This is a genomic window from Shewanella polaris, from assembly GCF_006385555.1.
Classification (GTDB): Bacteria; Pseudomonadota; Gammaproteobacteria; order Enterobacterales; family Shewanellaceae; genus Shewanella; species Shewanella polaris.
This window is the reverse complement of the sequence record NZ_CP041036.1, coordinates 2,306,858-2,364,528: the sequence shown is the minus strand read 5'-3', so window position 1 is coordinate 2,364,528 and position 57,671 is coordinate 2,306,858. Positions and strand designations below refer to the sequence as shown.

Here is a 57,671-nt window from a genome sequence, read left to right as displayed (position 1 = left end):
TAATCCAGACAAAATAGACGGCAGTTTCAATTTTATCTTAAGCAATCACACTCGCGTGGATGTGCTTGATACTGGGGTGATTGTGTTCACTCCTAATACCCCATCAACTAAAGACATAGTGTTATCAAGTGCTGTGCACGGCAACGAAACCGCGCCAATAGAAATATGTAATCAATTAATTCATGATCTTTTGAGCGAAAAAATTATCGCTAAACAACGTTGTTTATTTTTAATTGGTAATCCAGCAGCTATTATCAACAAAACTCGTTTTATTGACGAAAACATGAATCGTTTATTTAGCGGCGCGCATTCTAAAGGCGAGGGTTTACGCCATCCAGAGCGTCATCGTGCCAAAGCGTTAGAGCAATACGTGGCAGACTTTTACAATGCCAATAGCGACAATCAACGTATTCATTACGACTTACATACCGCAATACGTGCCTCAAAGCATGAAAAGTTCGCGATTTATCCATACCGCCCAGGTCGTGCTTTCAGTGGCGAGCAAATTATGTTTTTGGCGGCATGTGGCGTTGATACTATGTTGTTTCATCATGAGCCAACGACCACGTTCAGTTATTATTCGTCTGAGCAATTTCAAGCAGATGCTTTCACCGTTGAATTAGGTAAAGTGATGCCATTTGGCCAAAACGATATGAGTCGTTTTATTCAAACTCATACTATGCTTGAAAAGTTAATCACTGAAATCGTGCTAGAAGTACCAGCGTTTGATGCCGCTAGGGTGAACTTATATAAAGTATCGCGCTCTATTAATAAGCACTTTGATGATTTTGAGTTTAGTTTTGCTGGTGATGTAGAAAACTTCAGTGCCTTTAGTCAAGGTGAAGTGTTAGCGACAGAAGGCGGTAATGCCATTACAGTTGAACACCCACAAGAAGCAATCGTATTTCCGAATGCAAATGTGCCTATTGGTCAGCGAACTGTTTTATGTTTAGTACCAGCGTTAAGTGAGAAAATTGAATAGTCGTAAAGCAATATATACATGTTAATCGTGAGTAAAATACGTTTACAGTGAGAGTAAGTATTGATAGGTAGTTTACGTTAACGTAATGTCTACTCGCATAGTATAAATAGAGCCATGTTTATGTTGAACAGGGCTCAACAATAACAAGAGCATAATATGAGCAACGCACCACTGACCAATGAAACAGTGCACCGTGTCAGCTTCTTAGACAAAGCGTCATTGCACATCCCCATTTTGCGTATTTTGCAAGCTGATGGCACCACTTATGAAAATGCGGTTCTACCAGTAATCGATAAGGCTCTGGCCGACAAAATCTTTGATACTTGTGTTTTTACACGAGTATTAGACGAGCGTATGTTGGGTGCGCAGCGTCAAGGACGAATTAGTTTTTACATGACCTGTACTGGTGAAGAAGCCTCAATTATTGGCAGCACAGCAGCGCTTGATAAAGACGACGTCATTTTGGCCCAATATCGTGAGCACGCCTCATTGCGTTATCGTGGTTTTACGACTGAACAATTTATGAATCAAATGTTCAGTAACGAGAAAGATTTAGGTAAAGGTCGTCAAATGCCGATTCATTACGGCAGTCGCGAACTGAATTACCAAACCATTTCATCGCCACTGGCCACTCAAATTCCACAAGCCACAGGTGTTGCCTATGGTATGAAGTTACAAGGCAAACGTAATGTAGCCATTTGTTATTTTGGTGAAGGCGCTGCGTCAGAAGGTGATTTTCATGCCGGTTTAAATATGGCTGCAGTGCTTAAGTCTCCAACCATCTTTTTTTGTCGTAACAATGGTTATGCTATTTCTACTCCTACTGAAGAGCAATATGCCGGAAACGGTATTGCTAGTCGTGGTGTGGGTTATGGGATGCACACTATCCGTGTTGACGGTAATGACATGCTCGCGGTGTTAGCTGCCACACAACAAGCTCGAGCTCATGCACTAGAACATAATGCACCAGTATTAATCGAAGCGATGACTTATCGTTTGGGGGCGCATTCTTCATCAGACGACCCATCGGGATATCGCTCAAAAGAAGAAGAGGCTAAATGGCAACAACACGATCCAGTAAAACGCTTTAAATTGTGGATGGTGAACAAAGATTGGCTGACCGAAGCTGATGAAGCCAAATTATTTGAACGTTATCGCGAAGAGGTTTTAGCCGCGGTAAAAGTGGCTGAAAAGTTACCGATACCGAAACTAGACGAAATTATCGAAGATGTGCTTGATAAGCCGACTCCAGCGTTAAGAAAACAGCTGAAAGAATTGAAAGAACACATTAGTAAGTATCCAAAAGCCTATCCAAAAAGCGCAGGGAGACTCTAACCGTGGCTCAAATGAATATGTTACACGCCATCAATGAGGCGTTATCAATAGCCATGACTGCTGACGAGCGCATGGTGATTTTTGGTGAAGATGTTGGCCACTTTGGTGGTGTATTTCGTGCTACATCAGGCTTGCAAGAGCAGTTCGGTCGTGATCGATGCTTTAATACGCCATTAACTGAACAAGGTATTGCCGGTTTTGCTAATGGTTTAGCATCATATGGCATGACCGCCGTGGCAGAAATTCAATTTGCCGATTATATTTTCCCGGCATTCGATCAAATCGTCAATGAAACAGCAAAATTTCGCTATCGCAGTGGTAATCAATTTGATGTGGGAGGATTAACCTTCCGTACGCCATACGGAGGTGGTATCGCAGGTGGTCATTATCACTCACAATCACCAGAAGCGTATTTTACGCAAACGCCTGGTTTAAAAGTGGTTATTCCGCGCAACCCAGAACAAGCTAAAGGTTTGTTGTTGGCGTCGATTCGCGACCCTAACCCAGTTATTTTCTTTGAACCTAAGCGTTTGTATAGAGCTTCTGTTGGCGAAGTTCCGGCTGGAGACTACATTATCGAGTTAGGCAAAGCACAAGTCATCAAGCAGGGCAGTGATATCACGGTATTGGCTTGGGGCGCGCAAATGGAAGTGGTTGAGAAAGCCTGTGAACGTGCCGAAAAAGAAGGTATTTCATGTGAAATTATTGATTTACGCACCATATCTCCTTGGGATGTCGAGACTATTGCAAAATCCGTGACTAAAACGGGTCGCTTGTTAATAAACCATGAAGCACCATTAACGGGTGGCTTTGCCGGTGAAATTGCGGCTACCATCCAACAAGAATGTTTTCTGTCGTTGGAATCACCCATCAACCGCGTATGTGGATTAGATACTCCGTATCCATTAATTCATGAAAAAGAATACATGCCAGATGAGTTAAAGACCTTCGAAGCCATCAAGGCCACTGTGGCGTATTAGGAATAAGATATGATTAAAGATTTTATTTTACCCGACATCGGCGAAGGTGTTGTTGAGTGTGAATTGGTTGATTGGTTGGTCAGCGAAGGCGACTTTGTTACCGAAGATCAACCCATTGCTGATGTAATGACAGATAAAGCGTTAGTTCAAATACCGGCGCCCCATGCTGGAAAAATTACCAAGCTTTATTACGCGAAAGGCGAGATTGCCATTGTTCATCAGCCATTGTATGCAGTAGAAATGGAAGGTGAAGGTACTGACAGCGTTGCTGAAACGCCAGTAGCAGCCATGACACCGGTTAACGACACATCGGTGCATCATACTGATACTATTGATGTGCCAACGAGCAATAAATCAAACATAGAAGAATTTTTATTGCCAGACATTGGTGAAGGCATTGTTGAATGTGAATTGGTTGATTGGTTAGTTGAAGAAGGCGATATAGTGGTTGAAGACCAGCCTATTGCTGATGTGATGACTGATAAAGCACTCGTGCAAATTCCGGCAATGAAAGCCGGTAAAATTGTTAAATTGCACTACCGTAAAGGCCAGTTGGCAAAAGTGCACTCGCCATTATTTTCTATTGAAGTAGAAGCTCAGAGTCATGATCAAGCTGTTACCGTTGAACTTACCACTCAAGCTCAAACTGCTCAGCCCCAAGAAAACATTGAACCAGTCGCCCAAGGTAAGGCATTAGCCAGTCCTGCAGTACGCCGCATGGCACGAGTGCTCGATATTAATATTGCGATGGTTGTGGGTACTGGAAAAAATGGACGTGTTTACAAAGAGGACATTGAACGCCATCAACAAAATGGAGTTTCAGTATCAACAGCACCAACGGTGACAACCTCAACCGCCATTACGGCGACTGAAGTAACCACTGTTAGTCAATCAAGTGCTGATAGAGTCGAACCAATCAAAGGTGTGAAAGCCATTATGGCAAAAATGATGGTTGAGTCGGTAACGACTATCCCTCATTTTACTTATTGTGAAGAGTTTGATTTAACAGAACTGGTTGCCTTGCGTGAAAGCATGAAACAACGTTATTCAACTGACGAAGTAAAACTCACCATGATGCCATTCTTCATGAAGGCCATGTCGTTAGCCATTACCGAATTCCCAATATTGAACAGCCAACCCAATACCGATTGTACCGAGTTAACGTACAAGTCACGTCATAATATTGGTATGGCAGTCGACTCTAAAGTCGGTTTATTGGTGCCAAATGTTAAAGATGTGCAGAATAAATCAATTTTAGAAATTGCAGCCGATATTACCCGATTGACCGTCGCAGCACGCAGTGGTCGGGTATCGCCAGCTGATTTAAAAGATGGCACTATTTCGATTTCTAATATTGGTGCACTAGGTGGCACGGTGGCAACGCCGATCATTAACAAGCCCGAAGTCGCGATTGTTGCGTTAGGTAAGTTACAAATATTGCCACGTTTTAATGCTAAAGGTGAAGTTGAAGCACGTAAGATCATGCAAGTAAGTTGGTCTGGCGATCATCGAGTGATCGACGGTGGTACGATTGCCCGTTTTTGTAATCTGTGGAAACACTACCTAGAACAACCGCAAGAAATGCTTTTAGCCATGCGTTAATGATGATTAATCTATCTTATCCAAAAGGACGCTAACGCGTCCTTTTGTTTTTAGAATGTTTTTCGTATAATACTCGGACAATGTTATTCGATTGGAACTTGTATGAGTCTGTCGGCACCTAAAATTGAAACTATTGAGTATTCGTTTCCGCCAAAACCTGCCGTGTTGTCTGACGCTGAAAAAGCACAATATAAAGCACGTATTAAACAGTTATTGATTGATCAAAATGCGGTACTTGTTGCCCATTATTATACTGATCCTGAAATTCAAGCGTTAGCTGAAGAGACGGGGGGGTGTGTTTCTGATTCTCTGGAAATGGCACGTTTTGGTCGCGATCACCCTGCAAAGACATTAATTGTCGCGGGGGTCAAGTTTATGGGCGAAACCGCTAAAATATTAAGCCCTGAAAAAACCATTTTAATGCCAACACTTGAAGCAACCTGTTCATTAGATTTAGGTTGTCCGATTGAGCAATTCAATGAATTTTGCGATGCGCATCCAGATCATACTGTTGTGGTATATGCCAATACTTCAGCCGCTGTGAAAGCTCGTGCTGATTGGGTAGTCACTTCAAGTATTGCTTTAGAAATTGTAGAGCATCTCGATAGCCAAGATAAACAAATTATCTGGGCACCTGATCGCCATTTAGGTTCATATATCAACAAACAAACCGGCGCTGACATGTTGTTATGGCAGGGTGAGTGTATTGTACATGATGAATTCCAAGCCAAAGGATTACGAGAGCTTAAAAAACAATATCCTACAGCGGCGATTTTAGTACATCCAGAATCACCCGCGAGTGTTGTTGAACTAGCTGATGTTGTAGGTTCAACCAGTCAGTTAATCAAAGCCGCACATAACATGCCTAACGACACTTTCATTGTCGCTACCGACCGCGGTATTTTTTATAAAATGCAGCAAGAAGCTCCAGGCAAAACGTTACTGTCAGCACCAACTGGCGGGCACGGTGCCACATGCAGTAGCTGTGCACATTGTCCTTGGATGGCCCTGAATGGTTTGCAAGCGATTGAAGCATCATTGGTCAATGCTGATAAAACTCAACATGAAATCTTTGTTGACGAACCACTGCGTATCAAAGCGCTCATTCCACTCACACGTATGCTCGATTTTGCCAAAGAATTAAACATGAAAGTGAAGGGCAACGCATAAACGAATAGCGTTGAGTTTGTATTAAAGATTAAAAAGCCGACTTTATGTCGGCTTTTTTGTTAGCTGTTTGTACATCATGGTAAGACTTTATTATTTTATTAGTCACTATTTAAACAAAACAATAAGTCAGTTTATTTACAGACTAATTACTGAGTTAAGTGTTATTTTTCTATTATTAGAATAAATAAAAAAACCAAGTTATGTAAACTTGGTTTTTTTGTTGATTTACAGATGTGTGTAATCAGTTGGTGGTGACTAAATTTTAAATTGCCCAACTAAAGTATTTAGTTGCTTAGACAGATCGGCAAGGTCTTCACTTGCACTGGCTGTTTGGATTGCTCCTTCAGTAGTCTTAATCACAATGTCGTTGATATTGGTAATGTTTTTATTGATTTCATTTGACACTGCACATTGTTCATTTGCGGCACTAGCAATTTGAATATTCATTTCCGTAATGGTGTTTACCGCTGCGAAAATTTCATCAAGGGCATGGTCTGCATTAGTTGCCTGAGCGACACAGGAGTCGGTTACCTTGCTGCTCTCTTGCATCACTTGGACCGCTTTAGCTGCACCACTTTGCAATTTTTCTATCATAGCTTGAATATCTTGAGTTGAAGCTTGTGTACGACTGGCTAGGGTACGAACCTCATCTGCTACCACGGCAAAACCTCGGCCTTGTTCGCCCGCTCGTGCGGCTTCAATTGCAGCATTCAATGCCAACAAATTAGTTTGGTCCGAAATATTACGAATCACTTCCAGAACACTGTCGATGTCAGAAGTTTGGTTTTGTAAATCTGACACTGCGTCTGTGGCAGTTTTGATTTCAGATGCTAATTGATTAATCTCAGATGATACTGCACTAACGACGAGTTTACCGGCTTCTGTGGCCTCATTCGCTTTTTGAGCTGCATCAGCAGCTTCTGTGGCATTTTGTGCAACATCTTGAACTGTCGCGCTCATTTCATTCATAGCCGTCGCAACTTGCTCTGTCTCTTGTTGTTGCATAACTGCATCTGCTTGAGTCTCAATGGTGATCCCTGTCAACTGCTCAGCTGAGTTATTAAGACGCTTTGTAGCGGACATAACTTGGGTAATTGTGCCATGTACCTTAGTGGCAAATTGATTGAAGGCTTTAGACAGGGCGGCAATTTCATCATTACCGTTAACGGCTAAACGAAGGGTTAAGTCCCCATCGCCTTCGGCAATATTGTTCATTGTATTGGTAGTATTGTTAATTGGAGTGGTAATACTTCTACTAATTCCCCAAGCAATTGTGATCCCCAATATTAATGCTATTACACCCACACCAATCATAGTGAAGGTAACATCGTTAATGGCATTAGCATTGTGTGTGCGGTCTAATGCTATTTCTAGTACACCAAGAGCTTCACCAGAAAAATCTTTAACTTGATGTAAATATACCGCATAAGGTTTTTTGTTTAACACTGTTTGACTGCTCAGTGTTGCACCATTAAATACTTGCTCTAACTGTACATTATTAGAAAAACTATGAGCTTCTGTTGTTGAGCCAAATGCTTCGAACTCACCATTTTTCTTTGTATATAGGGCTATATCAGCATTGTAATCATTTTTAAATTTGTCAAAAAATGTCTGCCCGAAAGACATACCAAATTCAACAGAACCAATATGTTTATTTTGATAACTTACAGGCATAATCCCGCGGATTCCGATACCTGCAACACCATTTTCTAATCCTTTAACGGGTCTTTTGTCTCTATTGGTAACGATGACGGTTTGTCTAAATGACGATAAATCATCACCAAATTTCTCGGGCTTATGAACCCTTAAAAAAGAAATTGCTGGTGGTAAATGGAATTGGAATTGGCGTACAGCATAATCAGTTTTTAATGTTTCAAATAATGGAAGGGTTTTTTCTGCTAACGCTTCTCGATTATGCTCACTGAATAGCTTTTGTATATCGGTATTGCTGGCAATAATGGTCGCCAGTGCTTGAGCAATATTACCCGTAGATTCAATATCAGCGGTAGCTGTCTCGTACAATTTATGTAATTCGCGTTGTTCTGCTCTATCGATATTGGACGAGAATTGGGAAAGAACGAAAGGAATAACGGTACCCATGACCAAAATCAATATGACTGCGATGCCTAATATAATGCGATTGCCGATATTGAGGTTAAATTTATTTACCATATCTCGTACCTTTTAGATATTTAAAAACATGATTTTGTAATAATTAATGTTTTTATGATATGTAATAGTAATAACAAATGTAATAAAATCCGTGTTCAATAGCTCAGATGTATTGATTAATTAAAAAGTAATCCATATTTGTTAGCGATTTATGAATTTGTTCACAATAATTGCATTTTAGTGCGACAAGTAGATATATCGAAAACCGATGAGAACTTTAATGGCGAAAACCTGAATATCTAAGCATTCATCTTACATATACGTATATTCGGTTTTTAAAGAAGTTAACATGCAATTAATTTAATAATAACCAGACACAACAAACGGGATAAAGTTACTTTTCCCACAAGTAACAAAAAGCCCCGCATAAATGCGAGGCCCTTAAGCTACTAGCTCTAAATAAAGTATTATATAATACCTTATAGATTACTTAGCGTTCATTAGTGCAACAGCGTTGTCTAACATGCGGTTACTGAAACCCCATTCGTTGTCATACCAAGACATGACTTTCACTAAACGACCATTAACACGCGTTTGTGTTGCGTCGAAATTAGAAGAGAAGTGATTATGGTTAAAGTCGACAGAGACTAACGGCTCTAAATTAATCGCTAACACTTCAGACATTGGAGATTTTAAAGATGCACGAGTGATGATGGCATTAACTTCTTCAATAGTAGTATCGCGAGACGCTAAGAAAGTTAAGTCAACCAAAGACACATTAATCGTTGGGACACGTACCGCTAAGCCGTCAAACTTCCCTTGAAGCTCAGGAACTACCAAACCTACTGCAGCAGCTGCACCCGTCTTGGTTGGGATCATAGACATTGCTGCTGCGCGAGCACGACGTACATCTGTATGATATACATCAGATAAACGTTGATCATTTGTATAAGAATGAATTGTAGTCATTAAACCCGACTCAATACCAAGCTCATCATTCAACGGCTTAGCAATAGGAGCTAAGCAGTTAGTCGTACACGATGCTGCTGAAATTACGGTCATGTCTGAAGTTAATACATTCTCATTTACACCAAAAACGATCGTAGCATCAACATTTTTACCAGGAGCAGAAATAATAACTTTCTTAGCGCCAGCAGAAAGGTGTGGCTTTACCGCTTCCTTAGAAGTGAATAGACCAGTACATTCAAAAACAACATCAACTTTTAGCTCAGCCCATGGTAATTTTGATGGGTCACGTTCTTGGAACGTTAATATTTTGTCACCATTTACATAGATAGCTTCATCATCGTGATCAACTTTAGCGTTGAAACGACCGTGAACAGTATCATACTTGGTTAAATGGGCATTAATTGCCGCATCACCTAAGTCGTTTACTGCTACGATTTCGATTGGAAGATCTTTATCGCTTTCATAAAGTGCACGTAAAATATTTCTACCGATACGGCCATAGCCGTTAATTGCAACACGGATAGTCATCTCATATCCCTCAAGTTAAAAAATAATTTGGTGGCATGTAGTTCGCCTAGTTGTAAAATTACCAAATTGGCGATAATAATCAAGTTAAATCACCCTAACATGCCAAATTAGGCTGATAATTTTGGAATATTTTTACATTTAGCCTATTTTTTAGATAATTTAGCACGGTTTTGTAAGTTTAAATAAAGTTCTTCAAACTATAATCGCTCACTAAAATCTAAGGCGGTTATTTATTTCAATAATGCTTCACTTTTGCTATTGGCAAATTGTTTACTCATAACAGCGGATACTAATTCAACTGCTTGGCCGTCTAAAACTAATGCGAGTGTCCGATCTCCTCTAATGATAGCCAATAATTTCTTTTCATTAACTTGATTCTCACTTATCAGTAAATTAGCCCTTGTTAACAGGTATTCTTTTTGTCCATCTTGTTGTTGTCGATAAATAGACGCTAAAGCTAAAAACCAATTAGGATCGATTTTTTCCGGCTCTGTTGTTGCTAGCAAATGTAAATAAAGTATTTTGGCATCTTCAGGTGATACTCGCACATAATAAGCTGCTAACTGAGTGATGATTTCGTTATCGATGAGCATACCTTGCTTATAGGTATCTTCTACAATCGCTAATCCGGCTTGGTCATTGAAACGTATCCAACGATAAAAGGCTAAATGCACTTCATTGTTAGTTTTAGTCGACTCTTGTAGCTCTGCAAGTGTTTGTGTGCTTACAGCAAATGCACGTTCTCGATCAAGAGTTCGATAAGTATTCACTTTATGTTGAACCCCAGCAGCAAGTCGAATGCAATCACTATAGGTTTCAAGATAAATAAGCTGTTTATAAAGTTGCTTACCTGTTGGCTTATCTACCTTCTTTAATTGATAACGATGTCGAATCAAATCGCCTTTTTCGAACCGACACCAACTATCTTTGTGCAAATCGGCACAAAGTTCAGGATTATTTTTACAAATGATGTCGCTATTACGGTCATTATCACAGCCAAAAAGGCCAAATATTGCCATAAAAATAGTAAATGATGTAATTAATACAAAATTCCGGCTCAAATTCGACTCCAATAGGTAAATTGTCTAATAAAATTACACATTTACCGAAAATTAGTTACTGGCGAAAAGGCTAATATTTTATTACAATGTCGCCGACCAAGAAGGGGACATCCCTATACAATATACTAAATTATTGGTCTTTTCTTTTTTGTTACTCAAACCTTTCTGAAAAAAATAGAAAAGTGAGATAAAGGATCCCTACATGAGCGCAGATAAACATTTACAAAGCTGGCAAGAACGTTTCGAAATGGCTGAAGCAATGCAACCATTGCTTGGCAAATTGTATCGTAATCAAGGTATAGAAGTTGTGGTGTATGGTAAACCACTGCTTAACGCATCAACCATCGAAATCATTAAGTCACACCGTTTAGTTCGTCGACATGTTGGTGAAAAATTACGTCTTCGTGAAAGTTTCCCATTTGTTGTGGCGCTAAGTAAACTGGCCATTAAACATTGTAAAGTGGATATTGGTAAATTAGCGATTAACTACTGGCGTGATAATAAAGACGCTAGCGGTATTGAAGCTTATATGGCCAAGGAATTGTCTGAAGCAATTAATCATGGCGATGATACTCCAGCCCGTGATGTTGTTCTTTATGGCTTTGGTCGTATCGGTCGCTTATTAGCGCGCTTGTTAATTGAACGTACTGGTAAAAGCAACAAATTACGTTTACGTGCCATTGTATTACGCGGTGGTAAAAAAGGCGATTTAGAAAAACGCGCCAGTTTATTACGCCGTGATTCAGTACATGGTCCCTTTAATGGTTCTGTTGAAGTGGATGAAGAAAACAATGCCATTATTGCCAATGGTACTTATATTCAAATCATTTATTCAAATTCACCAGATGAAGTAGATTACACTCAGTATGATATCAATGATGCGTTAATTGTTGACAATACTGGTATTTGGAAAGATGAAGCAGGTTTAGGTTTACATCTTAAAAGCCCAGGAGCTTCAAAAGTATTATTAACAGCACCTGCTAAAGGCGCCATTAAAAATATCGTATACGGTGTTAACGAAAACGATATTCTGGATGAAGATACTATCGTATCTGCGGCGAGTTGTACTACCAACGCAATTACTCCAGTATTGAAAGCGGTTAACGACAAATATGGTATTGAGAATGGTCACGTTGAAACCATTCATTCCTATACTAATGATCAAAACCTAATTGATAACTATCACAGTGCTGATCGTCGTGGTCGCAGTGCACCATTAAATATGGTCATTACCGAAACAGGTGCCGCTAAAGCTGTTGCTAAGGCATTACCAGTATTAGCCGGTAAGTTAACTGGCAACGCTATTCGCGTTCCTACACCTAACGTTTCTATGGCAATTATTAGTGTTAATTTACAAACTGAAACGAATCGTGATGAGCTAAATGAATACTTAAAAGACGTGGCATTACAGTCCGGATTACAAAATCAAATCGACTTTACGGAGTCAACAGAAATTGTATCTAGTGACCTAGTTGGTTCGCGTTATGCTGGAGTAGTTGATTCACAGGCAACTATTGCCGACGGTAAACGCGCTATTTTATATGTATGGTATGACAATGAATTTGGTTATAGCTGTCAGGTTGTAGGCGTTATGCAAAAAATGCTTGGGTTAACTACATTATCTTTGCCTAACAGTTAATCTGCTCATTCCAGACATGTGAACTTAATGATTCGGTTTATTGTCTAGCTATATACGAAAAGCATCTCTTTTGAGATGCTTTTTTATTGGTTAATGACATAAGTTTAGCTATTCATTTAAGCATCATTTAATTTTTCCTCGTAGTTTGTCGTATACATTTAATCCAAAATTGTTAAAAATGCATCCTAGTGCTTATTTATGCACCAAACAGCTATTTTGTTGTTAAAATCCTGGCTTTATTGATTGACTATCGGGGCTAAATCGGTAGAATTCCATTCCGCAGTCAAGGGAATCCCTTTTCTGCAGATTTAATAAAGCATTAAAACGATTGAAAACGCGACATTAGCTCAGTTGGTAGAGCGATACCTTGCCAAGGTATAGGTCATCGGTTCGAACCCGATATGTCGCTCCAATTTCTTATCTTATCCGATAGACTAGAATTTGGTTAAAGCATGGCGCGATGGCAGAATGGCTATGCTACGGATTGCAAATCCGTCGATCTCGGTTCGACTCCGGGTCGCGCCTCCACAAAATTGCTTTTGATGGTTACATTTAGTAACGGTTAAAACAACACTTTGCCCGAGTGGTGGAATCGGTAGACACAAGGGATTTAAAATCCCTCGCTGAATAAGCGTGCCGGTTCAAGTCCGGCCTCGGGTACCATTATTTATAGTAAGAAATTACATACGTAACTCTTTGTAATGAAGAATGGTATAAAAAAGCCTCAACATTAGTTGGGGTTTTTTTACGTCAGTTTACGTCAGTAATTTGTGAATTCGATTGAAAGATTTTAAATCCCTCGCGCTCTTGTTGAATATCAGGCGTGCAGGCGTAACTCCGGCCTCGGGTACCATTATTTATAGTAAGAAATTACATACGTAACTCTTTGTAATGAAGAATGGTATAAAAAAGCCTCAACATCAGTTGGGGCTTTTTTACGCTTGTAATTTGTGAATTAGATTAAGATTTAACCTTTACCACTCATATAGTATATAAGGCATATCACTTTTTATTATTAAGAGTTATCCAGTATTAAGTAGAATATTATACGTCATTGAATTTTTGAGCTTTATAGGACTGAAAGGGTGCAGATAGGTCGTTGAACTGAACTCATAATAACAGTTGAGTGAAGACAGGCTTGATTGAGAATGAAACATAACGTGAGAGTAGGATAAATTTTACTCATCACGTTATGAATATAGAAGGGGAGTTATTGAGATTGATCTTCAACTTGGATTTGACCTACTAGTAAAACCGGTGCAGCATCAATTTCATCAGCATCCATCATAGTGGCAATCCGTTCAACGGCAGACAATAGTTGACTTTGCTCCCACTCTTCAAGATTTTGATAACGCATAATAAAATGCTCTTGTAGTGGTTTAGGTGCGCTATTTAATAATGTTTTACCAGCGTCACTTAATGATAGGTGAACTTTACGTTTGTCGGTTTCACTGCGAGTTCTAATCACCATATTGCGATTTTCGAGTCGATCAATAATAGTCGTTACAGTTGCCGCACTTAAATTAATCTCTTGTGCTATTTGTTTAGCCAGTGGCGCGTCAAGTTGATCAATTTTCTGTATAACCATTAATTGCGGTCCAGTAAGACCTGATAATTTATTTAATTGGCGCGAGTGTATATCAATGGCTCTAATGACCCGACGCAATGATATTAATAGTTGCTCGTATTTTTCCATAATCCCCTCATAATTCACCACGCACCATAACAGAAATCAGCTTCTGACTCATGTCGAATATAAAAAAAACAGAATAATGTTGATAACATTATTCTGTTTAGTGATTTTATCGACAATTGTAGCTTACAAACTGAACGTTCGCGACACTGATAATACTGCTCGAGTATCACTAGTATCTAAGTCCATGCTGGTATCTTCAACGGCTAGGTTAAAGTCAAAACCTTCCCAGCTCGTCATATATTCAGCACGGTAATGGTTGTAAGACTTATCGCCGTCCCAGTTCCACTTGTTCTTATCTTCTGATGTTGAACGGTCAACGCTAACACGAATATCGTGACCTTCAGCAATAGCAAAAGTGTGAGCAACCATCATGATGTAATGGTCAGCATCAAGACCAAAGTAGTCCCATGAATACCAAAAATTTAATTCACTTTGACCAAGCGAAGAAGCATAACCAAACTTGGAGTATATCTCAGGGTAGTAATAGTCATCTGAGGCATCATCACCATGATAAGTATAATACGCGATACCCACATCGACAGAAACTCTGTCTGTTAGCTCAATATATTTACCTGCGTAAAAATCAAGTTCTAACCAAGTATCATCAGCACTACCAAAATCAACATTAGATGCCCAAGCACCTACATACCAACCATTATCAACAGCATAGTCAAGGCTGGCTTGTAATGCAGGATCATTATCCGTTTGGCTAACCCCATTAAAGGTATAGTCAGAAGTGGCATTAATCGTGGTGCTTAATTCACCTGCCATTACTGTCGTCGGTAAAGCAAATAAGCTGAGTAATGCTAATTTTTTTACTGTGGTATTCATCATTATTCCTTGAGTCATTATTGTTTTTTAGTCTGCTAATTCGATTTTAGTAAAATCGATTTTATTTTCTTTTGGTGAACGCTCTATGTCGCTCACAGTATGGAAATGCGATTTTAATATGTAAACGAAACAACTTATTATTAGGGCGATAGCTAATGCGCCAACCCACTGAATTTGTAAGAAATCTAGTTTAAAGAGCATCGTTAATGCACTCAATAAAACAATATTACCTATGATGTATTTAGTTTTGCCAAAACGTTTTACGGTTATATCTAAATTATCTGTGTATAAACGCACTAGTGAGTCCAGCGAGTTAATTACAAATGTAATACCAACAATCACCATGGCAAGGTTATAGAAGCCAGTGGTATCAATGCCGTTTAAGCTGTAGTAGTACAGAACCGTGAACCAAATAGCGATTGGAATTGAAGGGAACACCATCATAGCAATTAGTACTTGATAGGTTTTCATACCACCCACAAAACGTGCGGTAAATTGGCCTATCATAATGCTCCATGCAAACCACCAAAATAAGTAAAACTCATGGTAATCATTAATAGGTAACACAAAGTTATTAATATTTTCGAAGTAGTCGCCAATTAATGCAAAGGTTGTAAAAAACTCACCAACACTAGAGTTATCGGATAAAAATGCGCCTGACCACATAATGGCGATTAATCCTAGGAACAACCACGTACTGCCTAAGCTAAGGTAGCGAACATATCGAATACTGGTACTTGAATACACGGCTGCGGCAATCACCAAAAATACAATTAAATAGAAACTGCTAACAACGGATTCGCCATCACCTAATTCTGGTAAATACCAAGGTAAATTAGTGAGTAATAAATAAGCGGTAAAGGCACAAGTACCAATAATAACCACGTTATTAATAAACTTAATTAATGGAATTTCAAAATACTTAACTCTTGGTTCAATGACACAAAAGTAGAAGCAGGTTAAAAAGTAAAAAGCCCAAATTAAGCAGGCCCAAAAACCAAATTCAATCGCCAATGGATTACTAAATCCATATTCTGGACTTGCTACCAAATCGGCATATCCAGCGAACTCTGTTAATGGAAACATGATTAAGCCAACATCAAGTCCAGAAGTGAACAAAATGGCAATAAAAGTAAATCTATGCACGGGTGTGACACCAATACATTGCATGTTACCCCAACGATAAATAACAAATGCGATAGCGACAAATGTAAATAAAATGCCGATTGATAACCAGGTAGCCATTATTGAACTCCTGAACTAATAGTGTGTAAAAACATGATGTTAATTCCTTGTTTATGCTATTTAATGCCATAGAACAATTTTTAAAGGCAGTACGCCCTCAGGCCTTAAGTATCGTGTTGACGATAGTTAAACCCTGATAGATTGAACTTAGCTATATTGGCCATTTACTGAATGAAGGTTGGTCATCAACCTATTGTCGATGTGTGTTGATACACATCGACTAATACCTATTAATCAATTTGTCTTTTGGGTGTTTGCAATCGTTGTGTTGTTTGCCATTGCTCGGCAATAGTCACTTTTGCCATATTGGGTTCTAGTGTTTCGTTACCCAGAATAATATCGGCAGCGCGTTCGGCGACCATAATGGTAGGTGAATTCAAATTACCATTAGGAATAGTCGGGAAAATAGACGAGTCAACCACTCGTAATCCATTAATACCGTGAACCTTGGTTTCAGAATCAACTACAGCCATTTCATCTTCGCCCATTTTGCAAGAACAAGAAGGATGGTAAGCACTTTCTACTGTGCTTCTGACAAAGCGGTCAATTTCCTCATCAGTTTGTATTGCTAGGCCAGGTTGAATTTCTTCACCACGATAGTCATCTAAACCCGGTTGATTAATAATTTCACGGGTGAGACGAACACAAGCTCTAAAACCTTCAATATCATCTTGGTGCGATAAATAATTGAACTGAATTTGAGGCGCTATCTTAGGATCATTTGATACGACAGTTACGGCGCCACGGCTTTTAGGTTTATTGTGGCCAATATGAACTTGGAAACCATGGCCAGCAAATGCTTCTTTACCGTCGTAACGCATTGCGGCAGGTAGAAAGTGATACTGCAGATCAGGCCACTCTAAACCGGCCTTTGAACGGATAAATCCACACGATTCAAAATGGTTAGTTGCGCCCAAACCTGATTTATTTAAAATCCAGCGAGCGCCAATAAACAATTTGTTTAATGGATCAATTTTACCATTCAGCGAAATCGGCTTTAAGCATTTAAATTGGAAATAAAACTCTAAATGGTCTTGCAGATTCTGACCGACACCGGGTAATTGATGTACTTGCTCAATACCTGCGGTTGCCAACGTTGTTGCTTCACCTATACCCGACAGCTGTAGAATATGTGGTGAACCAATTGAACCTGCTGATAAAATCACTTCTTTATTGCAGTTAACATCAATTAACTCACCTTTGCGTTCGTAACGCACGCCGACAGCCGTTTTACCCTGCATGATAACCTTGTGCACTAAAGCGTGGGTTACTACCGTTAGATTAGGACGTTTCATGGCTGGGCGAAGATAGGCATTAGCTGTGGACCAACGCACGCCATTTTTAACTGTCATGTGCATTGGGCCAAAGCCTTCTTGCTGACTGGCATTGTAATCATCTGTGGCTAAGTAGCCTGCATCGACACCAGCATCAACAAAAGCTTGATACAACGGGTTTTTCATTTCATTGCCGTTATTTACCGCTAATGGTCCTTGGTCGCCTCGATACTCATTACCGCCCAGATACCAGGTTTCTGCTTTTTTAAAATAAGGAAGACAATTAGCGTAATCCCAATTTTTTGCGCCTTGTTGTTGCCATTCGTCAAAATCGCGAGCATGACCACGCACGTAAACCATGCCATTAATTGATGATGAGCCGCCTAATACCTTACCGCGAGGGCAATGCATACGACGATTATCTAAATGTGGTTCGGCCTGCGTTTCAAACTGCCAAGCATACTTTTTAGTATTCATTGGAATTGATAGTGCGGTAGGCATTTGAATAAAAATGCTCTTGTCGCTTCCACCCGTTTCAAGTATTAATACTTTATTATCTGGGTTTTCCGTTAAGCGGTTGGCTAATACACAACCTGCGCTACCGGCACCAACAATAATATAATCGTATTCATGAGACATTTGCTTAGACATTAATTGGGTCACTCCTAAAATGGGCTTTCAAGTGACTGCATGCCAACGTAAACCGCTTTGATTTGCGTGTATGCTTTTAATGTTTCTGAGCCATTTTCACGACCAATACCAGACATCTTGTAACCACCAACCGGCATTTCTGCAGGAGAGGCACCATAAGCATTTATCCAGCAAATACCCGCTTGCATTTGATGAATAACTCGATGTGCGCGGGTAATGTCTTGAGTAAATACACCCGCCGCTAAACCTAGGTGAGTACTATTGGCACGTTCAATAACTTCATCTTCATCTGTAAAGGTAAAGACAGACATCACTGGGCCAAATATTTCTTCTTTCGAAATCGTCATCTCATCAGTGCAATCGATAAATACCGTAGGAGCAACAAAGAAACCATTCGGTGCATTGTCAGGTGTTAATGCTGTCCCGCCTGTTAATAAGGTGGCACCTTCTTTTTTACCGATTTCAATGTAGTCGAGTACTTTTTGTTGATGGTCACGTGAAATTAATGCACCAAAATTGGTGTCAGGGTGCATTGGATCGCCACAAACTATGTTTTGCTCAGTACGTTCTTTTAAGCGTTGGATAAAGCGTGGATAAATATCTTGTTGTACAAACACGCGAGTACCGTTGGTACACACTTCACCTTGAGTATAGAAATTAGCTAACATTGCTGCTGACACTGCATTTTCTACGTCGGCATCGTTAAAGATAATCAATGGCGATTTTCCGCCCAACTCCATAGTCACTTCTTTAAGTGAACCTGCAGCAGCGGCCATCACTTTTTTACCTGTACCGACTTCGCCAGTAAATGACACTTTAGCGATATCTTCATTGGTGGTTAACCATGCGCCAACTCTACCGTCACCTTGAACTACGTTAAAGACGCCATCTGGTACACCGGCCTGAGTGAATATTTCAGCTAAACGCATTGCACCACGAGGTGTTTCTTCTGAAGGTTTAAAAATCATTACGTTGCCGCAAGCAAGTGCAGGGGCTGCTTTCCAACAAGCAATTTGTAACGGGTAGTTCCATGCGCCAATACCAGCACAAATACCTAATGGTTCTCGGCGAGTATAATAAAAGTCCGCGCCTACAGGCTGTTGATTACCTTCAATACTTGGTGCTAGTCCAGCAAAAAACTCAATAGAGTCGGCGCCAGTAACAATATCGACAACCGAGGCTTCTTGCCATGGTTTACCAGTATCTAAGACTTCACCTGCAGCAAGGTCATCATTTTGTTCACGAAGTAGGGCAACGGCTTTAAGTAAAATACGGCTACGTTCTATCGGCATCATTGCAGACCAAATAGCAAATCCTGTTTTAGCACTTTCAATTGCAGCTTGCTGTACCGATTCAGTTGCTACTTCAACTAAATAACTCACATTTCCAGTAGCAGGGTTGATCACTTCAAATGTCTCACCAGTACCATTTGCTAGGTATTTGCCATGAACATAATTTTGATAAATAACTTTTGACGACATTAATGAACTCCGTTTTGCACGATCACAGCCTTGATAAAGGCTTTAGATAAAATTTGGGCTTGTTTAAAATCTTCATTAGGGTTGGTACTCAGCGCACTGCGTAACCAAAAACCATCAATCATTGCTGCCGTTTGTTTAGCGGCATTGATAGCGTCGATTTTGGGTAATAATTGTTTAAATGAAAAAAGCAGGTTGCTGTATAACCGCTGACTATTAATATTTTGTAGTCTTGCTAATCCAGGATCGTGCATCGCTTGAGACCAGAAGCTTAACCATGTTTTTGTTGCGGCAGTTGAGCGTTGTAATTCAGTAAAGTTTGCTTCCACAATCATTGAAAGCCGTTCAAATGGGGTTAATGTTTTGCCTGACGTTCTCGTCAGTAATGCTTGCTTCAATTCTTCTAATAAGAATTTCTGCGTGGCTTCAATTAACCCTTGTTTACCACCAAAATAGTGGCTAATAATTCCTGATGACATTCCAGCTAATCCACTAATGGTATTAATTGTGGTGTTCTGTAACCCATGACGTTCGACAGACATTAACGTGGCATCTATCAGCTGTTGTTGTCTGACGTTTTTCATTATAGGTCTTGACATAAAGGGGTCCTGTTATCAGTCTTAAGAGTTGTTAATTGAACGCTCAATTAATAACGATACTAATGATTAGTGCTGTAACTATCAAGAAATATGTTGATTTAGATCACATATCTAAGTGTGTTAGATGAGATGTTAATCGAGAGATTACCTGTAACATGCTGTTAATATAGTTTATATCTGTATTGCCAATAACGTGGCAATATCTTGTTTAAAATAAAAGATTTTACCTGTAATAATTATAGCTACAGTTATTTTTGGTTTTATTTTAAGTGGTTAGTCGATTATTTGTACAGATTTTAAGTCGAGTTATCCTATATTGTTATGCTTGTGACATCTGTTGATGTGTCGAGTTTTTATGCTTAGATGATTGACTGAACAAGTTCCAAAGTTGACAATGATCTACTAATCAGATGACAGGTAAAGAGGGACATAGATGGATGCAGCTATGATTATGTGGAGTGTATTATTTGGTGCTATTGGCATGGGTTATTTTGTGTTTGGTAAACGGCAACGTGCAATTGTCCCTTCGTGTATTGGAATGGCGTTAATTATATTTCCCTATTTTGTTGCCAGTGTCACCAGTTTATTGATCATAGGTGTCATCTTAATTGCAATTCCATATTTTATTCGTATCTAGTCATGATCGTTAATCCCTTAGCATGACATTACTGATTGTTTTAGTGTGAAACAAAAAATGCCAATCAGGTAACTGACTGGCATTTTGTTTTATTATCTTAATTAATGCTTACACCGCGACAAATTAGCCAATGACATTTAACAAATTAATTGAATCAATCTATATTAGCTATTTAATATGTTCTACCAAATGTGTACGCGTTGATCTTCAGGCAAATACAACTTATCACCGGGTTTAACATCAAAGGCTTTATACCACGCATCGTGATTACGTGGGGCGAGGGTGCGATAACGACCAGGTGCATGAGGATCGGAACGTAACTGACTTAACATACTTTGCTCGGTGCGTTTTTCTTTCCACACTTGAGCCCATGCTAAAAAGAATCGTTGATCACCCGTTAGGCCATCAATAACCGGCGCTTCTTTACCGTTTAAACTTAATTTGTAGGCATGATATGCCATTGATATACCACCCACATCACCGATATTTTCACCTAGGCTGTTGCGTCCGTTGACAAAGTTATTCGGGATGGGCTCATATTGACTGTATTGTTCTGCAAGCCTATTGGTCTTGGCATCAAAAGCCGCGCGGTCTTCGTCGGTCCACCAGTTACGTTGAATTCCGTTGGCGTCTGACTTAGAGCCTTGATCATCAAAACCATGACCCATTTCGTGACCAATTACCGCACCAATACTGCCATAGTTAACGGCGGCGTCTGCGTTTGGATCAAAAAATGGTGGTTGTAAAATCGCCGCAGGGAAAACAATCTCATTAAATGAGCTGTTGTAATATGCATTTACCGTTTGCGGTGTCATCCCCCAACGGTTACGGTCGGTTTTTTCCAGTTCTTTGGCAACACTGTCGGCTTGGAAGTATTGGCGTAACTGTTTAATGTCACCTACTAAGTCATTTTTAGTTAGGGTTAAACCATCAAATTGTTGCCATACATCGGGATAGCCAATTTTAGGTGTAAATGCAGCTAATTTAGCATGAGCATTCACTTTAGTTTCAGCACCCATCCAATCTATACCATCAATACGTTGACCTAATGCCGTACGCAGATTGTTAACTAACTCGGCCATTTTTTGTTTAGATGACTCGGGGAAATAACGCGACACATATACTTTACCAATTGCAAAACCTAATGATTGAGTTCCCGACATTTCTTCAACGGCACGTTTCCAACGTGGGCGAGGTTGCTCTTGTCCCGTTAATATCTTGCCATAAAATGCAAAGTTACTATTAAAAATGTCTTCTGACAGTAGATCTGCGTTATTGGTGATGGTGTGGAAGGTCAGATAGTCTTGCCATACATTGAGAGGTTGTTGATTAATTAAGCCTATCATTGCTTTAACAGGTTCTGGCTGCGAAATATTCAACTGCGGTACTTGGTAACCTGTTTGTGCAAAATATAAATCCCAGTCAAATCCTGGATATTGTTTAGCAAGATCTTCACGTTTAATTTGGTTTAAGGTTAAATCACGGTCACGACGTTTTTCTCTTGGCCATTGTGCTTGTGCAATTTTAGTTTCAAGAGCAAGAATTGCTTCGGCACGTTTTTCACCGTCTTTTATACCTGCAAAGGCAAGCATATTAGCGATGTGTTCGACATAAGCTTTACGGATTTTATTGAAACGCTCTGTGTCTTCTAAATAATATGACCGGTCAGGTAAACCTAAACCACCCGCACCAATAGTCATTTCATATTGGTTAGGGTCTAAACGATTAAACCACATGCCACCGTTAATAGGAGATGATGCTCCGGTAAGCCATGCTTCACCAAATACCTTGGTTAATTCTTTGGTTGAATTAATTGCAGCAATTTGATCTAAGGTGCCTTTAATAGGCGTGATACCTAACTTATTAATGGTCTCAGTATCCATGTAGGCATGGTAAAAATCTGCAATGAGTTGTTCTTCGGCGTTTAAATCTGTGCGACTGGCAATATCGTCAATAATCGCTTTGACTTGTGTTTCACTGCGCTCTGCTAATGCATTAAAAGCACCATAGCGGGTTTTGTCAGCAGGCATGACAAAGTTGTCATACCAAGTACCACTTGCGTACATAAAGAAGTCGTCACCTGGTTTAACGGCTTCGTTGCGTGCTGTTAAATCAATACCAAAAGTACCTAATTCTGCTTTAGCGGGAGCAGGTGAGGTCACGGCCGCAGCCTGAGTGTTATTTGTATCAGATACGCCACAACCACTTAATAGTGCTGTTGTTAATCCAATCGCAATTAAGGATTTTTTCATTGTTATCGTGTTCCTTAGCTAATGTATGAACAGAATTATTTGCTTAGTTATAGAATTATTTACTCTGTTATATTGAAAGAGTGACAGAAATAGTCAACATTTGAATTGTTAGCAAATTTTGCACCAGTGATATGAATGTCAATCGAGCGCTTTAAAGGGCTATGTCAGGGTATCGATAAATAAGCTGTATAAAGCGAGCGGTATTGCACATCCAAGTTGCCTGATCGAACATTGCTATTGAGATACCCATCACCTCTAAACCCCTAGTTATGTTTAGCCTATAGACAAATCAAAGCGGGTACTAAGTCAGTTAATCAGTTAGTTGTTGTAGCGCGTTATCAATTTGTTGAGATAATTGAGCCAATAAATCACTGTAGGCTGTGACCATTTCAGCGGCAGTTGTACCTGCGTTGGTGATAGCGGTGAAATTTTGCTGGGTTATATGACGGTTTACATGGTTATCAACAAGTTCCCAATTGGCATTCAGTCTAGCGTTGTTGTTATCGCGATTTAAGGTCATGATCTTTATTGTTACGCTGTACTGAGGAGTATTTTCTACTGGCCAGGGAAATAACACCAGTTTACGACTATGATCGCTTTGGCTGAGATTCATACTCATGATACGGCTGATACCTTGATCTAATGGTTCGGCCCAATAGCTATTGCCTATTCTTTGCAGGCTGCCATCTTCAAGCTGATAGACCATTTGAGTGAAATTTAAGTACTCAGGGATGTCGATAGGGCCGATACCAATGTCGTTTTTGAGTGATGTACTTCCTGCTTCTATCACTGAAGGTTGTGCGGTTAACACAAAGTACTGTTTTGGCGGTGAGCTTTGACAACCGCAGAGCTGGCTAAGTACCAATAGACAAACGCTCCAAGAAATTAATTTCATCCCATATTTCCCCATAACATTATTCTCCTGACGGTATGGTTTTTTTACCTCGGATGATGGCCTCAGGTTGTTCATCTAAGGTCTCACTTAAACTGCGTAACGATCGAGCTGTGCGACTGATCTCTTCTAATGTGTTGGTTAACTCAATTAACAATGGTGAGTTTTGGTCTAGTGAATATCCAGTTCGGGTGGCAAGTTGCTCAATGCTTGTTAAGGTATCGCGTAATGCCATTAAACTTTGGTTGAGTGACTCTACTAATTTAGGTTCATCCAGACTCAACTGTGTCAGTAAACTATCGAGTTTAGCCAATACTACTTCAGTCTTTATACCAAATTTAGCTTGAGTGCTATCAATGTTAACAGCGGTTTTTTTTACAGCATTTGCGGCACTGTCGAAGTCATCCAGTGCTTGCTGTATTTTGCCACTGGCGGCAATCTCACTGAGTTGCATAGCCAAGTTATCGACATTGGTCACTAAACTTTTTAAGTTTAATGATTGTAGATCTTTTGACAATGATTCGAAATCATTGGCTATGGTAGGTAACTCTAGTAATGAGTCTTTTTTGCCATGAAATATAGGCGTGCTACTAGGGTAAAAATCCAGTTCAACATAGAGTTGCCCGGTTAATAAACTAAGATAATTCAACTGAGCACGTAAACCGTTTCCAATAGCGTGAGAGAAAAACTCTTCCCCAACTTGTGTGCCTTTAAGGTTGATGCGTTTTAATAGTAAATCAGCATGAACAGCAGCTGTGACACCTAAGCTACTGTCGTTGGGGAAATTAATACTAATATCACTAATCTCACCTATTATCACGCCTTTTAACTTAACGGGTGCACCTACCTGAAGTCCTTGCACTGAGTTATTGAAATACATGATTACAGGCGCTTTTTCGGCAAATAACCGCCCACCAGAAAAGAACAGCAGGGCAATAAACACTAAGATAATGGCGCCAAAAATAAAGGCACCAATCGCAAGCGGAAGTCGTTGGCTTTTACTCATGATATCTCCGATTTTTCGGTGCGATTGAGAAATTGACGAACCCTAGGCTGATTACTGTGTATCTTTAATTCTCGAGGGTCACCACAATCGAGCATCGTATTGGTTTGATTATCCAGAAACACACAGCGGGTGCCGATCGACAATATACTGGGTAACTCGTGGGACACAATGATCACGGTAGAGTCTAGCGCTTGGCATATTTGCACGATCAATTGATCTAAACGCATTGAACTAATAGGGTCTAAACCTGCAGAGGGTTCATCAAAAAATAACAGTTGAGGGTCTAATGCGAGTGCGCGCGCTAATCCTGCGCGTTTGTGCATACCGCCACTTAACTCGGCAGGGTAAAACTTCTCGAAGCCAGCTAAGCCGACTAATGCCAGCTTATAGGCAACGGCTTCGGCTATTTGTCGCTCAGAAAGGTCGGTATAGAGCTGCAAGGGTAAAGCCACATTTTCACCAAGTGACATACTCGAAAATAGCGCACCTGTTTGAAAGGTAATGCCCCAATCTTTGAGCATTGCTACCTGTGCGGGTTCATCTGCCTCATAAAAGTTTTTGCCTTGATAGAGTACTTCACCCTTTAGTGGTGTAAGTAATCCCACCATCGATTTCAGCAAGGTTGTTTTGCCACAACCACTGCCACCAATAACAAAAAAAATATCATTTTTGTTAATGTCGAAGTTGAGTTGTTTTTGCACCTCGGTACTGCCATAACCGACGGTAAGATTACGTACACTGATAAAGGCATCATCAACCATGATTAGATCCCTAATTTATCGTATAAAACATTGAGGGCAGCGTCGGAAACCACGAGAAAGACAATGGCCTTAACCACTGCGCTGGTGGTGGCTAAACCAACGGCATTAGAATCTCGACCGCAAAGCAGCCCAGCCTGACAACCCGCAATCGCAATAAGAAAGCCAAAAATTAAACTCTTTATTAAACCGGCTGAAATGTCTACCCAATCAATGGCTACTTGGGTTTGCAAAATGTATTGGGTGTAACTAACCCCCATTCCATTGGCAACAATTGCACCACCAATCATGCCGATTACATCAGAATAAATACACATTAACGGCATGATGAAAACCAATGCCAACAATCGAGGTAAAACCAGAAACTCCATGGTCGAAATTCCCATTACTCGCAATGCATCAATTTCTTCATTAACCTGCATAGTGCCTAATTGTGCCGCATAAGCAGCCCCTGTTCTGCCGGCCATAATAACCCCTGTCATAAGGGCGCCCATTTCCCGCACCATCCCTATAGCCACTAAGTTAGCCACATACACTTGAGCCCCTAATTGGCGCAGCTGTACCGAGCCTAAATAAGCCAAAATCATACCTACAAGCAGACTAATTAAGGTGACAATAGCAAGGCCTTTAGGCCCAGCTTGTTCGATGAAAAATACAATATCACTCCTGCGAGTACTGGCTTTACCTTTTAACCAGTTTCCCAATGCAAGCGTGCTATTGCCAACAAACACTAATTCGTCGTGTACCTGCAAACCTTGCACAATAAGCTGACGACGTAACATCGGCCACAGACCGCCAATGGCACCTTCATTAGTTGGTTGATAAACAGCAACATCGGTAGCAAGTTGCAGTAATTGCTGTAGCCCTTGAGGTGTTTGTTGAGTGTCTAGTGATAGTTTATGTTGTTCACACCAGCGAGATAACTGTAATAGAGCAATAGCGAGACTTGAATCCCAATGGGATAATTCTGTGGTAATTAAGGTGACACTATGGCAATTCGATGGCAGCTCAGCACAAATATCTGCGCCTAGCGGTGCTTGGCCTAGTTGCCAATCACCAGCAAGGTTCAGTAAGCAATTATCATCGTGCATGTCGATATGGAATGTTGCGAGTGTCATGCTAGACCCCCGAGCCAATATTAAATAAGTATACTCGTTTGTTTTATAAACAGGTTAGCTTGGTTTTTAGCTCCTGTTAACAGTGTAGACCAAGCCCGTTGATTATATTTTGACCTTGGACATATTATTTCATCAATAATGAAGCTATCACTTTGATGTATTGATGCTTTGCCGCATTGAAGATGAGTGAGTTATGGCGCGCGGTCGCGTGTAGATGACAATAAAAATGGCGCTAACAATTGAAAATAACTGCTGCTTGTCTCGGTTCAAATCAAATAAGCTTGCACTGACAAAATTTAACGCTAATATATACTGTTTATTTATACAGTATCTGTGTCATATTGGAGGTTGTTATATGCGCGTCATTCCCATTGCAGCCAGTGCCGGCATTACCGGTTTTGAGTCACCTGCAGCCGAGTACCTTCAATTAAGCCTCAGTCTTGATGAGATGTTAGTTCAGCATCCAAGTTCCACTTTTATCGGCTTAGCCGAAGGCGAGTCGATGCAAGGTGTGGGAATATTCGATGGTGACTTATTGATTGTTGATCGCCATGAAACTGCAAAAAGCGGGGATGTGATAGTGGCTAATTTTAATGGTGAGTTTGTGTGTAAAATTATCGACATGCAACGACGAATGTTGGTGTCATCTAATGAGCAACATTTACCCGTAACCATATGCGACTATGATGACTTTAGCATCGAAGGTGTGGTGATCCGCTCAATTCGTTGTCATCGTCAAAGTCCACTGTTTATCAGCAAAAAAGGGTAAATAACAATGTTTGCCTTAGTCGATGCCAATGCATTTTATTGTAGTGCAGAACAGGTTTTTCGCCCTGATTGGCGCGGCAGACCGATTATTGTACTGAGCAATAATGATGGCTGCATTGTCGCGGCTAACCGGCAAGCAAAAGAGGCCGGTATTGAAAAGTTTTTACCCTATTTTCAAGTTAAAGCATTATGTGCTCAACGTAATGTCATCGTGTGTTCGTCTAATTATGAGCTCTATGCCGACTTATCAGCAAAAATGATGGCGATAATAGGCCGTTTTGCGCCAGAGCAGCATGTGTATTCCATTGATGAAAGCTTCCTCTCTTTTAAACATTGTTATCCCGCTATCAAATGTCTGTATACCCAAGGCCAGTTAATCCGACGAGCAGTATGGAAAGAAGCCCGTTTAGCGGTTTGTGTGGGAATGGGGCAAACGTTAACCTTAGCAAAAATTGCCAATCACGCCGCTAAAAAAATACCGGGGTATAAAGGTGTGTGCGTTATCGAAACAGCGCAGCAACGTAATGATATTTTACGCCAACTTGCCGTAAAGGAGGTATGGGGAATTGGCAGACGTATTAGTAAAAAGCTTGAATTGATGAACATTCGCAGCGCACATGATCTCGCTTCCATGCCTCCGAGTCTCGCGAGAAAACAATTTAGTATTGAAATCGAACGCACGGTTCGTGAGCTAAATGGCCAAGTGTGCAAACAATGGGATGAGGCTAGGGCAGATAAGAAACAAATTTTCTCCACTCGTAGCGTGGGTGAACGCATTTGCGATGTTGAATCGCTATTACAAGCACTGAGTAAACATGTTGGCATTGCGGCCGCTAAAGCCCGTCAACAAGGCTCACATTGCAAAACCATGTTGTTGTTTGCCAGTAATTCGCCCCATGACGAACGACCCGTGAGTTATAAAGTTATCGCACATTTTCCATGTCCAACCCATTGCACCATTGAACTCACCAAAGCCATGACAGAAGCCGCTCCTAGATTATTTCGCCAAGGTGTACGCTATTACAAAATTGGTGTGGGCTTGGTTGATTTAGCCAGCGAGAAAAACTTTCAATTTGATTTGTTTAATACCGCTAAAGTCAATTATGCCTTGATGCACACGCTTGACGGCATCAACCAACGATATGGACGCGATACGGTGTTTCTCGCCGTTCAAGGGACACAACAAAAATGGGCCATGCGCCGTGATTTACTCACACCTCAATATTCAACCCAATGGAAATGCTTACCAAGCATTAAATGCTAAGGGCTTTGAGATTAGTATAACTCGTTATTATTGATTGTTTATCAGCCATATTTACAGCCATTTATGGACAAAAAAATCATGTTTACATAAAGAGTGCAATCGATCACAAAATACAAACTATAATTGGCATATGCCATTTATAGGTGTATATATAGCATATGCCAACAAACATGAGTTGATTATGTCAAGACCGAAAATTCAGCGAACAATTTGTGGGGGACCAGCTAAAAGCTGTTTCAAGCCCAATGGTATTCCGATGGACAAACTTGAAAACATTGCAATGGATAGCGATGAGTTTGAAGCATTGCGTTTAGTTGACTTGTTAAAAATGCAACAGCAACAAGCGGCTATTCAAATGGGAGTGTCACGTCAAACGTTAGCTAATGTACTTAAGCTTGCGCGTTTTAAATTAATGGACTGCTTAACCAATGGTAAAGCGTTGTTAATGCAAAATGCACATGAGGAGAAATTATGATTACCGCCATACCAATGAAAGATCAACATATTGCCAACCACTTTAGTCGTGCCGATGAGATGCTATTTATCGATGAGCAAGGCCAAGTAAAAGGGCGCTTTGTGAACCCAGCGTTAGCTGAAGGATGTGAGGGTAAGCAACAATTAGTCAGTATGATACTGGCAAATGGAGCGGATCGCGTCATCGTGCGTAACATTGGTCAACAACTGTTATCTAAATTATTAAGCCAACAATTGAGTGTATTTCATGCAAAAAATGGTCGCACAGCAATAGAGTATTTTGCAGGTGCTAATTTAGCAGACTGTGAGCCATTTACCGAGGCAAGTCAGGGGCGTCCATCAATCAATAATATTGCTAAGAAGGCCAATGGTGGTTGTTGTAACCATGAACATGAGCATGAACATCATGCGCATGGTGAGGAAGGCTGCCATAATCAATCTGACTCGGGGACACATAAACGTTGCTGCGAGTCTGAATCTGAATTGGCAAATGAAACAGCTACAATGAAACGTTGCTGTAAAAAGCACTCAATAATGCATCATCATCATTAATGATAACGATGGTGGAGATATTGTTATTACAGCGTTGTAAGCTTTAAGCCATAGCGCTGTAATTTACGATATAAAGTACGCACACTAATATTCAGTGTTATGGCTAACTCAGCTGGTGATCCCTGATATTGCGAGCATATTTGAGAAAGATATGCACACTCCATGTCATCTAAAGTCACTATTTCTGTGTCTGTATTGGTGTTAACGACATCACTTGTTACTGTTAGTTGTACACTTTCAGGTAAATCATTGCTGTGGATAGTATCTTCGTTGGCTATCAGTGCCGCTTGTTCAATAATATTTTTTAATTCCCGAATATTACCAGGGAATGCATAGCGGCTAAGTAAAGTTAAAGCATTGACCGAAAACTTTTTATGTTTGTATTCAGAATACTTTATAAAATGCTTAACGAGTCCTGGAATGTCATCATGGCGTTCACGTAACGAGGGTAAGTAAATGGGAAATCCTGCAATGCGATAATATAGATCACGTCTAAATTCACCTTTTTCAACCAAATCCAATAAATTTTTATGACTAGCACTGACTAATCTAAAGTCAGAGCGTTTTTGTTTTAATCCGCCGACGGCTCGATAACATTGGGTTTCGAGTAACCTAAGCAATTTTACTTGCATGTTCAACGGAACATCACCAATTTCATCAAAAAATACCGTACCACCATGGGCTATCTCAATCAGACCCTTTTTACTGGTTGTTGCGCCGGTAAAGGCACCTTTTTCGTAACCAAATAATTCACTTTCAAATAGGTTTTCACTGAGTCCGGTACATTCAATGACCACAAACGGTTTATCATTTCGGCTACTGGCCTGATGCACTGCTTTGGCGACTAATTCTTTACCTGCACCAGTTTCACCTTGTAATAGCACAGCAATGCTGGATTGAGATGCTCGGTTAATTCTGTTGAGCATTTGTTTAAATGGCGCAGACTGACCCACCATGGTGCCTTTTTTAGATTCTGTTGACGCATAATCGATAGCATCTAAAATCTCCAGAAACCCTAATATTTCTCCACTGCTGTCTTTAATGGGTTTCATTAAAATATCGCAATATGACTTACCCTGTGCGGTGCTATGAATATGCACCGCATTGGCAGCCCTTTGCGTGCTTTGGCATTGTTGTAGCGGACACTCTTCGCCATGTTTATCACAAGGTTCGTCACTATGATGTGATATCTGATGACAGCGACTTTGACCTAAAATAACTTGGGTGTCGTAGGTTTCTATATAGGCTTGATTAACAGCATGAATAACATAATCAGGTGAAATAAATATCGCTGGTTTATCAATCGCGTTGATCATGGATTGCACAACAGTAGTGTTATTCATTTATTGCTCTCGTTTGCAGTACGCATCTAGCCGTTAATATCTAAATGACATTTTTAGCACAATCTAACACGATAATTGTCACAGCAATGTCATATTTGTCACTTTATAACCTAGCATGTGCATCATATAAATATCAATGTATTTTAACTAGCTGATTATATTGTATTTATATTATTTGTGTGATCTGGCACAAGGTTTGTATTCATCTTGTTATATGTTTCCTGACCATATTGGTTAGTAGAACATAAAATGGGGAGAATACTCAATGGCGAAGGTTGTCGTGCTTGGCGCAGGTACTGGTGGTATGCCTGCTGCGTATGAAATTAAAGATATCCTAGGTAAAAATCATCAGGTGTTAATGGTTAATGAGCGTGAAAACTTCCGCTTTGTACCGTCTAATCCTTGGGTTGCAGTGGGTTGGCGAGAACCCGAAGCGATATCTATACCAATAGCAAAATATTTGGCTAAAAAAGATATTGATTTTAAATGTGCTTTTGTCACTCAAATTGATGCTGAACAAAACCAACTGATTACCGCTGATAATGGCATTATTGACTATGACTATTTAGTCATTGCCACAGGACCTAAGTTGGCGTTTAACACCATACCTGGAGCAGGGCCAGAACACTTTACTCAATCAGTATGTTCACTGGAACATGCGTTAACCTGCAAAATCGATGTAGATAAGCTATTAGCAAAACCAGGTCCAGTGATAGTGGGGTCATTTCAAGGTGCCAGTTGTTTTGGACCAGCTTATGAATATGTGTTCATATTAGACAAAGTATTACGTGATGCAGGTATCAGGAATAAAGTGCCAATTCATTTTGTCACCAGTGAGCCTTATGTGGGTCATTTAGGACTAGACGGTGTTGGTGATTCAAAATCAATGCTCGAATCTGAGTTACGTCAGCGAGATATTAAATGGATATGTAACGCGAGTGTCGACAATATTGAACAAGGAACCATGCACATATCTGAACTAGATCGTAAAGGAGATCTTTACCTTTCACACTCACTGCCATTTAATCACGCAATGTTAATTCCACCGTTTGCCGGTATTGATGCCGTCGCCAATGTAGAAGGTTTATGCAATGTCAAAGGTTTTGTCATTACAGACGAGCATCAACAATCACCAAGATTTAACAATATTTTTGCGGGAGGGGTTTGTGTCGCAATTCCGCCTGCAGAAGTGACTCCAGTACCAACGGGAATGCCTAAAACAGGATATATGATCGAGTCAATGATGACCGCCATAGCCCATAACCTGCATAGCATTATTGTTGAAAATGTTGCACCTAAAAGTAAAGGGACTTGGAATGCGATTTGTATTGCTGACATGGGGGACACTGGTGCGGTATTCGTGGCTATCCCACAAATAGCCCCAAGGAATGTGTCATGGTTTGCTAAAGGTAAATGGGCACATTTAGCTAAAATTGGTTTTGAGAAATATTTTTTACGTAAAATGAAAACCGGAAGTAGTGAACCACTTTATGAAAAATATGGCCTCAAACTCATGGGGATAACTCGACTAGAAACAAAGGATGACGAATAATGCGCTTAACACACAAACAAACTAACTCATGGATAAAGTCTGGCCAAATGACTGGGCTAATCATGTTTATGAGTATTTCGACAATAGGGCAGGCTGAATCACTCACTGAGCAGCAAACACTTGAACAACAAGCTAACCAACGTATTGCTGACTTTAGCCAAGCATTAAAAGGCCAGTTAAAAGCAGCAATTAAACAAGGTGGATTAATTAATGCCGTGTCGGTGTGTCACTCTGTCGCGCCAGCCATTGCCGCTGAGAACGCTAAAGAAGGATGGACACTGAAGCGCACCAGTTTACGGATGCGTAATTCAGAAAATACGCCTGATGCTTGGGAGTTAACCCAATTACAAAAATTTGAAGTTATTAACGCTTCAGGGCAACAGGCTGCTGATAAACCCATCATTGCGAGTGAATATATTGTCAATGATGGGGAAACCCATTTTCGTTATATGAAAGCAATACCGACTCAGGAATTATGCTTAGGTTGTCATGGTAGCAATGTTGAACCTGACGTGAGTGCATTGATAAACAAAACCTACCCAAATGATAAAGCAGTTAACTTTGCTCTAGGTGATATTCGCGGGGCATTTTCATTGCAAAAGGTGATCAGTAATCCAGCTCAATCGATGACAACTACAACAAAGCTGAAACAATAGAATTAATGCATGAATAGAATATCCTAGTGTTACGTAGGGCTTAACTGCTGTTAAGCCCTACTACACCAAACCTAAGTCATACACATTTCATTATCGTGTCGTTATTTGCTACTTATTGCGACGTCATGCGCAGTTTATGATAATGATTTAATTTAATATTAAGCTGTCGTAATTAAGCCTTCACCGTCGTTGTCGAAATGATGTTGCAAATGTAGGTTAATTTTTATCTGAAGTGTTATCTAACAAATGCATTATGTATTTTGTTGGGAGTTAATTTGTCATGAGTAAAATCCGGATTGATCCTTTTTATCATCCAGCTAGCCATACAGTTACCTATGTGGTGACCGATCTTGCGACTTGTCAAAGTGCGGTTATTGATCCTGTTTTAGATTTTGATATAGCATCTGGCACAATAAGCACTGGTTTTGCCGATAGCATCATAGATCATATTGACAATAATGGATTTGAAATTGAATGGATTTTAGAAACTCATGCTCATTGTGATCATGTGTCAGCTGCGTGTTATATCAAGAAACAACGTGGGGGGATGACAGGTATTGGCGAACACATTACCCAAATTCAGCATACCTTTAAACGATTACTTAATTTAGATGACAGTTTTAAGTGCAATGGTGAACAGTTTGATCAACTGTTTACCGATGAAGAACTCATTAAACTGGGTCATTTAGATATTCATATCATGTATACACCTGGGCATACACCTGCCTGTGTAAGTTATCTTATTGAAGATGCCGTGTTTGTCGGCGATACCTTATCAACCCCAGAGTTGGGTACTGTAAATGTAGACTTTCCAGATAGCAGCACAACCACTTTATACCATTCCATTCAGCGAATATTGGCATTGCCAAATTGTACTCGGGTGTTCGTCGGACATAATAAGCTTGCAGAAAAACGCGCCGATGAGGTGTTAGAAACATCCGTTATAGCGCAAAAACGTTATAACAGTGTGGTTGGTGGTAAAGCAACCCTTGCTGAGTTTGTTAAGTTACATCAGCAACGCCATGTTGATTCAGATATCCAGCCTTTATTATTGCCCGTAATACAATTTAATATTCGTGCAGGCAATATGCCTCCAGCAGAAGCTACCGGTAACTATTACCTTAAAATACCGCTTAATCAGTTGTAATACTCGAGAATAACCAAGATAACCAACTAATATAACAAACTAATATCACCAACTAATACAATTAACTAATGTTAGCAACTAACACGAACCAGCATAACCCGGTTCGTGTTGTATTACTTTAGGCCTTATAACTCACCAACGGAAAACCATCCTGTTGCCATTGCATCATACCACCGGCTACAGAAAGAGGTCTGCTAAAGCCCATATTCTGCAATGATTCAGCAGCAAGTGCGGAGCGTCCACCAGAACGACAAATAAGGTAAATATCCTTGTTTGCTAACTCTTCTAATGCCATTGATGCTTCACAGTGATGACTCACCAAAGGGTGTTCTTGTATTTTCATCTCTAATACGCCGCGAGGAAAATTCACCGCCCCTTCAACATGGCCAGTGATAAACTCTTCATGTTCACGAACATCAATAATAACGGCTTCAGGGTTAAGCATTGCAGTGAGTAACTCTTGAGTTGTCACTTCGAGGATATTCGCTTTGATATCACTAATGTACTGTCTAGCTGTTTTCATGTTTACCTCAAGAATTAAATAACAGATTTAATAAAAATAAATATCGCCATTAACACCAAAAAGACCGCAAATACTTTTTGTAAAATGGCTTTAGGAACATACTGGCTTACCCATTGACCAGCCATGCTGCCTACAAGTCCGCCAGCAATCATGATGCCAATAACCGACCAATCAAATTGAAGCCCTTTGTCTGAAAGCAAACTGTAATATTTAACAAAACCAATCAGTGAGTTCATCGAAATAATCAATAAGCTAGTGCCAATGGCCAGCCACATTTCAATACCACCAAGCAATACCAGTGCTGGCACAATGAGAAAACCACCGCCGACACCCACAAAGCCAGTGACGACACCCACAGCCAATCCTTGTGTCAGGATTTTAACGATATTCAGCTTGGTGCCTGCTTTACATCTGCCAGATTGATTACGCCACATCATTACCGCGCCAACGAGCATCAAAACCACAAACACCTTGAGCTGTATGTCACTATTGAAAAAGGTACTTGCCCATGCACCTATATAAGTGCCTGCCATACCAGGTAACCCAAACAAAAAAACATGAGGCCAAGAGACCTTTTTTTGTTTAATAAACCCAATACTACTGACTACACTGATTGCACCAACGATGCATAATGATGAGGCAATCGCTAATTCTGGCTGCATACCAATGAGATATAGCAACACTGGAACCGTAAGAATTGAGCCACCAGAACCCAACATGCTCAGCACTAAACCTATTAATAATGCACCTATGATTGCTTGTATCATCTTGATTACTCTTAGGCTTAAAGTAGATTAATGGGGATTTTTAAATACACAGTGCCATTGTCTTCTGCCGCTGGCATTTGTCCTGCTCGAATGTTTACCTGTATTGCCGGAATTATTAGCCTTGGCATAGGTAAGGTGGCATCTCGTTTTTCACGAAGTGCAACAAAGTCTGCTTTTGATACCTTATTATTAACATGAATATTATGTTGTTTTTGCAGGCTTACTTGGGTTTTAAATTGGTGGTCTCGACCTTCAGTAGGATAGTCATGACATACGTAAATATCGGTTGTATCAGGCAAGCTGAATATGGTTTGAATTGAATCGAATAAGGTGTTGACATCACCTCCTGGGAAATCACATCTAGCGGTACCCACATCGGGCATAAACATAGTATCGCCAACAAAAGCGGCTTGTTCATTCACAATATAAGCTAAATCGGCTGGAGTATGACCCGGTGTGTGCATAATGCGGATCGAGGTATTACCTAGTTGTAAGAGATCATTATTATTAAATAGACGATCAAATTGGCTGCCATTAGGAAGGAAATCAGCCTCTAAGTTAAAAATTGTTTTAAAGGTATCTTGTACTTTAGTGATGTGCTGACCAATACCAATTTTACAGCCAATTTTATCACGCAGAAAACTTGCGGCAGATAAATGATCAGCATGGGCGTGAGTTTCTAATATCCATTGAACCGTCAAGTTTTGACGTTCAATCCAATGTAAAACACGCTGTGCACTGCGGGTATCAGTACGGCCAGATTTATAATCGAAGTCTAAAACAGGATCAATAATCACTGCATATGAAGTCGCATTATCGGCAACAACATAGGTAAATGTTTCACTGTCTTCATCTAAAAACTCATGGACACTAAAAGTCGAATTCATCACGAATCTCCTATCAATCCTATATAAAGAAGACACAGGGATTGGTATCCCTGTGCAGGTAAAAAATTAAAGTGATTTTTTACTGAAATACCAATCTGTGTATTCATATCCTTCGTCTAAACGGGCTTTTGCATCAGCAGTTGTTGCTGGTGGCGGTACAATGACTTGATCGCCAGGCTGCCAGTTTTCTGGAGTTGCAACACCATTTGCATCACTGGTTTGCAATGCTTTAACTAAACGAACGAATTCATCAACAGAGCGACCATTGCTCATTGGGTAATACACCATTGCACGTAATATACCTTCAGGATCGATAATGAAGGTTGCACGAACAGCGGCGGTATCACTGGCGCCGGGTTGGATCATTCCATAAGCTTTAGCAACGGCCATTGATAGGTCAGAAATAATAGGGAAAGTAATTTCAACACCGAAGTTTTCTTCAATGTTTCGTACCCAAGCAATGTGTGAATGAATACTGTCGATAGATAGACCTAATAATTCGGTATTAAGTTGAGCGAACTCTTCAGCACGTTGCGCAAACCCCATAAATTCTGTAGTACAAACGGGTGTAAAATCAGCAGGGTGTGAGAACAATACTAACCACTTACCTTTATAGTCAGTAAGTGAACGCATACCATGTGTAGTCTTGGTATTAAATGCAGGTGCAGGGCGGTTTAATTGTGGAAAAGAAACGATTGAATCAGTCATGTAATTACTCCAATAAGGTTAAGTTAAATTAGTTTCAATCTGTAAAATAGATTGCAAACATACTTAGTAATAGCAATAGCTAGGCCAACATCGGTAAGGTAATAATAAAAAAGGCAATTAAAATATAAGGTGTTGTTTTAATAAGTTTTAATATTTATAAAATAATAAATTATTAAGTAAGGTATATTTTAAACGAATGATCAATATCACTTTTTCAATGACATAATTGGCTCGATGACAATAATGGCAGTCAATATTGTCACCATAATTGAGTAAAACTCAATGTTTGGCTATTTATGATGAGTTTTTAAATCGTTTGACCTCAATGACAAATAGCAACTGAAAAGACTTATCAATTTAAGAGACAAAACAAGAATCTATTAGGATTCTATTAGAATAGTATTTAACGATGATCTGATTAATATAAAAAATGTGAAATGCACTTAAGCACAGCTATATCGACGAGAAAAGTTGATATTTAATGGATTATCAATGTATTAAATCTATAGGCGTTGAATTAGATTAAGCTGAGTTTGTCAAATGAGGGAACGTTTAATTCATTGAATAGAGTCAAACAAAAGGGCATGAATGGTTAAGTAAATTGGCGTGGTATAGCGTGACTTAATCACATACTAATCAACTAGGATGGGACTAAATTTGGCTAATTCAGCAGCATTGTGAACATCGAGTTTTTTAATGATTTTTGAACGATGAACTTCTATGGTTCGCAATGAAACAAACAAGGTTTCTGCCATCTGCTTATTGGTTTTCCCATCTATTAATAAATGAAGTACCTGATTTTCCCTATCTGTTAGTGTGCTGTAGCGTTTTCTTAATTGCATTGTTTCAAATGTGAGATTGCTGGTGGTCAATGCTTTTTCAATGGCACAGACAAGCTCGGTACCTTTTACTGGTTTTTGAAAGAAGTCACATGCACCTTGTCGAAAAGCATGAACCGCCATAGGCAGATCGCCATGACCAGTGAGAAATATAATGGCTAATGGACTTTGAGCATCTACCAGTTTTTGTTGTAATTCTTGGCCCGTTATTTCAGGCATTTTACTATCAACAATAAGGCAGCCAGCTTGGGTTATATCAATATTGGCTAGAAAGGCATTAGCTGAATCATAGATATGTAAATTAAAACCATATTGCAACAGCATAAATTGCATTGAATCGAGGATCGCCAAGTCATCATCAACCATGTAAATATGTTTAGAATTCTGCATTTGATTATAAAGTCATTGCTCAGAAGTTAATGAATATAAATACAGTGTAATCAAACTAATGCATTGAGCAAATTCTTGATTCGTTTTTGTGGCACATGCAACTTTTTTGTGGCGCTAGCTACATTAGACTGAACTAATTGGGTGTTATTAACATTTATTACTGGATGATCGTTAATGCGTTGTGGAATGTGGCTATTGTTAAGCTCCAGTTTTCTGTGGACTTTTTGTGCACAAGGCCTTGTGCTACCAGACAGTATTGAACCCCTTGTTCAGCAGCAAACACAACGTGAAGCTCCTTCTCAAGTTCACTATCGGGTTGCGGTACTCGCCAATTATGGTGTGATAAAAAGTATTGCTCGCTGGCAACCCTTAATGAACTATCTAACTCAACATGTCCCCAATGCCAGTTTTGAAGTTGTTCCATTGGATTTCAACCACATGAACGAGCAGCTACTCAGTGGTCAGGTACAGTTTGTGGTCACTAATCCTGGGCATTACTTTAATATGAGTAGTGATTTTCCAATTTCGTGGTTGGCCACCATGAAAAGTGACAAACATCATGGCAACACATTTGCAATCGGTGCGACCATTATCGTACGTAATGATAGTTCGTTAATGGCACTTGATGATCTCTCTGGTCACTCAGTAGTCGCCAGCGACCCTAGTGCACTAGGCGGCTATCAAGCGGCATTGGGGTTAATTAATTCCAAGGGATATTCCACAGATAATTTTTTCTCAAAAGTCACGTTTGTCGGTTTTCCACTTGAACCATTAATTTATCACGTTCGTGATGGCACAGCAGAAATTGCAATTACCCCATTTTGTACCTTTGAGCAGATGGTTGCAGAAGGTTACATTAACCCGAGCGATTTTAGAGTTATCAATGATGTTACGCCCGAAGGTTATGATTGTGCAGTCAGTACTTCTTTGTACCCTAATTGGTCGTTTGCCTCATCAGATGCTGTGCCATTAACAGTGAGGACCGATATTACGCGTGCTTTATTGTCAATTAGTGCAAACCATCCAGCCTCTATTGTAGGGCAAAATAGCGGTTGGGCTGCACCTATTAGCCAATTTGAAGTGATTAAGTTGTTTAAACAACTTGATATAGAATCCAAAAAAATCCCAGTGTATTTACAAGTTTGGCAATGGATTAAACTCAATCAACATTGGGGGTTTGGATTATTAGGTTTGTTTTTTGTTTCAACAATTTATCACTTATGGCTGGAATATCGATTTAGACAAAAAAGTGAGCATTTAGTCAATACAGAACGCCAATTAAAAAACAAGGCGTTACAGTTAGCCCGTTTACAAAGTGCGGCGATTTTGGGAGAAATCGGTGCCGGATTAGCCCATGAACTTAACCAACCTATTGCGGCAATCACTCAATACAGTGAAGGTGGCATGATCCAGCAGGCCAACAAGACTGGGCAAAATTCAATACAATATCAGTTGCTTGATAAGATACATCAACAATCTATCCGTGCAGGTGAAATCGTACATAGGATCAGAAGTCTATTGCAGCGAAAAAATACTGAAGAGACGGATTTTTATGTCAATGAGCAATTATTGATATGTTTAGAGTTACTCGAGCATGAATTTAAAAGCCACACCATTAAACTCAGCACCCAACTGACTCAAACCGACATCAAATTAACCGGCGACAAAGTCGGCTTTTGCCAAGTGTTAATAAATGTATTAAAAAATGCAGTTGATGCCATGTCTGAAAGAGATATCTCAAGTGAAATAACCAACCGTATTCTAATTGAGTCGCATTCTGTAGATAATACCCTGCAACTGAAAATTTATGATAATGGTATTGGTTTAACCTGCTCTGCAGATGATTTTAAAACCACCTTTTTTTCCACGAAAGAAAATGGCTTAGGATTAGGCTTAGCCATTTGTAATGACGTTATTATGTCGTTCGGTGGCAAAATAAGCTTATCAAAATGTGAAGATGATCCCGATTCACCTTGGCAAACCGGTTGTAGAGTATTAATTGAATTACCAATTAACCGCTAATTCAATAATTTACTAACAGATGTGTTCTTTCTCCTTGTTAAATTGTTCAACCTCTAACGTATCAAAAATCCTCAATAATTAATCCTGAAATTGCTATTTTTCTGTGTTAACTCAATATTTGCGAGCTCAAACCGTGATGTCAATCATATGATTATCTTGGATGTGGTTTACCACAATACCCTTAATTTAAATGTGGGTTAACAATGTGCATAGCGATGGGGCTTAGTCATTTTTTAGTTTACTAAATTCCATTAATCATCAGTTAACCGTAATAACTTCGTGCTTTGTAGATTATGAAGGTGAAGGGGGCAATCATGATTCAGTTAAATAGGCGTCATTTTTTGAAGGGGGCAGGTGCAAGTAGTGCGACTTGTGCTCTGGCAAGTATTTTACCCGGTTCAATTGCTGCAATAGAAAGAGAGCCATTAAAAGGTGTTTCTTCTGAAGTGGCCAGTATTTGCGAAATGTGTTCCACACGCTGTCCAATAAAAGCGCGGATTGTGGATGGCAAAAATGTCTTTATTACGGGAAATAAAGAAGCAAAGTCATTTGGCGGTAAGGTATGTGCTCGAGGTGGAGCAGGTCATAGCTTACTTTATGATCCAAAGCGTATTGTTAAACCTTTAAAACGGGTTGGTGAACGTGGCGAAGGTAAATGGGCAGAAATATCTTGGGCCGATGCTTATAAAGAAATTGCCGCGAAAATGAATCAGATAAAAAAACAATATGGCGCAGAATCCATTGCGTTTTCATCTAAATCAGGTTCGAACTCTGATCATGTATTTCATCTCGCTGCCGCATTCGGCACACCTAATACTTTCAATCACGCGTCAACATGTCCTGGCGCTTACGTTGTTGCCGCCAAAGCCATGTTCGGCACAAAAATGAAGCGCGATTTAAGTAATTCTAAATACATTATCAACTTTGGTCATAACATTTATGAAGGCATTAACATGTCTGAAACCAGAGGCATGATGCAAGCGCAAATGGATAAAGGTGCCAAATTAGTTGTATTTGAACCTCGATTTTCCATTGTGGCAGACAAAGCTGATGAATGGCATGCAATACGTCCAGGTACTGATGTATCAGTGGCGTTAGCACTATGTAATGTATTAATTGTTGATAATTTGTACGACTGTGATTTTATTGAAAAGCATGTTATAGGTTTTGACGAGTTTGCTGCAGAAGTAAAAGACTATACCCCTGAATGGGCCGAAACCATTTCAGATGTTTCAGCCAGTGCTATCCGCCGGATTGCTCACGAATATGCCAGCCATGCGCCGCATGCTGTGGTTGATTTTGGTCATAGAGCAACCTTTACTACTGAAGAGTTCGATATGCGCCGCGCGATATATGCAGCCAATATTTTAATTGGCAATATTGAACGTAAAGGCGGTATATATATGGGGAAAAAGGCTCCCGGTTACAACAAGCTTGCGGGTGAAAATGTTGCTCCAGCATTGGCAAAACCCGGTGTAAAAGGAATGCCAAAAATAACGGCAATTCGTATTGACCAAGTTGAAAAACAATACGCCATGATGTGGTCTTCTGGTGGGGTTTATCAAACGATATTAGATGCGACTTTGAATGCTAAGCCTTATCAACTTAAAGGTTGGATAATGAGCCGTACCAACCCAATGCAAACACTGACAGACAGGGCCAAAGTAGAACAATCACTTAAAGCATTAGATTTAGTGGTGTCATGTGAACTGTATATCAGTGAGACAGCCGCATTTGCAGACTATATTTTGCCAGAATCAACCTACTTAGAACGTGATGAAGATATCGCAGATAAATCGGGAAAAAATCCGGCTTATTACGTTCGCCAACCCGTAGTTGAAATCATCGGTGATACTCGTCCAAGTTGGCAAATCTTTAGAGAACTAGGCCAACAACTAGGACTCGGTGAGTTTTATCCTTGGGAAAATATTCAAACGTTGCAATTAATGCAAGTCAATCGCGATCACAGCCTATTGGAAAAAATCAAAACATTAGGCTACGTCAGTTACGGTAAACCGTTGATGTTACGTGAGCCAGAAATGGTTGCAGAATTCGCTAATGCATATCCGAATGCTAGAACTATCGATGAAGATGGTACTTATGCAACCGCAATGCACTTTAAAACACCCAGTGGAAAAATTGAATTAACCTCAGCCAAAGTTGAAGAAATGGCACCCGGTCGTGGTGTGATTAAACATCGTAGTGTGCAACTCAAAAATGCAGACGAATTGTATTTTATACAAGGCAAGGTTGCGGTACATACCAATGGTGCAACTCATAACGTGCCAATGCTCAGCAATCTTATGTCTGACAATGCGGTTTGGATCCACCCTTTAACTGCAGGACGGCTAAATATTCACAGCGGTGACGCAATTAAATTAATCAGCAGTGTTGGTAGTGAAGAAGGCACAGCCTTAGTCACTCCCGGCATTCGTCAAGACACCGTATTTGCTTATATGGGCTTTGGTTCAAAAAATAAAGAAATGGTAAAAGCAAGCGGTAAGGGTATTCACTGCGGCAATTTACTGCCTAATGTCATCTCACCTGTGTGTGGCATGTGTTTACACACAACTGGCGTTAAGTTGGAAAGAGTTTAGCCGGTAATTAATTGATTTGGAGTCTACTATGAACAAACGATATGTCATGGTGCATGATGAAAATAAATGCATCGGCTGCCAAGCTTGTAACATAGCTTGTCGGAGTGAAAATAATGTCCCTGAGGGTGTAACGCGTTTACAAGTAAGAGTTGAAGGACCTTATGGGGAGGCACCTAATTTACATTTTAAATATCATCGTGTGTCTTGCCAACAATGTGAAGATGCTCCGTGCGTGAGTGTTTGCCCAACTGGAGCGGCTTATATTGACGAAAATGGTTTAGTGTCTATCCATAACGATAAATGCGTTGGTTGTATGTATTGTATTGCAGCCTGTCCGTACAAAGTTCGCTTTATCAACCCAATCACTAAGGCCGCAGACAAGTGTAATTTCTGTAAAGACACTCGCCTAGCCAGAGGTGAGCAACCCGCTTGTGTTACAGCATGTCCAACAGATGCATTGTATTTTGGCGATGCTAACGACAGTGAAAGTGAAGTGGCACTATTGCTAAATACTAAAATAACTTATCAAGACAAAACTCACCTAGGCACCAAACCACGAGTTTACCGTATTCCGACTAAACGAGGAGGGATTGAATCATGAATAATACATGGGGCGACATGGCGCAATATGATCCACTAATTTGGAACTGGATCATCGCAATTTACTTATTTATGGCCGGTTTATCGGCAGGTAGCGTACTCATTGGTATTGGTATGCGTTGGTACAGCAAAGATAAAAGCATCGAAAGCCCAATCTTAAAAGCTTCAGCCATTATTGGCCCTGTGGCAATTTGTTTAGGCTTAGCGTGTTTAGTGTTTGACTTAACAAAACCGTTTCACTTTTGGCTAATCCTAATTAATTATAATTTTGATTCGGTGATGGCAATGGGTGTCGCTGCATTAATGGCTTATATGCCTTTAGGATTTATCTATTCAATAATCGTATTAAGGGATGATTTAGCTAAATGGAAACTGGGTTTTTTAACGCCAATAGGAAACATGTTTTTACCATTTCGTAAAGTTATTGAAGTATTAATGTTCGTATTAGCTATTGCTGTTGGCGCTTACACAGGCTTTTTAATCTCGGCAATGAACGCTTATCCTATGCTGAATACGGCAATACTACCGGCACTATTTTTAGCGTCTGGTTTATCAGCAGGTGCTGCGGGCAACTTAATTGTGGCATTAACCTGTTTTAATAGCAGTACTCATGATGGCGAGGTGATGAAGCTTCATGGGCTTGATTTACCGGTGATTATTACAGAAATGATGTTCCTGTTCATGTTGTTTACGTCACTGTATTTTACCGGCGGAGCGGCAGCTGAATCGTTAGCATCATTAAGCCAAGAGGTATGGGGCAGTGTATTTTGGTACGGCGTCGTGGGAATAGGATTTTGTATTCCTATTTTATCAATGTTTTTACCGTCAAGCACCCGCCATACCAAGGCGATGATGTTGACCGTGGCATGTTGTAGTTTAACGGGTGTTTTAGCACTACGACATTTCATTGTGTATGCCGGCCAAACCTATATTAGTTAGATTACGTTAACTACATGATTTAGTTAATGCCCTCTCAGACAAATCTGAGAGGGCATTTTTTTCTGCAAAAAGATAAGACTATTCATCTCAGAAAACAACTGACAATTCCAAAGCCACGCTTATCGAAAGTGTCGGCATGTAACGGGTAATTGGCAAGATGAGGCTTATTGCACAGACGAATATTGGTGGTCGCTACCAGTAATAAATCATCAGGCGTTATCTTTGGGTAGTACAGAAACGTTAATATAGGTGCAATTTGCATTAACTCAGCATCCACTCGCAATAGGGGCCGGCTAATAATGTTATCGATAGGGCCAATATTCACATGCATAAACGCATCGGGTAGGGTTCTGTCGAGTAAGATCCAAAAACGTTTTAATTTACGATAAATATCATCGGTACTAACCCCAGACACAAATGGCATTAATAGCACATCTAATTGACCTAAAAAAACGGGGATATTGGTTACCGATGGTACGTGATGATAAAGCACCATTAGCGAGTTTAATGCATCATCAAAATCTTCGGCTGGCGACATTTCTAAATGTTCCGAGCCTTGCTTGAGGTATTTAGCATAATCTGGCAATACATAACGCGGTTTAAACGGCGCGTGACCTTCAAACATGTCGCAAATACCCCCTTCTTGCATCGCATTACTCACCACTTCAGACATCGCGACATACGGCAGACTATTTTCAACCTCTAGCGCCAAGTAATTGGATTTTTGCTTAGGAGAAAGTTGAGGGTGCGTCAATATTTGCATAATGTTATCGGGTAATGCCATGTTGAAGCTCACTTTTAAATGACTAATGTCTATTGATATCAACCAATCTACCCAGTGAGATTGGTTTTAAACACTGAAAATAGCAGAAGCCGCCATTGATAGAATGGAAACCCGATGATGTAGATCACAATCGACAATATTGGCGCCTCGATTGGTTGTAAAACGCTTTTTGTTAAACCCTTATAATTAATTATATCAGTCGTTTATTGGGTAGATTATTTTATTGTTTAATAGGCCATTAGATAAACGAGTTGAGCCAGACTTAATCAAATGTTTGCTTCACAAAGGATGTTTACATTTGCCCAGCTATAACAAAAAATTATTTAAATGATAATATTTGATAATTTAATGTTTTAGCTTGTGAGTTGTATATTGTCACAGGAAATAAGGCGTCATCAATAGCCACATTTGATCGTTTTCACTGATGCAGCCATATTCCCTTTCGTCGAAGACATGTATCGCGCTTGTAATGACATTAACGCTCGTTGTGGAAAAGTCGGCTGAGATGCTTGGGCCGTGAAGGTTGTACAAGCTATATCGTTTTTATTGTCGATCCAATGAATACCAAATTGAATTTATTTACGTTAGCCAGTAAGCAGGAATACATTATGAAAGATCCATTATTTCAACCAATACAACTGGGTAAACTCTCATTAAAGAATCGTATTGTTATGCCGCCAATGACGCGTTCACGATCTACTCAGCCAGGTAATGTTGCCAATGACATAATGGCTAAATATTATGCGCAACGTGCATCGGCAGGCCTTATTGTTTCCGAAGGCACCCAGATTTCAGCTATGGGCCAAGGCTATGCCTGGACACCGGGCATTTATTCTCCCGAACAAATAGCAGGATGGCAAAAAGTCACTAAAGCTGTGCATGCAAAAGGCGGCGTTATGTTTGCGCAATTATGGCATGTTGGTCGTGTAAGCCATCCAGATAATATCAATGGTGAACAGCCTATTTCGTCATGTGCTTTAAAAGCAAAAAATGTAAAAGTGTTTGTTGATAACGGTACTGATGCCCCTGGTTTTGTTGATGTTGTCGTGCCACGAGAAATGACCAAAGCAGATATTAAGCTGGTTATTGGTGAGTACCGTCAAGCAGCATTAAATGCAATTGAAGCGGGTTTTGATGGCATAGAATTGCATGCGGCAAACGGATATTTAATTAACCAATTTATTGATTCTGAAGCCAATACAAGAACCGATGAATATGGTGGCAGTATCGAAAACCGCCTGCGTTTTCTTGGTGAAGTAGTGGCCGCAATGACAGATGCCATTGGTGCCGATCGTGTAGGTGTGCGCCTTGCGCCATTCACATCATTAAATGGTACCGTTGATGCAACACCAATTGAAACCTACACCGCAGCAGCGGTATTGCTTAACAGCCTAAATGTTGTTTACATCCATTTTGCAGAAGTCGATTGGGATGATGCTCCAGAGACACCTGAAGAATTTAAAGATTCTGTTCGAGCAGCTTATCATGGTGTACTTATTTATGCTGGACGTTACAACGGTGAAAAAGGTGCGCAGGCAATAAATGATGGCCTAGCGGATATGATTGGTTTTGGTCGACCTTTTGTGTCTAATCCTGATTTACCAAACCGCATAAAGCATGGTTATCCTCTGGCGCCGCACAACCCAGAGACATTATTTGGCGGCGGTGAAAAAGGCTTAACTGATTACCCAGAGTACAGTCCAAGCTAATATAACTTCAGTTTAAGTTAATATTGAATATCCTGAAGCGGTGCTAGTGCTAACGAAACACTAGCACCATTTCAGGTTTGCTTATCTATATATAAATCAAAATATCCTTTGCTTGTATTGCCCCAACATCATCATATCTTTGTTCACACTAGTGTTAGCGATGAACACATTTAGTTTTCGATTGTTTGCCGTTAATATTTATAACTAATCTTTTTTGCGTAAATAATTTCTTTTTACGTCACTCATCATTTTTCCTCATTTCTATAAGCTAATCCCTATCGAATATTGAATGAATATTTATAAATAAAAAAGGGAATAAAATGAAATCGACTATTAAAAACAATGTAAAAACAGGCGTGATTTTTGGTTTAAGTGCATTGGTGTTAGTGGGTTGTGGTAGCTCGTCGGAAGAAGATCAACTGACTTGGATCAATAATTGGAACAACTCACTTAATTTTGAAGCAAAAATGAAAATGTTAAATACGTGCTTCAAAGTAGCGGGTGTTAAACGTAATACCAAGCAAATGACAGATTCACAAAATGAAACCATGAATGAATGCGAGCTTGATTACGTTATGGAGTTGGCGGAAAAAGATGACATCAGTTTAGACAGAGACTTGTTAGCTGCTAACACACTGCAACTATAAGATTTTATACGTCATCCAACTGCTAATTAGCAAAAGTGAACAAAGAAAGGAATAACGATGTCATTAAAAGATAAAGCCTTCGACTTAGCCAACGAAGCCAAAAGGACTGCAGGGCAGTTAACTCATGATTTACAACAATCTCAAGCATTTGAGCAGGCTAAATCTTCGCTTTCCAATACTAAAGAACGGGCATTAGCCGTCGATCCTGCTGGCATTAAATTGATGAACTTTTTTGCAGTATTTTGTTTAGCATTTATGTTGTTAAGTACATTTTTCCCGCTAATGAATATGATGGGAAGCAGCGTGCCGTTAAGTGATATCACCCCGACCTGGTTATATTTGGTGACTATTATTGCTTTGTTGAGTCACTTATTTGGTGTTAAGCAGTCAATTTCTCGTGGTTTATTACTGTTACTTTTATTGTCGATTACTTATACCGTATATCAACAAATTGCAGATATATTTCAAACAGCACAAATGTTTGGTGGTGCAAGAACAAAAGACATTATTAGAGTCGCCGCAGAAGGATTGAAGTATGCCGATATTGGCTTTTACTTGTTTTTAGTCAGCTTGGTACTGGTGGTCATTGCAACGATTAAACCCGGCTACAAAACAAATCATGCATTATGGGCTCAATTGGTTCAAAAGTAGTTCGTCATTGTTCAAGTAGCCCGTTACTGACTGGCTACTTTTTTAAGGCTTAGCGTTTATGCAATTTAAACCTCGTAAACAGCATATTTATAATTCGGCTAACCTAGTGGGAAAAGACTATATTGTTGGCGATATTCATGGCCAAATTAACCTGCTGTATGAACAATTACTGGCACAGGGTTTTAACTTTAACACTGACCGTTTGTTTTGCACCGGAGATTTGATCAGCAAAGGTGAACAGAGTATTGAGTGTTTAAATCTACTCACTAAGAAGTGGTTTTTTGCGGTAATGGGTAATCATGAACAACTGTTTTTATTGGGTTTTCAGTGTGCAAGTTATTGGGATTGTTTACGCCAAAAAGGCGGGGACTGGTTATCGCAGCATATGCAACGCTTTGACTTATTAATCCGCTGGAAAACCATGATTGATATTATGATGCCATTAACCCGAACAATTGTTGTAAATGGTAAATCTGTTGGAATAAGTCATGCGTCTGCTACGCATAACTGGAAAACCCTACAAAGTGGGGCATTGTCGGATGAAGACATCTGGCACATTTTATGGAGCCGGCCACTGCATCAACTAAATAGCTGTGTTGCTATTGATGAGGTTGATTTTGTGGTGCATGGACACAGCTCGGTCGAAGGAGTCACTCGTCATCATAATCGCTACTGGATTGATACTTTCACTTTGAAGCAAGAATTGACCATCATTAACCTCAACATGTTACAACCGTTACAACAGAGCTAACTTAAAATACTGTAATTACTAGTAATTGAGGATGAAGTAGATGATAATTGGTTTGTTAAAAAATGTTGAAGATAGGGATAATTGTGTCAATTAGAGAGTTAAACAACGCCACTGAATTATTAGTGGGTTGGCAAAATAGAGATAAACACCAAAGCGAAGAGTTTCTTACTTACGCTTACCAAGATATTCGAGCTATTGTTGAAAAATATCTCTCTAAACATCAACCTAATGAGACCATTTTACATGATGCTTCTATTACTGAGTTAGCGAACGAATCAGTGGTTAAATTGCATCGTTGGCGTAATGACGAGCAACCATTTGAAAGCCGCCAACATTTTTTTGATTATGTGCGCGTGTCAGTTTGGCATTTGCTGTTTGGTAAGCCGCATAAATCACTTGTGGAGCATCAACAGGCTAAATACGATTTTTTACATTCACAATTATTAGACTCAGAAATAGTGTTACCTAATTGGACCGAAAGTCTGGCACTTTCCTCAGCATTAGAGTTACTACAACAATCCCATCCAAGACAAGCTGAAGTATTTGAATTGAAAAATTTTGCCATGGTGTCACATCAACAAATAGCAGATATGTTGGCGTTATCATCAAGAACCGTCGATAACGATTTAAAGTTTGCTACGGTTTGGCTTAGAGCAAAGTTAACTGATGATTGATATTGTTGCCCTATATAGTGAGTTGGCCAGTTTATCTAAAACAGAACAACAACAGCGCTTATTACCATTAAGACAAGTCTATCGTGAACAAGTGCTAGCACTTGAAAAAATGCTTTCCGTTGATGACACTCCGTTATCAAGCAGCCAATTATTATCTCAACAATATGCCAACCACAGCCCTTTTTCACAAGATGAATTGATTGGTCAACAAGTAATGGGCTTCACGATTACTCAATTAATCTCTAATGCAGGCGGTATGGGGCTGGTATTTCTAGGTGAACAACGCTTAGAAAATCATGATACTGGCTATATAAAAATACATAAAGCAGCCATAAAAATACTACGAACTAATCGTTTAAACACTCAGCAGCAAAAAGCCGTTTTTTATAATGAAGCCTCCATTTTAATGACTTTAGACCATCCGAATGTGTGTAGCATATATGGCGTGTCTGAAGTATTAGGCCATGCTTGTATTGTCATGGATTACATTGATGGCCACGGTTTAGATGTTTGGTTGGATAATAATAAATTCAATCAAATACAGAGATTTAATCTATTTGAACAATTACTGCGAGCGGTGAGTTATCTTCATGGAGAAGACTTGTTTCATGGTGACTTAAAACCACAAAATATCATTATCAATGACCAAGGTCACCTAGTGTTGATTGATCTTGGACTGGCTTCAAAATATAAACAAAAAATCAGCGAAGATGACAACCATACTCAAGATGTTATTCAAGCATTTACCCGTCATTGGAGCGCACCTGAACAAGTGGCAGGGCATGCATGTACCGCACAATCGGATGTATTTTCACTGGGTATGATGTTGCACTTTTTACTTACGGGCAGTGTAGTGGCTAACGGCAAAGTTTCGATGTTAAAAAGCACCGAACTTAACGCGATAATTAATAAAGCCATTTTAAATCAACCAGATCGGCGGTATACCAATGCCGAATCATTTAGACAAAGCATCAATATTTACCAACAAGGAATGCCCGTAGCAGAATATTCACAAAGCGGTTCTTACCAATTACACAAGCTGTTAAAGCGCAAGCCTTTTACTTCACTCGCATGCGTGTTGTTTGTGTACTCAGTTGCCACCAGTTTGTGGATTGTTTTTCATTAAAATTGGGGTAAATAAAATCTCTTATGGGCATCATCAAAACAATGCCCATGAGAGAAAATTAATGATTAGTAATGGCACGATTTACAATCACGTTCAGCTATTTCTCCGTTGTGGCATTTCCAGCAGAATTGCCCACTATTATGATCCTTTAGAGTAAAACTGTAACGTTTAGGTTCAAATATTGCTTCATGTTCTTTAGTGCTATGACAATCAGTACAAATGTAAGAACCTCCTCTTGCATGGGTTTGATAAGAAAAGACAACTCCGCCTTTTCCTCCACCACCGTATTGCCGATCTTGTTCTGATGGTGTTGCCCAAGCGTTTGGCAACACCAGAACCGCGACAACCACAGCGGCTAATATATCCCGATATGCTGTGGTGAGTTTCATTAAACCTCCTGAATGAGTATCGATGGGTCTACATTATTGACATCTGCAACGCCAGTTAACACCATGCTAGACACTAGTTCGGTATGATAACGTTTGAACAACATCTCGACCCCTTCAACCCCACCACCGAGACTTGCACGTATCATAGGGCGTCCAACCAACACTGCTTGAGCACCATAGGCAAGAGCTTTAAGAACATCGCCGCCGTCGCGCACGCCACCATCCATCAAAATTGGCATTTTATAACCACGGTCACGTACAGCTTTGACTATCGATGGAAGTACATGCATTGTTGCTGGTGTAGAACTTAGTACTCGACCGCCATGATTAGAAACAATGATGGCTCCACAACCTGCTTCTGCACACATAAGAGCTTCATCAACTGTCATGATACCTTTAGCAATGAAAGGGATTTTGGCATAATTAACAATCTCTTTAAGCTTTTTAAGATCCTTTGGTTCAACGGTTTTACCTGGTAAAGCACGTGCGGCTCTACCGGCAGAGTCAACATCTATAGCAAAGAAAGGAGCACCTGCTTGTTGAACTATATCAATTCTTTCAAAAATTTCCTTTTGAGTACGCGGTTTTATTTGTGCAACTGCTCGTCCTTTAAACTCTTGAACTACATTCATTCTTCTTTTGTAAGTTTCTAATGGGTCCCCTATACCATCAGCGGCCCAACCAATGGTGCCAGAGTTAGCAGCCCCCTGAATAATACCGCGGGCATATTTTTCTTCAGTCATCATTTCACCATCAAAGGCGAGTTTATTGGCAGCTCCCATGTTATAAGTCAGGCCTCCTGTTATGCCCGTAAGAATTGGCATAGAGAGTTTAACGCCCAATAGATTAATCTCTGTTTTAGGTTGAGTAATATTATGTACGGTTCGCATATTGAGGCTTACTTCTTCAAAAGCTTCAATGTTACGCACAAAGCTAAGACGCTTGCCTCCCATACCAGGCACTGTTTCACCGCAAGGACCTTTACCATTACAACGACCTGCACCAGATATATCGCAAGCTGCACATGTATCCATAATTTTACGAGCATTCATCAGAACGTCAGTCAGGTTTTGAGGTTTTTTAACATAACCGGCTACCGCTATAGGTTTATCTACTGCTGCCGTTGTAGCTTGAGCTGAAGATGTAGACATCGTTAGGGTGCCTGCTGCAGCAGCTAACACAGCACTTTTAGTTAGAAAGTCACGACGATTTTGATTAAGGTCATTATTATTCATTTTTTAATTCCTATGGTTGTTTCTTGCTCACACCATAAATTTATATCAGCCTTATTCGATATAGGAGTAATCAAGTGCCGAAGTGAGTAATAGATCCATTGTTCAGTAAAAAGTTGATATGCACACACAAGTTTATGCATTTGGGAATATCAATAGTGACTTAACTATTATTCATTATGTGAGTTGATTTGCAGAACAGAACAAAATCAGTGCCAATCAAAATCATCAGCGCTTATTGTTAGGTGACATAGTTTGGAGTTTCGTGATGAATGTAATTATGATTAATTGGAGATCCCTCTGCTACATATCAATTTTAGTATTCTTTTTACAACCAAACGTATATGCAGAGCAGCAACTTACTTTGAATGTACATAGCAATACACCACCGTTTGAATGGCAAAGTGAAACGGGTGAAGAAAATGGTTTTAATATTGAATTAGCACGCTATATCGCTCAGCAGTTACATTATGATTTACACATCAATCGTAGATCATTAGACCAAACACTTAAAACGGTAACTAATGATACTCGGCAATTAGCTGTCATCGCTGTACCTTCTGGTGAAATATTGGATATCAATAAGGCGTTACCGCTTTTGCCGACTTATATTAGTGCTTATAATCGACGTGGTGAAGAAAATGCCGACACGTGGGCTGCACTAAAAGGAAAACGTGTTGCAATCAAAAGCGCTTCATCTGTTGCAATGTACCTAAATAATAAACCACAAGACTTTATTATAATTCCAGTTATTACCAACGAACGGGGTTTTGAGTTACTCAGTAGTGGTGAGGTGGATTATGTTGTATCTGAGTTTTACTGTTCAAGACGAATGCTCAGCCTTTTCCCAATAGCAAAGACTGCGGGTAGACCACTGCTGTATAGCCAGTTTTATTTGATAATGTCTGATAAAGACCCTGATTTTGTTGCTGCGATCAACGAAGTCGTCAAGAATAGTTTTAACAATGGTTATTTTGATGATTTACTGAATCAATGGGTAGCATTCGGCAAGGAAAAAATTGAGCTTGGACAGGTTAAAAAAGACTTTTCTCAAGTCGCGTTAGTCACTGCCATAATTTCAAGTTTGGGCATGTTAATTACTCTTTATATAAGTTTCATATTAAGAAAAAAAACCAAATCTTTAAAACAAGAACTGCTAAATCGTCGTAATGCAGAGTTAGAAATTAAACGTATATCAGTACAGTTTCATTCGGTATTAGATGGTTTGCCTCACGGTGTTTGTTTGATAGCTAAAAATCAACAATTGATTTGGCAAAATGGTAAATACCCTTGGATTCTTGAACATGAAGTGTTAGCGCAGTCAAAACCTAAAATTAATTTGAATCAGTTAATATACCGAACTTTCACTGATGAATATTCTCAAAATTTAGAATTTACTTTAAACAACAAACATTGGAAATTAGAACTACATTTAATTTCCAATGACATGCTTGCATTGTTTTTAGAAGACAATACCGAAACATTTGAATTGAAGCAGGCAAGTGATCTTTCTGCCCGTCTAGCTTCTTTAGGTGAGTTATCTGCAGGCATTGCACATGAAATAAACAATCCTGTAGGGTTAATTACCCAGTCTGTCACTTTGGTTAGGGACTTGCTGGACGAACTTAAACTAAATATTTCAAACAATATTTCTTCAACTCAAAAAACTAACCAGCTATTAGCGGATATAGATTATGGCTGCGAATCAATTGATGACTCAGCGGGGCGTATTAGTCGAATTGTGCGAGATTTGAAACATTTCTCAAAGCCAATACTTGAAATCGCCCCTAAAGCGGTTAATTTGAATAATGTAGTGGAAACAGCATTACGATTAACTCATAACAATGTTAAACGGATTCACTTACAGCTGATGCTAAACAAGCAACTGCCCACAATTGAAGGTGATGAGCTGCAGTTACAATTAGTATTAGTTAATTTGATTCAAAATGCTTGTTTTGCAATGGATAAACCAGAGCCTTTATTGGTAATTGAAACGGGTATAGAAAACAGTAATATTTTTATAAAAGTAACTGATAACGGTTGTGGTATGGATACACAAACATTGGAACGTATTCGTGAACCGTTTTTTACAACTCGTAGAGATCTCGGAGGAACGGGGTTGGGTTTATCTACCAGCAATAAAATCCTTTCAATACATCAAGCACAATGGCTGATACATTCGCAACAAGGAACAGGAACTGAAATGAAAATATTATTCAGGAGTGTTTCATGAAATTAAGCAGAAACATTCTCATTATTGACGATGAAACAAGATGGTTACGAACCATTGAACTATTACTTTCTCGTCGTATACCTGAGGCAAATTCTTATACTTGTGAAAATAGTCGTCAAGCATTAGAGCTTATTTATCAATTGGATATAGCCTTGGTATTGCTTGATCTTAATATGCCAATACTTGATGGACGTGAGTTGTTACGAGATATTCGAGAACAAGCGCCTTATGTGCGAGTGATTATTGTAACAGGACTTAATGAAACTGAAGTTGCCGTTGAGTGCATGAAGCAGGGCGCATATGACTTTATTACCAAGACAAGTTCTACAGAGCAATTACTACTATGTATTCGACGAGCAATGGAAGTTATCGGATTAGAACGAAATTATCATAGAATAAAAGACGGTTTTTTTAATCGGCATAGCCTTAGTGTTTTTAGTAATATATTAACAACAGATATTAAAATGCATGATTGTTTTTGTTATGCGGCTACTTTACATGACAGTAATGAACCAATTTTTATCGAGGGTGAAATAGGCACAGGTAAAAGGCTATTCGCACAAGCTTTACAACAATTAATTTGCCCAGAAGAATTGCTAATTGAGATCTCGCTTGCTGATTTAACACCAGTAATGTTAGAAGCAAAGTTATTTGGTGATGTAAATACTCAAGGACTCTTACAAACAGCGAGCCATGGAATGATATTACTAACTCAATTAGAGTTAGCAACACCTGAAATACAAAGGATTTTAGCTCGATTATGTAAACTTAAAAGTTATTTACCGCTAGGCTCTCTAAGAGAAAACTCACTTAATTGCAGGTTAGTGTTCAGCAGCCATAGTTCATTAGAAATACTCGAACAACAAGCTTTCTCTCTAAGCTTAATTTATGCGTTACGACCTCAATGTATAAGATTGCCACCACTACGTGAACGCAAAAATGACATAGGCTTATTGCTTCAACATTTCAATGAAATGGCTTGTCTAGAATTGGGTTTTGACTATCTTGCTTTGCCACATAATTTAGCTCAAAAACTAGAGGGTTATTCTTTTCCAGGTAATGTTTCCGAGTTAAGGTCTTTAGTATATACAGCTGCCAATATTAGTAGCGGTTCTGAATTATCACTAGCCCCATTTTTTCATGTTATTGAACATAAGCACCATCTTGAAGTGGAACGAATTATGTTCCCAAATACATTACCCACTATCAATGAGACGGTTCAGCAATTAATTCACGAATCATTAGTGCGAGCTCAAAATAACCAAAGTGCTGCAGCTAAGCTATTAGGCATCACTCAAAGTGCATTAAGTCGTCGTTTAAGTAAAATAGAATAATATTTAATCATGATTAAATATTAATATAGGTGAAAAAACCATTGGTAGTTTTATTCTTATAGATAATTAATTATCAAATATATCTCGTTATAGAATATACAAGAAGCAGTTTTTCATTAATTTCTATTTACTATATAATTTTAAGTTTTGTTTATTAACGTGTTTTGATATTGCCATTGTCAATAACAATATGCAGTTTCGTAGATGATGAAGTAATGTTGTGTCAATTATGCCTATATTAGTATTAAATAATCGAGTGAACCAACCTAAATGGAAGCAATAATGCCATTACCTGTGCTGTATTCTTTAAGGAACTGCCCCTACGCAATGCGGGCCAGGTTAGCCATTTATGCTTCGGGTCAACAAGTACAACTGCGTGACATTGTATTGAGTAATAAACCTCCCGAGATGCTTAGCGCATCAGCTAAAGGTACCGTACCGGTGTTAATCACTGCAGATGGGTTAGTGATTGATGAAAGCTTATCAATAATGCAATGGGCTTTTTCGCAAACTGACCCAGATGACTATATAGATAAATCGATGCCAAACTCTTTGGCAGATATGTTGGCGGTTATTACAATATTCGATAATGAATTTAAGGGGCATTTAGAGAAATATCGCAGCTCAAAACGTTATCATGAACCATCACTAATACAAGATAGGCAGCAGTGTGAGCATTATCTGACGGATCTAGAATCGCGACTATGTTTACACCAATATTTAATGTCCGACAAACCTAGCTTAACCGATTTGGCGTTAATGCCTTACATTCGTCAATTTGCTAGGGTAGAGCGGCAATGGTACTTACAATCTCCCTATCCCAATTTACGTCAGTGGCTTAATCGCTATTTACAAAGTCGAATGTTCAGTAAAGTTATGTCGCAAAATCCAATGTGGTTAGACTCAACACAAGAAGTTGTATTCGGAGCAGGCCTATAGGCTTGGGTAGCATATCTAACTTTGACAATCAGTAAGAGTAGGCTTTATAAGACGTGTGTATCTAAAACTAATTGAGCATAACGTTCCATCGGAATGTTCATTTTCGTTGATAGTAATTTGGCATTAGTTAATAGTTGTTGTTCTTCTATTAAGGGAATGTCATTTTTGAACGCGAGTACAATCCGGTTGCCACTGGCTACTTCAAAACTCAATAAGCGATGTTCAAATTCTTGTGCTAATAATTCATCTAATTCGGCGCGCAACACATCAGACGTATGCCAGATATTCAGCACTAAGACACCTTGTTCGGTTAGTGCATTTTTACAATCCCGCAAATAGGACGTTTGTACTTGTTTTGG

General features: G+C 39.6%; 50 protein-coding genes, 3 tRNA genes and 1 pseudogene (2 of these 54 running past the window's edge). 30 read left to right on the top strand and 24 right to left on the bottom strand.

The genetic code is table 11. The features are described 5' to 3' along the window. The 5 genes from astE to nadA all read left to right on the top strand — a co-directional run. On the top strand, positions 1–982 hold the 3' portion of the coding sequence (gene astE / locus FH971_RS10310; protein WP_140234239.1) for a succinylglutamate desuccinylase. The gene continues 50 nt to the left of window position 1, outside the view; 982 of the gene's 1,032 nt are visible here — the last part of the coding sequence; its start codon lies off the left edge, out of view; it ends in the stop codon at positions 980–982. A 156-nt stretch (positions 983–1,138) separates the two neighbouring features. Beyond that, positions 1,139–2,317, top strand: a complete 1,179-nt coding sequence (locus FH971_RS10305; protein ID WP_137227065.1) for a thiamine pyrophosphate-dependent dehydrogenase E1 component subunit alpha — start codon at positions 1,139–1,141, stop codon at positions 2,315–2,317. A 2-nt stretch (positions 2,318–2,319) separates the two neighbouring features. Then, the gene (locus tag FH971_RS10300) at positions 2,320–3,297 is read left to right on the top strand and encodes an alpha-ketoacid dehydrogenase subunit beta (protein ID WP_137227066.1); all 978 of its coding nucleotides are present in this window, start codon (positions 2,320–2,322) and stop codon (positions 3,295–3,297) included. Positions 3,298–3,306: 9 nt separating this feature from the next. Next, entirely contained in the window at positions 3,307–4,899 is a 1,593-nt protein-coding gene (locus FH971_RS10295) for a dihydrolipoyllysine-residue acetyltransferase (protein WP_140234238.1), read from the top strand. A 102-nt stretch (positions 4,900–5,001) separates the two neighbouring features. Further along, on the top strand, positions 5,002–6,069 hold the full coding sequence (nadA, locus tag FH971_RS10290) for a quinolinate synthase NadA (protein WP_140234237.1): 1,068 nt from the start codon (positions 5,002–5,004) through the stop codon (positions 6,067–6,069). 255 nt (positions 6,070–6,324) lie between these two features. Here the strand turns inward: nadA and FH971_RS10285 are convergent, their stop codons facing one another. The 3 genes from FH971_RS10285 to FH971_RS10275 all read right to left on the bottom strand — a co-directional run bounded on the left by FH971_RS10285 (position 6,325) and on the right by FH971_RS10275 (position 10,739). Then, positions 6,325–8,241 carry a methyl-accepting chemotaxis protein gene (locus FH971_RS10285; protein WP_140234236.1) on the bottom strand — a complete coding sequence of 639 codons (1,917 nt, stop codon included), beginning with the start codon at positions 8,239–8,241 and terminating at the stop codon, positions 6,325–6,327. Positions 8,242–8,667: 426 nt separating this feature from the next. Then, positions 8,668–9,678, bottom strand: a complete 1,011-nt coding sequence (gene gap / locus FH971_RS10280; protein WP_140234235.1) for a type I glyceraldehyde-3-phosphate dehydrogenase — start codon at positions 9,676–9,678, stop codon at positions 8,668–8,670. 230 nt (positions 9,679–9,908) lie between these two features. Next, positions 9,909–10,739 (bottom strand): DUF2989 domain-containing protein, encoded by an 831-nt coding sequence (locus FH971_RS10275; RefSeq protein ID WP_140234234.1) that lies wholly within the window; start codon positions 10,737–10,739, stop codon positions 9,909–9,911. Positions 10,740–10,941: 202 nt separating this feature from the next. Between FH971_RS10275 and FH971_RS10270 the strand changes: the two genes are divergently transcribed. The 4 genes from FH971_RS10270 (at position 10,942) to FH971_RS10255 (ending at position 13,041) form a co-directional block, all read left to right on the top strand. Beyond that, on the top strand, positions 10,942–12,378 hold the full coding sequence (locus FH971_RS10270; RefSeq protein WP_140234233.1) for a glyceraldehyde-3-phosphate dehydrogenase: 1,437 nt from the start codon (positions 10,942–10,944) through the stop codon (positions 12,376–12,378). A 336-nt stretch (positions 12,379–12,714) separates the two neighbouring features. Beyond that, a tRNA-Gly gene (locus FH971_RS10265) sits at positions 12,715–12,790 on the top strand. Between the two features lie 42 nt (positions 12,791–12,832). After that, positions 12,833–12,906: transfer RNA gene (locus FH971_RS10260), tRNA-Cys, on the top strand. Between the two features lie 49 nt (positions 12,907–12,955). Next, positions 12,956–13,041: transfer RNA gene (locus FH971_RS10255), tRNA-Leu, on the top strand. Positions 13,042–13,588: 547 nt separating this feature from the next. On the opposite strand, the gene FH971_RS10250 is transcribed toward FH971_RS10255, so the two are convergent. From FH971_RS10250 to betI, 6 genes are all read right to left on the bottom strand, one after another. Continuing rightward, positions 13,589–14,074, bottom strand: coding sequence for a MarR family winged helix-turn-helix transcriptional regulator (locus tag FH971_RS10250; RefSeq protein WP_137227071.1), 486 nt, complete (start codon positions 14,072–14,074; stop codon positions 13,589–13,591). A 123-nt stretch (positions 14,075–14,197) separates the two neighbouring features. Further along, positions 14,198–14,905, bottom strand: coding sequence for a TorF family putative porin (locus FH971_RS10245; protein ID WP_140235562.1), 708 nt, complete (start codon positions 14,903–14,905; stop codon positions 14,198–14,200). A 27-nt stretch (positions 14,906–14,932) separates the two neighbouring features. Further along, positions 14,933–16,150: a BCCT family transporter gene (locus FH971_RS10240; RefSeq protein WP_137227072.1), complete on the bottom strand. Its 1,218-nt coding sequence runs from the start codon at positions 16,148–16,150 to the stop codon at positions 14,933–14,935. Between the two features lie 230 nt (positions 16,151–16,380). Then, a complete protein-coding gene (gene betA / locus FH971_RS10235) occupies positions 16,381–18,063 on the bottom strand; it encodes a choline dehydrogenase (protein ID WP_140235561.1) in 1,683 nt (560 codons plus the stop codon). A gap of 26 nt (positions 18,064–18,089) precedes the next feature. Then, positions 18,090–19,556 (bottom strand): betaine-aldehyde dehydrogenase, encoded by a 1,467-nt coding sequence (betB, locus tag FH971_RS10230; RefSeq protein WP_140234232.1) that lies wholly within the window; start codon positions 19,554–19,556, stop codon positions 18,090–18,092. Further along, positions 19,556–20,152 (bottom strand): transcriptional regulator BetI, encoded by a 597-nt coding sequence (betI, locus tag FH971_RS10225; RefSeq protein ID WP_137227074.1) that lies wholly within the window; start codon positions 20,150–20,152, stop codon positions 19,556–19,558. The genes betB and betI overlap by 1 nt, the downstream gene beginning before the upstream one ends. A 433-nt stretch (positions 20,153–20,585) precedes the next feature. Here betI and FH971_RS10220 point away from each other — a divergent pair, with 433 nt between their 5' ends. Further along, positions 20,586–20,789 (top strand): hypothetical protein, encoded by a 204-nt coding sequence (locus tag FH971_RS10220; RefSeq protein WP_140234231.1) that lies wholly within the window; start codon positions 20,586–20,588, stop codon positions 20,787–20,789. 182 nt (positions 20,790–20,971) lie between these two features. Here FH971_RS10220 and FH971_RS10215 read toward each other — a convergent pair whose 3' ends face one another. From FH971_RS10215 to FH971_RS10195, 5 genes are all read right to left on the bottom strand, one after another. Then, the gene (locus FH971_RS10215) at positions 20,972–23,041 is read right to left on the bottom strand and encodes a M13 family metallopeptidase (protein WP_140234230.1); all 2,070 of its coding nucleotides are present in this window, start codon (positions 23,039–23,041) and stop codon (positions 20,972–20,974) included. A gap of 310 nt (positions 23,042–23,351) precedes the next feature. Further along, positions 23,352–23,936, bottom strand: a complete 585-nt coding sequence (locus tag FH971_RS10210; protein WP_167496005.1) for a PqiC family protein — start codon at positions 23,934–23,936, stop codon at positions 23,352–23,354. Positions 23,937–23,955: 19 nt separating this feature from the next. Then, positions 23,956–24,939 (bottom strand): MlaD family protein, encoded by a 984-nt coding sequence (locus FH971_RS10205; RefSeq protein ID WP_140234228.1) that lies wholly within the window; start codon positions 24,937–24,939, stop codon positions 23,956–23,958. Further along, positions 24,936–25,700 (bottom strand): ABC transporter ATP-binding protein, encoded by a 765-nt coding sequence (locus FH971_RS10200; RefSeq protein ID WP_137227079.1) that lies wholly within the window; start codon positions 25,698–25,700, stop codon positions 24,936–24,938. Before FH971_RS10200 ends, FH971_RS10205 begins: the two co-directional genes overlap by 4 nt. Before the next feature lie 2 nt (positions 25,701–25,702). Further along, complete coding sequence (locus FH971_RS10195) at positions 25,703–26,815, bottom strand: MlaE family ABC transporter permease (RefSeq protein ID WP_140234227.1); 1,113 nt, start codon at positions 26,813–26,815, stop codon at positions 25,703–25,705. A gap of 355 nt (positions 26,816–27,170) precedes the next feature. Here FH971_RS10195 and FH971_RS10190 point away from each other — a divergent pair, with 355 nt between their 5' ends. The 4 genes from FH971_RS10190 to FH971_RS10175 all read left to right on the top strand — a co-directional run bounded on the left by FH971_RS10190 (position 27,171) and on the right by FH971_RS10175 (position 29,873). Next, complete coding sequence (locus FH971_RS10190; RefSeq protein ID WP_137227081.1) at positions 27,171–27,584, top strand: LexA family protein; 414 nt, start codon at positions 27,171–27,173, stop codon at positions 27,582–27,584. Between the two features lie 6 nt (positions 27,585–27,590). Further along, entirely contained in the window at positions 27,591–28,847 is a 1,257-nt protein-coding gene (locus FH971_RS10185) for a Y-family DNA polymerase (RefSeq protein WP_140234226.1), read from the top strand. 181 nt (positions 28,848–29,028) lie between these two features. Continuing rightward, complete coding sequence (locus tag FH971_RS10180; protein WP_137227083.1) at positions 29,029–29,322, top strand: DUF134 domain-containing protein; 294 nt, start codon at positions 29,029–29,031, stop codon at positions 29,320–29,322. Beyond that, entirely contained in the window at positions 29,319–29,873 is a 555-nt protein-coding gene (locus FH971_RS10175; RefSeq protein WP_140234225.1) for a NifB/NifX family molybdenum-iron cluster-binding protein, read from the top strand. The genes FH971_RS10180 and FH971_RS10175 overlap by 4 nt, the downstream gene beginning before the upstream one ends. A gap of 26 nt (positions 29,874–29,899) precedes the next feature. Here FH971_RS10175 and FH971_RS10170 read toward each other — a convergent pair whose 3' ends face one another. Beyond that, positions 29,900–31,216, bottom strand: coding sequence for a sigma-54 interaction domain-containing protein (locus FH971_RS10170; protein ID WP_206194415.1), 1,317 nt, complete (start codon positions 31,214–31,216; stop codon positions 29,900–29,902). 265 nt (positions 31,217–31,481) lie between these two features. Between FH971_RS10170 and FH971_RS10165 the strand changes: the two genes are divergently transcribed. From FH971_RS10165 to FH971_RS10155, 3 genes are all read left to right on the top strand, one after another. After that, entirely contained in the window at positions 31,482–32,768 is a 1,287-nt protein-coding gene (locus FH971_RS10165) for an NAD(P)/FAD-dependent oxidoreductase (RefSeq protein WP_140234224.1), read from the top strand. Beyond that, positions 32,768–33,424, top strand: coding sequence for a Tll0287-like domain-containing protein (locus tag FH971_RS10160; protein ID WP_137227086.1), 657 nt, complete (start codon positions 32,768–32,770; stop codon positions 33,422–33,424). Before FH971_RS10165 ends, FH971_RS10160 begins: the two co-directional genes overlap by 1 nt. 280 nt (positions 33,425–33,704) lie before the next feature. Beyond that, positions 33,705–34,571, top strand: coding sequence for an MBL fold metallo-hydrolase (locus tag FH971_RS10155; RefSeq protein WP_137227087.1), 867 nt, complete (start codon positions 33,705–33,707; stop codon positions 34,569–34,571). 118 nt (positions 34,572–34,689) lie between these two features. Here FH971_RS10155 and FH971_RS10150 read toward each other — a convergent pair whose 3' ends face one another. From FH971_RS10150 to FH971_RS10130, 5 genes are all read right to left on the bottom strand, one after another. Next, on the bottom strand, positions 34,690–35,094 hold the full coding sequence (locus FH971_RS10150; protein WP_137227088.1) for a rhodanese-like domain-containing protein: 405 nt from the start codon (positions 35,092–35,094) through the stop codon (positions 34,690–34,692). A gap of 14 nt (positions 35,095–35,108) precedes the next feature. Continuing rightward, on the bottom strand, positions 35,109–35,861 hold the full coding sequence (locus FH971_RS10145; protein ID WP_206194414.1) for a sulfite exporter TauE/SafE family protein: 753 nt from the start codon (positions 35,859–35,861) through the stop codon (positions 35,109–35,111). Positions 35,862–35,878: 17 nt separating this feature from the next. Continuing rightward, entirely contained in the window at positions 35,879–36,748 is an 870-nt protein-coding gene (locus FH971_RS10140; RefSeq protein WP_140234223.1) for an MBL fold metallo-hydrolase, read from the bottom strand. A gap of 66 nt (positions 36,749–36,814) precedes the next feature. Next, positions 36,815–37,456 (bottom strand): peroxiredoxin, encoded by a 642-nt coding sequence (locus tag FH971_RS10135; RefSeq protein ID WP_137227090.1) that lies wholly within the window; start codon positions 37,454–37,456, stop codon positions 36,815–36,817. A gap of 632 nt (positions 37,457–38,088) precedes the next feature. Further along, positions 38,089–38,685: a response regulator transcription factor gene (locus FH971_RS10130; protein ID WP_140234222.1), complete on the bottom strand. Its 597-nt coding sequence runs from the start codon at positions 38,683–38,685 to the stop codon at positions 38,089–38,091. 186 nt (positions 38,686–38,871) lie between these two features. On the opposite strand from FH971_RS10130, the gene FH971_RS10125 reads away from it, so the two are divergent. The 4 genes from FH971_RS10125 (at position 38,872) to nrfD (ending at position 44,843) form a co-directional block, all read left to right on the top strand. Further along, positions 38,872–40,707 (top strand): sensor histidine kinase, encoded by a 1,836-nt coding sequence (locus FH971_RS10125; RefSeq protein WP_140234221.1) that lies wholly within the window; start codon positions 38,872–38,874, stop codon positions 40,705–40,707. Positions 40,708–41,021: 314 nt separating this feature from the next. Beyond that, a complete protein-coding gene (phsA, locus tag FH971_RS10120; RefSeq protein ID WP_140234220.1) occupies positions 41,022–43,304 on the top strand; it encodes a thiosulfate reductase PhsA in 2,283 nt (760 codons plus the stop codon). A 28-nt stretch (positions 43,305–43,332) separates the two neighbouring features. Next, entirely contained in the window at positions 43,333–43,905 is a 573-nt protein-coding gene (locus FH971_RS10115; protein WP_140234219.1) for a 4Fe-4S dicluster domain-containing protein, read from the top strand. Then, complete coding sequence (gene nrfD, locus FH971_RS10110; protein ID WP_140234218.1) at positions 43,902–44,843, top strand: NrfD/PsrC family molybdoenzyme membrane anchor subunit; 942 nt, start codon at positions 43,902–43,904, stop codon at positions 44,841–44,843. The genes FH971_RS10115 and nrfD overlap by 4 nt, the downstream gene beginning before the upstream one ends. Before the next feature lie 91 nt (positions 44,844–44,934). Here nrfD and FH971_RS10105 read toward each other — a convergent pair. Beyond that, positions 44,935–45,627: pseudogene (locus FH971_RS10105) on the bottom strand (glycyl radical enzyme domain-containing protein); the annotation flags it as partial. A 608-nt stretch (positions 45,628–46,235) separates the two neighbouring features. Here FH971_RS10105 and FH971_RS10100 point away from each other — a divergent pair. The 6 genes from FH971_RS10100 (at position 46,236) to FH971_RS10075 (ending at position 51,185) form a co-directional block, all read left to right on the top strand. Then, the gene (locus FH971_RS10100; protein ID WP_140234216.1) at positions 46,236–47,336 is read left to right on the top strand and encodes an alkene reductase; all 1,101 of its coding nucleotides are present in this window, start codon (positions 46,236–46,238) and stop codon (positions 47,334–47,336) included. A 320-nt stretch (positions 47,337–47,656) separates the two neighbouring features. Further along, positions 47,657–47,983 carry a hypothetical protein gene (locus FH971_RS10095; RefSeq protein WP_140234215.1) on the top strand — a complete coding sequence of 109 codons (327 nt, stop codon included), beginning with the start codon at positions 47,657–47,659 and terminating at the stop codon, positions 47,981–47,983. Between the two features lie 57 nt (positions 47,984–48,040). Beyond that, a complete protein-coding gene (locus tag FH971_RS10090; protein WP_140234214.1) occupies positions 48,041–48,634 on the top strand; it encodes a hypothetical protein in 594 nt (197 codons plus the stop codon). Between the two features lie 58 nt (positions 48,635–48,692). Further along, positions 48,693–49,385, top strand: a complete 693-nt coding sequence (locus FH971_RS10085; RefSeq protein WP_140234213.1) for a metallophosphoesterase — start codon at positions 48,693–48,695, stop codon at positions 49,383–49,385. Positions 49,386–49,468: 83 nt separating this feature from the next. Continuing rightward, positions 49,469–50,059: an ECF-type sigma factor gene (locus FH971_RS10080; RefSeq protein ID WP_167496004.1), complete on the top strand. Its 591-nt coding sequence runs from the start codon at positions 49,469–49,471 to the stop codon at positions 50,057–50,059. After that, positions 50,052–51,185, top strand: coding sequence for a serine/threonine protein kinase (locus FH971_RS10075; RefSeq protein WP_140234211.1), 1,134 nt, complete (start codon positions 50,052–50,054; stop codon positions 51,183–51,185). The genes FH971_RS10080 and FH971_RS10075 overlap by 8 nt, the downstream gene beginning before the upstream one ends. Positions 51,186–51,250: 65 nt before the next feature. Here FH971_RS10075 and FH971_RS10070 read toward each other — a convergent pair whose 3' ends face one another. Further along, positions 51,251–51,574: a cytochrome c3 family protein gene (locus FH971_RS10070; RefSeq protein ID WP_137227105.1), complete on the bottom strand. Its 324-nt coding sequence runs from the start codon at positions 51,572–51,574 to the stop codon at positions 51,251–51,253. Then, positions 51,574–52,809 (bottom strand): alpha-hydroxy-acid oxidizing protein, encoded by a 1,236-nt coding sequence (locus FH971_RS10065; RefSeq protein WP_137227106.1) that lies wholly within the window; start codon positions 52,807–52,809, stop codon positions 51,574–51,576. Before FH971_RS10065 ends, FH971_RS10070 begins: the two co-directional genes overlap by 1 nt. Before the next feature lie 265 nt (positions 52,810–53,074). Here FH971_RS10065 and FH971_RS10060 point away from each other — a divergent pair, with 265 nt between their 5' ends. The 3 genes from FH971_RS10060 to FH971_RS10050 all read left to right on the top strand — a co-directional run bounded on the left by FH971_RS10060 (position 53,075) and on the right by FH971_RS10050 (position 57,312). Then, entirely contained in the window at positions 53,075–55,039 is a 1,965-nt protein-coding gene (locus FH971_RS10060) for an ATP-binding protein (protein ID WP_140234210.1), read from the top strand. Further along, entirely contained in the window at positions 55,036–56,373 is a 1,338-nt protein-coding gene (locus FH971_RS10055; RefSeq protein WP_140234209.1) for a sigma-54-dependent transcriptional regulator, read from the top strand. Before FH971_RS10060 ends, FH971_RS10055 begins: the two co-directional genes overlap by 4 nt. A gap of 270 nt (positions 56,374–56,643) precedes the next feature. Next, positions 56,644–57,312 (top strand): glutathione S-transferase, encoded by a 669-nt coding sequence (locus tag FH971_RS10050; RefSeq protein WP_420853472.1) that lies wholly within the window; start codon positions 56,644–56,646, stop codon positions 57,310–57,312. Positions 57,313–57,356: 44 nt separating this feature from the next. Here the strand turns inward: FH971_RS10050 and FH971_RS10045 are convergent, their stop codons facing one another. Beyond that, positions 57,357–57,671, bottom strand: the 3' portion of a protein-coding gene (locus FH971_RS10045; RefSeq protein ID WP_140234207.1) for a spermidine synthase. The gene runs 447 nt beyond the window's last position; only the last 315 of its 762 coding nucleotides appear in the window; its start codon lies off the right edge, out of view; it ends in the stop codon at positions 57,357–57,359.

What these genes read in the sequence shown, in the direction of transcription:
- FH971_RS10285 (WP_140234236.1), bottom strand. Translation starts at nt 8,241, where the DNA reads ATGGTAAATAAATTTAACCTCAATATCGGCAATCGCATTATATTAGGC.
- FH971_RS10140 (WP_140234223.1), bottom strand. Translation starts at nt 36,748, where the DNA reads ATGAATTCGACTTTTAGTGTCCATGAGTTTTTAGATGAAGACAGTGAA.
- FH971_RS10075 (WP_140234211.1), top strand. Translation starts at nt 50,052, where the DNA reads ATGATTGATATTGTTGCCCTATATAGTGAGTTGGCCAGTTTATCTAAA.
- FH971_RS10220 (WP_140234231.1), top strand. Translation starts at nt 20,586, where the DNA reads ATGGATGCAGCTATGATTATGTGGAGTGTATTATTTGGTGCTATTGGC.
- FH971_RS10150 (WP_137227088.1), bottom strand. Translation starts at nt 35,094, where the DNA reads ATGAAAACAGCTAGACAGTACATTAGTGATATCAAAGCGAATATCCTC.
- FH971_RS10090 (WP_140234214.1), top strand. Translation starts at nt 48,041, where the DNA reads ATGTCATTAAAAGATAAAGCCTTCGACTTAGCCAACGAAGCCAAAAGG.
- FH971_RS10050 (WP_420853472.1), top strand. Translation starts at nt 56,644, where the DNA reads ATGGAAGCAATAATGCCATTACCTGTGCTGTATTCTTTAAGGAACTGC.
- FH971_RS10100 (WP_140234216.1), top strand. Translation starts at nt 46,236, where the DNA reads ATGAAAGATCCATTATTTCAACCAATACAACTGGGTAAACTCTCATTA.
- nrfD (WP_140234218.1), top strand. Translation starts at nt 43,902, where the DNA reads ATGAATAATACATGGGGCGACATGGCGCAATATGATCCACTAATTTGG.
- FH971_RS10125 (WP_140234221.1), top strand. Translation starts at nt 38,872, where the DNA reads ATGTGGCTATTGTTAAGCTCCAGTTTTCTGTGGACTTTTTGTGCACAA.
- FH971_RS10165 (WP_140234224.1), top strand. Translation starts at nt 31,482, where the DNA reads ATGGCGAAGGTTGTCGTGCTTGGCGCAGGTACTGGTGGTATGCCTGCT.
- FH971_RS10160 (WP_137227086.1), top strand. Translation starts at nt 32,768, where the DNA reads ATGCGCTTAACACACAAACAAACTAACTCATGGATAAAGTCTGGCCAA.
- FH971_RS10190 (WP_137227081.1), top strand. Translation starts at nt 27,171, where the DNA reads ATGCGCGTCATTCCCATTGCAGCCAGTGCCGGCATTACCGGTTTTGAG.
- FH971_RS10070 (WP_137227105.1), bottom strand. Translation starts at nt 51,574, where the DNA reads ATGAAACTCACCACAGCATATCGGGATATATTAGCCGCTGTGGTTGTC.
- FH971_RS10240 (WP_137227072.1), bottom strand. Translation starts at nt 16,150, where the DNA reads ATGGCTACCTGGTTATCAATCGGCATTTTATTTACATTTGTCGCTATC.
- FH971_RS10270 (WP_140234233.1), top strand. Translation starts at nt 10,942, where the DNA reads ATGAGCGCAGATAAACATTTACAAAGCTGGCAAGAACGTTTCGAAATG.
- FH971_RS10305 (WP_137227065.1), top strand. Translation starts at nt 1,139, where the DNA reads ATGAGCAACGCACCACTGACCAATGAAACAGTGCACCGTGTCAGCTTC.
- FH971_RS10205 (WP_140234228.1), bottom strand. Translation starts at nt 24,939, where the DNA reads ATGAGTAAAAGCCAACGACTTCCGCTTGCGATTGGTGCCTTTATTTTT.
- FH971_RS10170 (WP_206194415.1), bottom strand. Translation starts at nt 31,216, where the DNA reads ATGAATAACACTACTGTTGTGCAATCCATGATCAACGCGATTGATAAA.
- betB (WP_140234232.1), bottom strand. Translation starts at nt 19,556, where the DNA reads ATGTCGTCAAAAGTTATTTATCAAAATTATGTTCATGGCAAATACCTA.
- FH971_RS10115 (WP_140234219.1), top strand. Translation starts at nt 43,333, where the DNA reads ATGAACAAACGATATGTCATGGTGCATGATGAAAATAAATGCATCGGC.
- FH971_RS10175 (WP_140234225.1), top strand. Translation starts at nt 29,319, where the DNA reads ATGATTACCGCCATACCAATGAAAGATCAACATATTGCCAACCACTTT.
- phsA (WP_140234220.1), top strand. Translation starts at nt 41,022, where the DNA reads ATGATTCAGTTAAATAGGCGTCATTTTTTGAAGGGGGCAGGTGCAAGT.
- FH971_RS10180 (WP_137227083.1), top strand. Translation starts at nt 29,029, where the DNA reads ATGTCAAGACCGAAAATTCAGCGAACAATTTGTGGGGGACCAGCTAAA.
- FH971_RS10250 (WP_137227071.1), bottom strand. Translation starts at nt 14,074, where the DNA reads ATGGAAAAATACGAGCAACTATTAATATCATTGCGTCGGGTCATTAGA.
- FH971_RS10130 (WP_140234222.1), bottom strand. Translation starts at nt 38,685, where the DNA reads ATGCAGAATTCTAAACATATTTACATGGTTGATGATGACTTGGCGATC.
- nadA (WP_140234237.1), top strand. Translation starts at nt 5,002, where the DNA reads ATGAGTCTGTCGGCACCTAAAATTGAAACTATTGAGTATTCGTTTCCG.
- FH971_RS10215 (WP_140234230.1), bottom strand. Translation starts at nt 23,041, where the DNA reads ATGAAAAAATCCTTAATTGCGATTGGATTAACAACAGCACTATTAAGT.
- FH971_RS10055 (WP_140234209.1), top strand. Translation starts at nt 55,036, where the DNA reads ATGAAATTAAGCAGAAACATTCTCATTATTGACGATGAAACAAGATGG.
- FH971_RS10245 (WP_140235562.1), bottom strand. Translation starts at nt 14,905, where the DNA reads ATGAATACCACAGTAAAAAAATTAGCATTACTCAGCTTATTTGCTTTA.
- FH971_RS10210 (WP_167496005.1), bottom strand. Translation starts at nt 23,936, where the DNA reads ATGAAATTAATTTCTTGGAGCGTTTGTCTATTGGTACTTAGCCAGCTC.
- FH971_RS10295 (WP_140234238.1), top strand. Translation starts at nt 3,307, where the DNA reads ATGATTAAAGATTTTATTTTACCCGACATCGGCGAAGGTGTTGTTGAG.
- FH971_RS10095 (WP_140234215.1), top strand. Translation starts at nt 47,657, where the DNA reads ATGAAATCGACTATTAAAAACAATGTAAAAACAGGCGTGATTTTTGGT.
- FH971_RS10195 (WP_140234227.1), bottom strand. Translation starts at nt 26,815, where the DNA reads ATGACACTCGCAACATTCCATATCGACATGCACGATGATAATTGCTTA.
- betA (WP_140235561.1), bottom strand. Translation starts at nt 18,063, where the DNA reads ATGTCTCATGAATACGATTATATTATTGTTGGTGCCGGTAGCGCAGGT.
- betI (WP_137227074.1), bottom strand. Translation starts at nt 20,152, where the DNA reads ATGTCAAGACCTATAATGAAAAACGTCAGACAACAACAGCTGATAGAT.
- FH971_RS10145 (WP_206194414.1), bottom strand. Translation starts at nt 35,861, where the DNA reads ATGATACAAGCAATCATAGGTGCATTATTAATAGGTTTAGTGCTGAGC.
- FH971_RS10200 (WP_137227079.1), bottom strand. Translation starts at nt 25,700, where the DNA reads ATGGTTGATGATGCCTTTATCAGTGTACGTAATCTTACCGTCGGTTAT.
- FH971_RS10065 (WP_137227106.1), bottom strand. Translation starts at nt 52,809, where the DNA reads ATGAATAATAATGACCTTAATCAAAATCGTCGTGACTTTCTAACTAAA.
- FH971_RS10155 (WP_137227087.1), top strand. Translation starts at nt 33,705, where the DNA reads ATGAGTAAAATCCGGATTGATCCTTTTTATCATCCAGCTAGCCATACA.
- FH971_RS10085 (WP_140234213.1), top strand. Translation starts at nt 48,693, where the DNA reads ATGCAATTTAAACCTCGTAAACAGCATATTTATAATTCGGCTAACCTA.
- FH971_RS10135 (WP_137227090.1), bottom strand. Translation starts at nt 37,456, where the DNA reads ATGACTGATTCAATCGTTTCTTTTCCACAATTAAACCGCCCTGCACCT.
- FH971_RS10185 (WP_140234226.1), top strand. Translation starts at nt 27,591, where the DNA reads ATGTTTGCCTTAGTCGATGCCAATGCATTTTATTGTAGTGCAGAACAG.
- gap (WP_140234235.1), bottom strand. Translation starts at nt 9,678, where the DNA reads ATGACTATCCGTGTTGCAATTAACGGCTATGGCCGTATCGGTAGAAAT.
- FH971_RS10060 (WP_140234210.1), top strand. Translation starts at nt 53,075, where the DNA reads ATGAATGTAATTATGATTAATTGGAGATCCCTCTGCTACATATCAATT.